The sequence below is a fragment of the Sphingomonas sp. GW821-FHT02B09 genome (genome assembly GCF_059421875.1).
In genome coordinates, this window is sequence record NZ_JBWKVV010000006.1 from 1 (window position 1) to 54,418 (window position 54,418).

General features: G+C 65.7%; 63 protein-coding genes (1 of these 63 cut by a window edge). 44 read left to right on the forward strand and 19 right to left on the reverse strand.

Annotated elements, in window-relative coordinates; translation table 11 throughout:
* The first annotated feature begins 331 nt into the window (after positions 1–331).
* Entirely contained in the window at positions 332–2,305 is a 1,974-nt protein-coding gene (locus AC07U4_RS19110) for a strawberry notch-like NTP hydrolase domain-containing protein (RefSeq protein WP_495196560.1), read from the forward strand.
* 44 nt (positions 2,306–2,349) lie between these two features.
* On the opposite strand, the gene AC07U4_RS19115 is transcribed toward AC07U4_RS19110, so the two are convergent.
* From AC07U4_RS19115 to AC07U4_RS19130, 4 genes are all read right to left on the reverse strand, one after another.
* On the reverse strand, positions 2,350–3,354 hold the full coding sequence (locus tag AC07U4_RS19115; RefSeq protein WP_495196561.1) for a tyrosine-type recombinase/integrase: 1,005 nt from the start codon (positions 3,352–3,354) through the stop codon (positions 2,350–2,352).
* The gene (locus AC07U4_RS19120; protein ID WP_495196562.1) at positions 3,351–3,959 is read right to left on the reverse strand and encodes a tyrosine-type recombinase/integrase; all 609 of its coding nucleotides are present in this window, start codon (positions 3,957–3,959) and stop codon (positions 3,351–3,353) included. The genes AC07U4_RS19115 and AC07U4_RS19120 overlap by 4 nt, the downstream gene beginning before the upstream one ends.
* Positions 3,960–4,096: 137 nt before the next feature.
* Positions 4,097–4,705 (reverse strand): hypothetical protein, encoded by a 609-nt coding sequence (locus tag AC07U4_RS19125; RefSeq protein WP_495196563.1) that lies wholly within the window; start codon positions 4,703–4,705, stop codon positions 4,097–4,099.
* Positions 4,702–5,934 (reverse strand): site-specific integrase, encoded by a 1,233-nt coding sequence (locus AC07U4_RS19130; RefSeq protein WP_495196564.1) that lies wholly within the window; start codon positions 5,932–5,934, stop codon positions 4,702–4,704. The genes AC07U4_RS19125 and AC07U4_RS19130 overlap by 4 nt, the downstream gene beginning before the upstream one ends.
* 328 nt (positions 5,935–6,262) lie before the next feature.
* Between AC07U4_RS19130 and AC07U4_RS19135 the strand changes: the two genes are divergently transcribed.
* The 4 genes from AC07U4_RS19135 (at position 6,263) to AC07U4_RS19150 (ending at position 10,149) form a co-directional block, all read left to right on the forward strand.
* On the forward strand, positions 6,263–6,790 hold the full coding sequence (locus tag AC07U4_RS19135) for a hypothetical protein (protein ID WP_495196565.1): 528 nt from the start codon (positions 6,263–6,265) through the stop codon (positions 6,788–6,790).
* A gap of 77 nt (positions 6,791–6,867) precedes the next feature.
* Positions 6,868–7,137: an HU family DNA-binding protein gene (locus tag AC07U4_RS19140; RefSeq protein WP_495196566.1), complete on the forward strand. Its 270-nt coding sequence runs from the start codon at positions 6,868–6,870 to the stop codon at positions 7,135–7,137.
* A gap of 613 nt (positions 7,138–7,750) precedes the next feature.
* Entirely contained in the window at positions 7,751–9,847 is a 2,097-nt protein-coding gene (locus tag AC07U4_RS19145) for a strawberry notch C-terminal domain-containing protein (RefSeq protein WP_495196567.1), read from the forward strand.
* A 104-nt stretch (positions 9,848–9,951) separates the two neighbouring features.
* Positions 9,952–10,149, forward strand: a complete 198-nt coding sequence (locus AC07U4_RS19150) for a hypothetical protein (RefSeq protein ID WP_495196568.1) — start codon at positions 9,952–9,954, stop codon at positions 10,147–10,149.
* A 246-nt stretch (positions 10,150–10,395) separates the two neighbouring features.
* On the opposite strand, the gene AC07U4_RS19155 is transcribed toward AC07U4_RS19150, so the two are convergent.
* Positions 10,396–11,298 carry a LysR family transcriptional regulator gene (locus tag AC07U4_RS19155; RefSeq protein ID WP_495196756.1) on the reverse strand — a complete coding sequence of 301 codons (903 nt, stop codon included), beginning with the start codon at positions 11,296–11,298 and terminating at the stop codon, positions 10,396–10,398.
* Positions 11,299–11,393: 95 nt separating this feature from the next.
* Between AC07U4_RS19155 and AC07U4_RS19160 the strand changes: the two genes are divergently transcribed.
* Positions 11,394–12,554, forward strand: coding sequence for an MFS transporter (locus tag AC07U4_RS19160; protein ID WP_495196569.1), 1,161 nt, complete (start codon positions 11,394–11,396; stop codon positions 12,552–12,554).
* 82 nt (positions 12,555–12,636) lie between these two features.
* On the opposite strand, the gene AC07U4_RS19165 is transcribed toward AC07U4_RS19160, so the two are convergent.
* The 5 genes from AC07U4_RS19165 to AC07U4_RS19185 all read right to left on the reverse strand — a co-directional run bounded on the left by AC07U4_RS19165 (position 12,637) and on the right by AC07U4_RS19185 (position 19,467).
* Entirely contained in the window at positions 12,637–13,599 is a 963-nt protein-coding gene (locus AC07U4_RS19165) for a polysaccharide deacetylase family protein (RefSeq protein ID WP_495196570.1), read from the reverse strand.
* Positions 13,600–13,792: 193 nt separating this feature from the next.
* The gene (locus tag AC07U4_RS19170) at positions 13,793–15,037 is read right to left on the reverse strand and encodes a TolC family protein (protein ID WP_495196571.1); all 1,245 of its coding nucleotides are present in this window, start codon (positions 15,035–15,037) and stop codon (positions 13,793–13,795) included.
* Complete coding sequence (locus AC07U4_RS19175) at positions 15,030–17,453, reverse strand: ABC transporter permease (protein ID WP_495196572.1); 2,424 nt, start codon at positions 17,451–17,453, stop codon at positions 15,030–15,032. Before AC07U4_RS19175 ends, AC07U4_RS19170 begins: the two co-directional genes overlap by 8 nt.
* Positions 17,454–17,466: 13 nt before the next feature.
* A complete protein-coding gene (locus tag AC07U4_RS19180; protein WP_495196573.1) occupies positions 17,467–18,144 on the reverse strand; it encodes an ABC transporter ATP-binding protein in 678 nt (225 codons plus the stop codon).
* Positions 18,145–18,162: 18 nt separating this feature from the next.
* Entirely contained in the window at positions 18,163–19,467 is a 1,305-nt protein-coding gene (locus AC07U4_RS19185; RefSeq protein WP_495196574.1) for an efflux RND transporter periplasmic adaptor subunit, read from the reverse strand.
* Between the two features lie 105 nt (positions 19,468–19,572).
* On the opposite strand from AC07U4_RS19185, the gene AC07U4_RS19190 reads away from it, so the two are divergent.
* From AC07U4_RS19190 to AC07U4_RS19200, 3 genes are all read left to right on the forward strand, one after another.
* Complete coding sequence (locus AC07U4_RS19190) at positions 19,573–20,787, forward strand: sigma-54-dependent transcriptional regulator (protein ID WP_495196575.1); 1,215 nt, start codon at positions 19,573–19,575, stop codon at positions 20,785–20,787.
* Positions 20,777–21,925, forward strand: a complete 1,149-nt coding sequence (locus AC07U4_RS19195) for a sensor histidine kinase (RefSeq protein WP_495196576.1) — start codon at positions 20,777–20,779, stop codon at positions 21,923–21,925. Before AC07U4_RS19190 ends, AC07U4_RS19195 begins: the two co-directional genes overlap by 11 nt.
* A gap of 204 nt (positions 21,926–22,129) precedes the next feature.
* Entirely contained in the window at positions 22,130–22,546 is a 417-nt protein-coding gene (locus AC07U4_RS19200; protein ID WP_495196577.1) for a PaaI family thioesterase, read from the forward strand.
* A 59-nt stretch (positions 22,547–22,605) separates the two neighbouring features.
* Here the strand turns inward: AC07U4_RS19200 and AC07U4_RS19205 are convergent, their stop codons facing one another.
* From AC07U4_RS19205 to AC07U4_RS19220, 4 genes are all read right to left on the reverse strand, one after another.
* Positions 22,606–23,202 carry an ATP-dependent Clp protease proteolytic subunit gene (locus tag AC07U4_RS19205; protein WP_495196578.1) on the reverse strand — a complete coding sequence of 199 codons (597 nt, stop codon included), beginning with the start codon at positions 23,200–23,202 and terminating at the stop codon, positions 22,606–22,608.
* Complete coding sequence (locus AC07U4_RS19210) at positions 23,199–23,570, reverse strand: helix-turn-helix domain-containing protein (protein ID WP_495196579.1); 372 nt, start codon at positions 23,568–23,570, stop codon at positions 23,199–23,201. Before AC07U4_RS19210 ends, AC07U4_RS19205 begins: the two co-directional genes overlap by 4 nt.
* 300 nt (positions 23,571–23,870) lie before the next feature.
* A complete protein-coding gene (locus AC07U4_RS19215) occupies positions 23,871–25,310 on the reverse strand; it encodes a DUF6880 family protein (RefSeq protein ID WP_495196580.1) in 1,440 nt (479 codons plus the stop codon).
* A 16-nt stretch (positions 25,311–25,326) separates the two neighbouring features.
* Positions 25,327–25,842, reverse strand: a complete 516-nt coding sequence (locus AC07U4_RS19220; protein WP_495196581.1) for a Ros/MucR family transcriptional regulator — start codon at positions 25,840–25,842, stop codon at positions 25,327–25,329.
* Between the two features lie 159 nt (positions 25,843–26,001).
* On the opposite strand from AC07U4_RS19220, the gene AC07U4_RS19225 reads away from it, so the two are divergent.
* The 8 genes from AC07U4_RS19225 to AC07U4_RS19260 all read left to right on the forward strand — a co-directional run bounded on the left by AC07U4_RS19225 (position 26,002) and on the right by AC07U4_RS19260 (position 30,877).
* Entirely contained in the window at positions 26,002–26,481 is a 480-nt protein-coding gene (locus AC07U4_RS19225) for a hypothetical protein (protein ID WP_495196582.1), read from the forward strand.
* Positions 26,474–26,965, forward strand: a complete 492-nt coding sequence (locus AC07U4_RS19230) for a hypothetical protein (protein WP_495196583.1) — start codon at positions 26,474–26,476, stop codon at positions 26,963–26,965. Before AC07U4_RS19225 ends, AC07U4_RS19230 begins: the two co-directional genes overlap by 8 nt.
* A gap of 86 nt (positions 26,966–27,051) precedes the next feature.
* On the forward strand, positions 27,052–27,750 hold the full coding sequence (locus AC07U4_RS19235) for a hypothetical protein (RefSeq protein WP_495196584.1): 699 nt from the start codon (positions 27,052–27,054) through the stop codon (positions 27,748–27,750).
* A gap of 49 nt (positions 27,751–27,799) precedes the next feature.
* The gene (locus AC07U4_RS19240; RefSeq protein ID WP_495196585.1) at positions 27,800–28,561 is read left to right on the forward strand and encodes a hypothetical protein; all 762 of its coding nucleotides are present in this window, start codon (positions 27,800–27,802) and stop codon (positions 28,559–28,561) included.
* A 169-nt stretch (positions 28,562–28,730) separates the two neighbouring features.
* Entirely contained in the window at positions 28,731–29,033 is a 303-nt protein-coding gene (locus AC07U4_RS19245) for a hypothetical protein (RefSeq protein WP_495196586.1), read from the forward strand.
* 117 nt (positions 29,034–29,150) lie between these two features.
* Complete coding sequence (locus tag AC07U4_RS19250; RefSeq protein WP_495196587.1) at positions 29,151–29,366, forward strand: hypothetical protein; 216 nt, start codon at positions 29,151–29,153, stop codon at positions 29,364–29,366.
* A 3-nt stretch (positions 29,367–29,369) separates the two neighbouring features.
* Positions 29,370–30,380 carry a deazapurine DNA modification protein DpdA family protein gene (locus AC07U4_RS19255; RefSeq protein ID WP_495196588.1) on the forward strand — a complete coding sequence of 337 codons (1,011 nt, stop codon included), beginning with the start codon at positions 29,370–29,372 and terminating at the stop codon, positions 30,378–30,380.
* A gap of 32 nt (positions 30,381–30,412) precedes the next feature.
* Entirely contained in the window at positions 30,413–30,877 is a 465-nt protein-coding gene (locus AC07U4_RS19260) for a thermonuclease family protein (protein WP_495196589.1), read from the forward strand.
* A gap of 14 nt (positions 30,878–30,891) precedes the next feature.
* Here AC07U4_RS19260 and AC07U4_RS19265 read toward each other — a convergent pair whose 3' ends face one another.
* Entirely contained in the window at positions 30,892–31,086 is a 195-nt protein-coding gene (locus AC07U4_RS19265) for an SDR family oxidoreductase (RefSeq protein ID WP_495196590.1), read from the reverse strand.
* Between AC07U4_RS19265 and AC07U4_RS19270 the strand changes: the two genes are divergently transcribed.
* Positions 31,069–31,293 (forward strand): hypothetical protein, encoded by a 225-nt coding sequence (locus tag AC07U4_RS19270; protein WP_495196591.1) that lies wholly within the window; start codon positions 31,069–31,071, stop codon positions 31,291–31,293. The two genes, AC07U4_RS19265 and AC07U4_RS19270, sit on opposite strands and share 18 nt — an antisense overlap.
* A 76-nt stretch (positions 31,294–31,369) precedes the next feature.
* Here AC07U4_RS19270 and AC07U4_RS19275 read toward each other — a convergent pair whose 3' ends face one another.
* A complete protein-coding gene (locus tag AC07U4_RS19275) occupies positions 31,370–31,843 on the reverse strand; it encodes a response regulator (protein ID WP_495196592.1) in 474 nt (157 codons plus the stop codon).
* A gap of 238 nt (positions 31,844–32,081) precedes the next feature.
* Here AC07U4_RS19275 and AC07U4_RS19280 point away from each other — a divergent pair, with 238 nt between their 5' ends.
* The 13 genes from AC07U4_RS19280 (at position 32,082) to AC07U4_RS19340 (ending at position 41,500) form a co-directional block, all read left to right on the forward strand.
* Positions 32,082–33,275, forward strand: a complete 1,194-nt coding sequence (locus AC07U4_RS19280) for a DUF932 domain-containing protein (RefSeq protein ID WP_495196593.1) — start codon at positions 32,082–32,084, stop codon at positions 33,273–33,275.
* 146 nt (positions 33,276–33,421) lie between these two features.
* A complete protein-coding gene (locus AC07U4_RS19285; protein WP_495196594.1) occupies positions 33,422–35,071 on the forward strand; it encodes a PRTRC system ParB family protein in 1,650 nt (549 codons plus the stop codon).
* Positions 35,072–35,102: 31 nt separating this feature from the next.
* The gene (locus AC07U4_RS19290; protein WP_495196595.1) at positions 35,103–35,531 is read left to right on the forward strand and encodes a PRTRC system protein E; all 429 of its coding nucleotides are present in this window, start codon (positions 35,103–35,105) and stop codon (positions 35,529–35,531) included.
* A 44-nt stretch (positions 35,532–35,575) separates the two neighbouring features.
* Entirely contained in the window at positions 35,576–35,782 is a 207-nt protein-coding gene (locus AC07U4_RS19295; RefSeq protein ID WP_495196596.1) for a PRTRC system protein C, read from the forward strand.
* A gap of 4 nt (positions 35,783–35,786) precedes the next feature.
* A complete protein-coding gene (locus AC07U4_RS19300) occupies positions 35,787–36,014 on the forward strand; it encodes a hypothetical protein (RefSeq protein WP_495196597.1) in 228 nt (75 codons plus the stop codon).
* On the forward strand, positions 35,944–36,954 hold the full coding sequence (locus AC07U4_RS19305) for a hypothetical protein (protein WP_495196598.1): 1,011 nt from the start codon (positions 35,944–35,946) through the stop codon (positions 36,952–36,954). Before AC07U4_RS19300 ends, AC07U4_RS19305 begins: the two co-directional genes overlap by 71 nt.
* 8 nt (positions 36,955–36,962) lie before the next feature.
* Complete coding sequence (locus tag AC07U4_RS19310) at positions 36,963–37,769, forward strand: PRTRC system protein B (protein WP_495196599.1); 807 nt, start codon at positions 36,963–36,965, stop codon at positions 37,767–37,769.
* Positions 37,766–38,425, forward strand: a complete 660-nt coding sequence (locus AC07U4_RS19315; RefSeq protein WP_495196600.1) for a PRTRC system protein A — start codon at positions 37,766–37,768, stop codon at positions 38,423–38,425. Before AC07U4_RS19310 ends, AC07U4_RS19315 begins: the two co-directional genes overlap by 4 nt.
* On the forward strand, positions 38,415–39,200 hold the full coding sequence (locus AC07U4_RS19320) for a PRTRC system ThiF family protein (protein ID WP_495196601.1): 786 nt from the start codon (positions 38,415–38,417) through the stop codon (positions 39,198–39,200). Before AC07U4_RS19315 ends, AC07U4_RS19320 begins: the two co-directional genes overlap by 11 nt.
* Positions 39,201–39,223: 23 nt before the next feature.
* The gene (locus tag AC07U4_RS19325; protein WP_495196602.1) at positions 39,224–40,096 is read left to right on the forward strand and encodes a Mom family adenine methylcarbamoylation protein; all 873 of its coding nucleotides are present in this window, start codon (positions 39,224–39,226) and stop codon (positions 40,094–40,096) included.
* A 41-nt stretch (positions 40,097–40,137) separates the two neighbouring features.
* Positions 40,138–40,443, forward strand: coding sequence for a hypothetical protein (locus AC07U4_RS19330; protein ID WP_495196603.1), 306 nt, complete (start codon positions 40,138–40,140; stop codon positions 40,441–40,443).
* Between the two features lie 24 nt (positions 40,444–40,467).
* Positions 40,468–41,142, forward strand: a complete 675-nt coding sequence (locus AC07U4_RS19335) for a DUF5983 family protein (RefSeq protein WP_495196604.1) — start codon at positions 40,468–40,470, stop codon at positions 41,140–41,142.
* On the forward strand, positions 41,132–41,500 hold the full coding sequence (locus AC07U4_RS19340; protein WP_495196605.1) for a sigma factor-like helix-turn-helix DNA-binding protein: 369 nt from the start codon (positions 41,132–41,134) through the stop codon (positions 41,498–41,500). Before AC07U4_RS19335 ends, AC07U4_RS19340 begins: the two co-directional genes overlap by 11 nt.
* Here the strand turns inward: AC07U4_RS19340 and AC07U4_RS19345 are convergent.
* Positions 41,484–41,669: a hypothetical protein gene (locus AC07U4_RS19345; protein WP_495196606.1), complete on the reverse strand. Its 186-nt coding sequence runs from the start codon at positions 41,667–41,669 to the stop codon at positions 41,484–41,486. The two genes, AC07U4_RS19340 and AC07U4_RS19345, sit on opposite strands and share 17 nt — an antisense overlap.
* 546 nt (positions 41,670–42,215) lie before the next feature.
* Here AC07U4_RS19345 and AC07U4_RS19350 point away from each other — a divergent pair.
* The 9 genes from AC07U4_RS19350 to AC07U4_RS19390 all read left to right on the forward strand — a co-directional run bounded on the left by AC07U4_RS19350 (position 42,216) and on the right by AC07U4_RS19390 (position 49,134).
* Entirely contained in the window at positions 42,216–42,533 is a 318-nt protein-coding gene (locus AC07U4_RS19350) for a hypothetical protein (RefSeq protein ID WP_495196607.1), read from the forward strand.
* A gap of 11 nt (positions 42,534–42,544) precedes the next feature.
* Positions 42,545–43,876 carry a hypothetical protein gene (locus AC07U4_RS19355; protein ID WP_495196608.1) on the forward strand — a complete coding sequence of 444 codons (1,332 nt, stop codon included), beginning with the start codon at positions 42,545–42,547 and terminating at the stop codon, positions 43,874–43,876.
* 3 nt (positions 43,877–43,879) lie between these two features.
* Complete coding sequence (locus AC07U4_RS19360) at positions 43,880–44,197, forward strand: hypothetical protein (RefSeq protein WP_495196609.1); 318 nt, start codon at positions 43,880–43,882, stop codon at positions 44,195–44,197.
* Positions 44,198–44,228: 31 nt separating this feature from the next.
* On the forward strand, positions 44,229–44,678 hold the full coding sequence (locus AC07U4_RS19365) for a UCP036055 family protein (RefSeq protein ID WP_495196610.1): 450 nt from the start codon (positions 44,229–44,231) through the stop codon (positions 44,676–44,678).
* Between the two features lie 148 nt (positions 44,679–44,826).
* Positions 44,827–46,524, forward strand: coding sequence for an ATP-binding protein (locus AC07U4_RS19370; RefSeq protein ID WP_495196611.1), 1,698 nt, complete (start codon positions 44,827–44,829; stop codon positions 46,522–46,524).
* Positions 46,525–46,568: 44 nt separating this feature from the next.
* The gene (locus AC07U4_RS19375; protein ID WP_495196612.1) at positions 46,569–47,099 is read left to right on the forward strand and encodes a DUF5983 family protein; all 531 of its coding nucleotides are present in this window, start codon (positions 46,569–46,571) and stop codon (positions 47,097–47,099) included.
* Positions 47,096–47,962 carry a hypothetical protein gene (locus AC07U4_RS19380; protein WP_495196613.1) on the forward strand — a complete coding sequence of 289 codons (867 nt, stop codon included), beginning with the start codon at positions 47,096–47,098 and terminating at the stop codon, positions 47,960–47,962. Before AC07U4_RS19375 ends, AC07U4_RS19380 begins: the two co-directional genes overlap by 4 nt.
* Before the next feature lie 42 nt (positions 47,963–48,004).
* Positions 48,005–48,211, forward strand: a complete 207-nt coding sequence (locus AC07U4_RS19385) for a hypothetical protein (protein ID WP_495196614.1) — start codon at positions 48,005–48,007, stop codon at positions 48,209–48,211.
* Positions 48,208–49,134 carry a hypothetical protein gene (locus tag AC07U4_RS19390; protein ID WP_495196615.1) on the forward strand — a complete coding sequence of 309 codons (927 nt, stop codon included), beginning with the start codon at positions 48,208–48,210 and terminating at the stop codon, positions 49,132–49,134. The genes AC07U4_RS19385 and AC07U4_RS19390 overlap by 4 nt, the downstream gene beginning before the upstream one ends.
* Before the next feature lie 293 nt (positions 49,135–49,427).
* On the opposite strand, the gene AC07U4_RS19395 is transcribed toward AC07U4_RS19390, so the two are convergent.
* Entirely contained in the window at positions 49,428–49,652 is a 225-nt protein-coding gene (locus tag AC07U4_RS19395) for a hypothetical protein (protein WP_495196616.1), read from the reverse strand.
* Positions 49,653–49,941: 289 nt separating this feature from the next.
* Here AC07U4_RS19395 and AC07U4_RS19400 point away from each other — a divergent pair, with 289 nt between their 5' ends.
* The 4 genes from AC07U4_RS19400 to AC07U4_RS19415 all read left to right on the forward strand — a co-directional run bounded on the left by AC07U4_RS19400 (position 49,942) and on the right by AC07U4_RS19415 (position 53,718).
* Complete coding sequence (locus tag AC07U4_RS19400; RefSeq protein ID WP_495196617.1) at positions 49,942–51,429, forward strand: PIN domain-containing protein; 1,488 nt, start codon at positions 49,942–49,944, stop codon at positions 51,427–51,429.
* 1 nt (position 51,430) lies between these two features.
* Complete coding sequence (locus AC07U4_RS19405) at positions 51,431–51,796, forward strand: hypothetical protein (RefSeq protein WP_495196618.1); 366 nt, start codon at positions 51,431–51,433, stop codon at positions 51,794–51,796.
* 514 nt (positions 51,797–52,310) lie between these two features.
* Positions 52,311–52,631, forward strand: coding sequence for a hypothetical protein (locus AC07U4_RS19410; RefSeq protein WP_495196619.1), 321 nt, complete (start codon positions 52,311–52,313; stop codon positions 52,629–52,631).
* Positions 52,615–53,718, forward strand: coding sequence for a DUF3800 domain-containing protein (locus AC07U4_RS19415; protein ID WP_495196620.1), 1,104 nt, complete (start codon positions 52,615–52,617; stop codon positions 53,716–53,718). Before AC07U4_RS19410 ends, AC07U4_RS19415 begins: the two co-directional genes overlap by 17 nt.
* A 49-nt stretch (positions 53,719–53,767) precedes the next feature.
* Here the strand turns inward: AC07U4_RS19415 and AC07U4_RS19420 are convergent, their stop codons facing one another.
* On the reverse strand, positions 53,768–54,418 hold the 3' portion of the coding sequence (locus tag AC07U4_RS19420) for a hypothetical protein (RefSeq protein WP_495196621.1). It continues 54 nt past the right edge of the window; 651 of the gene's 705 nt are visible here — the last part of the coding sequence; its start codon lies off the right edge, out of view; the stop codon is at positions 53,768–53,770.

Here is a 54,418-nt window from a genome sequence, read left to right on the forward strand (position 1 = left end):
GGAGGGATGCGGAAAGCGCAGCAACGTCGCCGCGACTGCGGTCGCTCGCGAACTGGTAGGATTCATCTGGGCCACGGTGGTCGGCGCCACACCGAAGGCGGCGTAACGACAGCGCTGCGGTGTTGCTGGTGGCCAGGGCATCGGACGCGGGAAGAGGCAAACCGTCGGTCGAGAATTGAGATCCGGGCTCGTCCCGGACGTCTGACAGCAGAATGACAGAAGGCCTCTGACGCTTTTCATCCTGGGGTAACCAACCCCCGTATCGGAGTTTGAGCTACCGTCGTTCAAGTCCGGTGCCCTGACCTCCAGCAACAACTCGCAAGGATACCTCATGACGAACGGCACCTCTGCTGGGCGGCGGGACAACTGCGCCCGCTCGATTGACAAATGGTCATCGGAATTCTCGACCCCGATCGGCCTTGCCTGGCTGGCAGGGCAGGCGGCGGCGATCCGCCCGGGCGATCACGTCCTCGAACCGTCCGCGGGCACCGGGATGCTCGCCATCCATGCGAAGCGTGCCGGCGCATCCCTGACGCTCAACGAACGCGATCCGGCACGCGCCGGGCTGCTGGCGCACGCGCTCGGCCAGCCGGTTTCGACGCACGACGCCGTCCACATCGACGATCTGCTGCCGGCTTCCGTTCGCCCGAGCGTCGTGCTCATCAACCCGCCGTTCAGCCGTAGCGAGGGCCGCGGTCATGATCGTCATGCCGGCGCGCGGCATCTCCGCTCGGCGCTCGACCGGCTGGCGCCTTGCGGGAGGTGCGTCGCGATCATGCCGCCGTCGTTCATGGCCGATGGTCCCGGCGCCGCGGGTTATGCCAGCGTCGGCGAGGTCGCGCGGCCCCGTGTCGAGATCACCATCGGCGGCAACGCCTATGCAAAGCACGGCACCTCGATCGCGGCCCGGCTCATCGTGTTCGACAAGGGTTGGATCGGCGCCACCGATCATCAAGTCGCCCACACGGTCGAGGCGGCACTCGGAATCGTGCTCTGCCTTCCCGACCGGCTCGATCCCGACGATCAGCCGCCGCCGGCGGCACCGGTGATCCGGCGCCCGCTCGCCGTACGGCCGCAGGCCCCGGCCGGGCTGCTGCGCGGCGTCGGCGCGCGGCGGCTGGCCGCGCCCGCGGCGGCACCGGTGGTCGAGCAGGAGGTGCCGCTGCTCTCCTACAGGCTGCGTGACGAACCGCGGCCGGTCGGCGAGGCGGTCGGCATCTACGCGCCCTGGCGGCTGGCGCGCATCGACATTCCCGGCGCCAGGCCGCATCCCGACGATCTGGTCGAGTCACTGGCGATGGCATCGGTGCTGCCGCCGCCGGTCGCCTACCACCCGCGATTGCCCACCCGCACCGTCGCGGCGCTGTCCGAGGCGCAGCTCGAGACGGTGATCCTCGCCGGCGCCGCCTTCGAACGCGACCTGCCCGGACGGTTCGTCCCCAACAAGGCCGGCGACCTCCTCGTCGAGCACGCCGACGGGCGCGCCTATCGCATGGGCTTCTTCATCGGCGACGGCACCGGCGTCGGCAAGGGACGCGAGGCAGCGGCCTGCATCATGGACCAGTGGTGCCGTGGTCGCCGGCGTCACCTCTGGATCTCGAAGAGCGCGGCGTTGATCGAGGATGCACGCCGCGACTGGAGCGCGCTCGGCGGGCTCGCGGTCGATATCCAGGGGCTCGATGCCTTCCCGATCGGTGCCACGATCCCGATGACCAGCGGCATTCTGTTCATGACCTATGCCACGCTGCGCTCGCAACGCGGCGAGAGCGCGTCGCGGCTCCAGCAAATCCTCGCGTTTGTCGGCGACGACTTCGATGGCGTGATCGTGTTCGACGAGGCGCACGGCATGGCCAATGCCGCGGGCACGGAGTCCGAGTTCGGCAACGCCAAGGGGTCGGAGCAGGGGCTCGCCGGCGTTCGGCTGCAGAACGCGGCCCCACGAGCCTGCATCCTCTACGTCTCGGCGACGGGTGCGACCGATCCCGCCAACCTCTGTTATGCCGCCCGGCTCGGGCTGTGGGGACCGGGCACCGCGTTCGAAACCCGGTCCGCCTTTCTCGTGGCGATGGAAGCCGGCGGCATCGCCGCGATGGAGGTGGTCGCGCGCGACCTCAAGGCGATGGGCCGCTACACCGCGCGAGCGCTCAGCTTCGCCGGCGTCGAGTACGACCCGCTCGAACACGCGCTGACACCCGATCAGATCGCGATCTACGACGCCTACGCCGATGCCTGGAGCGTGTTATGCGCAGCTTGGCATAACACCGCTTATCGCGAGGAAGCGATAATGCGAAGGAACGCGGCGTAGGTCGGCGCAGCCGGGCGTCGCGTCGCCACGTCCTTCGCATTATCTCAAAGCGTATCCAGCCACTCCAGCAGGCTGGCGTCTCGCTTCCATGACGGTCGAACATTGGCTGCGGTCGGTGCCGCGACCTGTTCCAGCGCCTTTCGCTTGGTTTCGAGATTGGCCTGAGCGTAGTGGTTGGTGGTGTCGAGGCTGACGTGTCCGAGCCAACTGCGGATGACAGTGATATCGACTCCCGCAGCCACGAGGTGAACGGCCGTCGCATGCCGGAAGCTGTGCGGCGTCACATGTTTTGACCGGAGTGTCGGCAAGGTTTTTGCGGCAGCCTCCACATAAGTGCTGAGCTTGAACCTCACGCCAGATGCCCCTAGTGGCTCCCCGTATCGGTTGACGAAAATCTGCTGACCCGAAGCGCGCGGCTGCCGGTCGAGCAGCTTGGCCAGCAACGTCGTGGTTTCTGGCCATAGCGGGCAGATGCGTTCCTTACGCCCCTTACCATACAGGCGTACAGAGTTGGGTGCGTCGAACCGGATGGCTTCCGGACAAAGATCCAGCGCTTCCTGAATGCGCGCGCCGCTATTATACAGAAATGACAGCAGCACATGGTCGCGCATGCCTTCAATCGTTGAACGGTTCGGCTGGGCGAGAATGGCTTCGACCTCTTCCGGGTCAAGGTAGCAGGGCGCCGACGTGGGCTCCCGCTTTAGAGGAACGGTCAGGACTGCCGCACAGTGCGCAATGTATTGGGGGTCCCGGTCTGCGACGAAGGTGAAGAAGCTACGGATAGCCGCCAGCCGACAGTTCCGCGTGCCGATCGTGGTCTTGCGATCATGTTCGGTATGATGAAGAAATGCGCGCACCTCGCAGGCTGAGACGTCGAGCAGTGTTAGTCGGGCAACACCGCCGCCCTTTTGCTCGGCAACGAACCGCAGGAACAACCTCCAGGTATCGCGATACGACCGTATCGTATGAACCGACGCGCCGCGCTGCTCGGCGAGCCATTCCTGGAAAAAGGCCTGCACCAATGCAGGCAGCGGGTTGCCCTTCGTCATGGCCGCACCTCCATCGTGAGGCGTCTGGCGCCAAGCGTGCGGAACCGCTCGCTGGCCTCCTGCATCAGGTCCTGCGTGACAGTGATGTAGACCAGCGTGGAATTGAGATCCTTGTGGCCCATATAGGTTGAGAGGAAGCGGAGCTTATCCTGCGGATTGATGCCGGATCTATACCATTCAATGATACGGTTCACGACCATCGAATGCCGCAGGTCATGGACACGCGGGCCTGTTCGCCCCGAAGCAGGCTTGAGTCCCGCCTTCCGCATGACGTTGGTAATCATCGTCGATACCGTGACCGGGCGGTAGCGGCCGTCGAAGTGGGCGTGCCAGAATAGTCCCGAATGCGGGCCGGACGGGGCACCGGCGCGGTGCCTTGCATCGATATAGGCGCGCAATTCGAACATGATGGTGTCGGACAGCGGCAGGATCCGGGTCTTGTAGAACTTCGTCTCGCAGATCGTGATGACGCCGGTTTCCAAGTCCACGTCACCGAGATCGAGCAAGGCGAGTTCGCTTCGTCGAAGTCCGGCGCAATAGGCCAGCACGATCATGGTGTAGAGGGTTAGGGGTCGCAACGGCGCATCCGGCGACGGATAGGACAAGGCTGTGTCCAGCAAGGTCCGAATGTCGGCCGGGCTGAAGATGTGCGGCCGTCGGTGCTCCCGCGCTACGGCCTGCTCAGGTCGAATGTCAAAGCGCCTCGGCGGCATACTCGGGTCGAGGCGGAAACGTGCCTTCGTCAGTATCCGAGCCAACTTCTGGCATTCGGCCGCGTGATGGCGGGTCGGCTTCGCCGCTGCCCAACCCGCCAGCATCGTCTCGAGTGGTTCCGCCGCCAGGTCGGCACGGCTTTGAAGGAATCGGTCGAAGCGGAGCAGCCAGGCGCCTGCGTCTCATATTTGTACCCCCGACTGCGCATCAGCAGGACATGGTCGCGCATGAAGTCGCCAAGTACGCTGCCGAAGGGTATTGGACGTCGCAACGCGGCGAGGGCGTCGTCGGGGTTGGGCGACGCCAACGCCCGCCAAACCGGCTTGCATTGTTTGACGTTGTATCGACAGCGAAGCACGTCGATGGGATTTTCGGTAATCAGCTCTGCCTCGGTGAGATAATCGAGGAAGCGGTCAACGATGCAGATCTGGTTGAGCAGCGTCGACATACGCCAACGTTTTCCCGTTTCCTTCAGCCAGGCGTCGAGCATCTCCCTGTCGACGGCGGAATGGCGTTGGGCGACATCTGCGAAGCTCCGGAGAAACCAGCGATACGTCGGCTTGCTTCCCTGCCGAATCCGGGACTTCGCGAAAAAGGCTTCGATGACCGGATGGTCAGGATCGTACCAGGCGCTCATGACGGCACCGCCGATCCGGGCACATCCAGTGCGACGGCCCGGAGATCATCCGTCGCCAGCTTCAGATACGCATCGGTGGATTTGGTCGACCGATGTCCAAGTACGTCGCCGATTATCTTCTGCGGAACCGAAGCCCGCAACATTTCGACTGCGCGTGCGTGGCGGAAGACATGCGGGCCCCGCTTGCCTGACAGTTCGATGCCTGCCGCTGCCAACCGCCCGCGTATCATGCCGTACAGGCTCGTCATCGGTCGATAGGGCGCGCAGGACCGGATGAATATTTCGCGGGCGTTCGCCGCTGGGCGCCCATGGCGCAGGTACTCGAACAGGGCGTTGCCGACAGGCGCAAGTAACGGCATGAGCGACTGCGCTCCTGTTTTGGTATGCCGGACCCAGAAGGATTCCCCGCGCCAGTTTACGTCATCGAGCCGGAGGCGGCAGATTTCACCCTGGCGCAGTCCGTAGGTGGCAAGCAGTTGAAGTATCGCATGGTCACGAAGCCCGCGCGAGGTTCCGTCCCTCTTCGTCTCGGCGAGCACCCGGGTGATCTGATCCTTGTTCAGCGCCGAGGGCACATTTTCGTAGGCATAGAGCATGGGAGCAACGATGTGATGCGCAAGGTCGCTCGGGATGCGTCCGGTTCGATGCAGATGGCGCACAAGCGAACGGAGGCGCTCAGCCACATCGGCCAACGACTTTCGCCGCAGACCGGCCGTGCGCAGATCCATGTAAAGGTCGATATCGACGATATCCAGGGTCTGGAGGCCGTCGACGCCTCCGCGGTCGAACTGCCATCGTAAGAAGTTTCGCGCCTCCCACATCAGCGTCGCGATACTCGCCGTCGCCAGACCGCGCTCGTCACGCAGCCAATCTTCATATTCGTCACAGATCATGTGACGATGCCTGGCGTCCAGACCGACCATGGCGGCCTTCGGAGGCCAGGTGCCTTGTGCGAGCCGCAGCACCTTGTCGATCGAGGTTCTTGGCAGCATGTGCCAACGCGCATTGGGCGACCGTCCATACTGCGCTTCGAAATCCTGGCGCGCATACACGAGATATAGGTCCACTTGCGACGGGGTTACCGCTTCGATCTCGATCTCGCATTCGGCGAGGTAATCGAGAAAAGCGCGGGCGTAGAGGCGGTGGTTGGCGACAACCACCGGGTTGTAGCCCTGCATCGTAAGAGAATTTGTAAGCGCTGCGATCAGTTCATCGTGTAGCTTCAACATGACGATATCCTCGATACATCCTCCGGGATGTCGAGAATTCGGCTATCGTCGGCAGCACACAACCGGTAAGGCACCCGGCAGGCATTTCTGCTACCGCTGCGCCATGAACCTGAAAACACGCCTGAGGAAAGCCGCGGATGATCTGCCGGGTCGGTGCAACGAGCTGACGACCAAAGCAAAGCCCGCGCTATTGCTCGCTCTCGGAACCCAGACGTTTTGGCTTACGCCAAGCTCATACAGAAGTTTGCGATACACATCCCAATGGTGGCGTGTCTTGATATGTATCTGGATCGCCGCGGCTGCATGGGTTTTTGCAACGGGCATGCTAATGCCGCAGATGCAGCAATATACCGAGGTAGCGGTAAATCGTATCGGGCCGCAATTTGGATATTGGGATCCGAGATTTGCGGGCAAGGCTGCAAAGGTCCTTATCACGAGCGTGTGCGCCTTTATTGTCGCATCGTTGGCCGTATTCGACTGGTTAACCGTGCATGCCGCCCGCCTGATCGACCGTTTGACTCAAATTGAAGGCTCCAAACCGCCGCCCTTCGGATATTTTGCTACGACCGTCGCGGGTAATATGGTCGGCCTCAGCGTCCTTACGGGTTTGATCGCATTTGCCGCCCAGCCTCTCAGTACTCCGGCATGGCGGTGGTTTTCCCATCCCGGCGGGGCTCAATCCCTGGTCATCGTCTTTGCAGCTGGCGCGGCCTATCTTGGCCATGTGCGCTGGCAGGAAATCAGCGCACGGCGCGATCAGGAAATTTTCGGGAGTCGGCTTAAAGGTTTCCTTGCTCGGACAGGTACATGCCTCGTCGGGTTCGGTATCCTTCTTGCGTTCGCCCATCCGCTCTGATCAGCGCGATCCACCTTGCGGCTCTCGCTGCAGCATGGATAAGGCTTGCCAATCTCGCAAACGGAGTGCCGTCGCACATGAATATCGGTGAACTTGCAAAAGCTGTCGCTGGCGCGACCTCTACCAGCGAGGCCGCAGCCCGCGCCGCGGTCCTTGCCGTATTCGACCAGATATCCAACGCCGTCGCGAAGGGCGAAGAGGTGTCGATCAACGGTTTTGGAAAATTCGCCGTCAAGGATCGGGCGGAACGACAGGGGCGCAATCCGGCAACCGGTGAGTCGATGACGATAGCGGCATCCAAGAAGCTTTCCTTCACTGTCGCCAAAGGACTCAAGGACAAGCTCTGAGACCTGTACGAAGCTTATCGAAACAGGCCTTTTTGCGCTTGCGTCCTGCCGTTCGCAGGTGCAGCATACCGATGCCTTTCAGGCATCCTCTCCTAAACTCTAGGCCGGCTCAATGCCGGCCTTTTTTCCCATCTACAATATGTCTCCAAAGGGTTTGTTAACCATGCTGGGGTATCGCTAAGGCACGGGAGAGGAAAGGAAATGTTATGCCTGTCGTTTCCGTTGCACTGCGGTTTGATCCTGCATTGACGCCCCCATCGACTGGAGCTGTTCAAAAAGCAGCCCGACAACTTCTGTCGGAGGCGCTTGCCCTGCTCGACACGGGCGGCGAAGCATGTTCGTTGGCCGCTTGTAGCGTTTCGTTGGCGATCGACCAAATTCCTTAGTTTGATGTTCGTGACAGGGGCCGAGGTGGCATCCCCCTCGTCGCGCCTACGCAAACGCCGACCATCACATCACCGATCTGCAAAAGGTCACGTCGGTCCGACGTTGCCACCAGCCACGTTAGGGATGGCGGCATCAACATGAATAATGCGAAGGACGTGGCAACGCGATGCCCGGCTGCGCTGGCTACGCCGCGCTCCTTCGCATTATCGCTTCCTCGCGATAAGCGGTGATCCACCGTGGACTCGACCAGGCGTTGAAGGCCAGCGGTATCATCGACCGTGTCGGCGGTCAGACACTGAACGCCCAGGCCAGGGGCGCGGCGCTGTCGCGGTTCGAGTCCGCCAAGCAGCGCTTCTTCTCGCAGCTTCTCATCGGCATGAAAATGCCTTCGGTGATTGCCGCGATCGAGCGCGAGGTGGATGCCGGCCATTCCGCGGTGATCCAGCTCGTCACCACCGCCGAAGCGGTGCTCGACCGGCGACTGGCCGCGCTCGGTCCGGAGGAGCGCGCGAGCCCCGACCTGGATCTCTCTCCGAGGGAGGCGATGGTCGATTACCTCACCGGCGCCTTTCCGATCCGGCAGATGCGGGTGTTCAAGGATGCCGGCGATACCACGCGGTCGGAGCCGATGACGGATGCCGACGGCAATCCGGTGCTCTGCCAGGCAGCGATCCGCGCCCGCGACGGGCTGATCGAGGAACTGTGCGCGATGCCGCCGGTCCCGGCCGCGCTCGACGAGCTGGTCCGTCACTTCGGCACCGATCGCTTCGCCGAGGTGACCGGGCGCAGCCGCCGCATCGTCGTCGACGCCGCCGGCCGGCAGAAGGTCGAACGCCGCGGCGGTCGTGCCAACCTTGCCGATACCGACGCGTTCATGTCGGCGCGCAAAGCTGTCCTCGCCTTCAGCGAGGCGGGCGGCACCGGCCGCTCCTATCACAGCGACCGTGCGACCGGGAGCGCCGACCGCCGCCGCATCCACTTCCTGCTCGAACCCGGCTGGCGTGCGGCAAACGCGGTGCAGGGGTTGGGACGGACCCACCGCACCAACCAGGCGACGCCGCCGGTCTTTCGTCCGGTCACCACCGACTGCCGCGGTGAGCGACGGTTCATCTCGACGATCGCGCGGCGGCTCGATGCGCTCGGCGCGCTGACCCGCGGCCAGCGCCAGACCGGCAGCCAGAACCTGTTCGATCCCGCCGACAACCTCGAGAGCGACATGGCGAAGGAGGCGCTGGTACAATGGTACCGGCTGCTCCAACGTGGCAAGCTGGCCAGTGTCAGCCTGGCCGACTTCGAGACGATGACCGGCCTGTCCCTGGTCGACAAGGACAGCGGCGGACTCAAGGAAAAGCTGCCGCCGATCCAGCGGTGGCTCAACCGCATCCTCGCGCTGCGCATCACCGTCCAGAACGCGATCTTCGATGAATATCTGGGACTCATCGAGGCGCGCGTCGACGCAGCCCGCGCCGCGGGCACGCTCGACGTCGGCGTCGAGACGATCCTCGCCGAGCGGATCGAGGTGCTCGACGACAGGCTACTGCGTCGCGATCCGGAGACCGGCGCCGAGACACGGCTGCAACGGCTCGAACTGCATGTCCGCCGTCATGCTACGCCCTTTGCGGAACTGATGAACACCGAGGGGCGTGGGGGTGACGTCGCGTTCCTGCACAACGGCAAGTCCGGTCGCGTCGCGCTGCGTGTGCCGTCCTGGTCGGTGACCGACGAGGAGGGACGACCGATCGCGATGTGCCGGCTGGTGCGACCGACCGGCTCAGAGCGCATCGCGCTCGATCAACTGCGGCAGACGCACTGGCATGCGATCTCCGAGGCGGCGTTCCGCGCACGCTGGGAAGAGGAGGCGGCCGAGGCCCGTGACCGCCTCGACCGGGAGACGATCACGATCGCGACGGGGTTGCTGCTGCCGGTGTGGGACAAGCTGCCCGATGATACCGTACGGGTGTGGCGGATCGCCGACGCGCATGGTTATTCGCAACTGGGGCGGATCGTACCGGCGCAGGCGCTGGGACGGCTGGCGGACAATTTCGGTATCGACGCCGTAGCGAGGCTGTCAGTCGAAGAGACGATCGTTGCGGCGACAGGAGGCGAGGGGGGACCGTTGCCGGCCCTCGGCAAGGCACGGTTGCACCGGACGCTGGTCAATGGCGACACCCGGCTGGAGATCCGCGGCTATCCTTCGGACAAACGCGAGTGGCTGAAGTCGCTCGGCTGCTTCACCGAGATCATCCAGTACCGCACGCGGCTGTTCGTGCCTGTCGATCGGGCACCGGCGATCCTCGCCATGATCGAGGCCGGCGGGCAATGACAGGCGGCGTCGGTCACCTCGCCTGACCCTTCGCGCGGCGGCCCCCGACACGCTTCCGACACGACACTGCTTTTTCCGCAAATGCGTCTGGAAAGGAACATGACATGACGAAGACGTTCGCCGAAAGCTACACGATGCGCAGCCGCTTCTTCCACGATCTCGGCGAGGCGAAGACGCTGGCGGACACCTACACCTATGACACTGACCTGCAGAACCGGACTGCGTTCAGGGAACTCGTCTGGGATGCGGTCCGTCATTCCCTGATCGAGCATCACGGCTTCAAGGCGGAGGAATTGCGGTGATCGCCTGTCGCCAGCGGAACCACGCACCATGATAATCGCCACGGCAGACCGACGCTTCAAATCCAGGACATCTGGGTCAGGGGGCGGTCCACCGACACATGCGGTGACGATCCTGCGACACGCTGCCGAATAGTGCCGACATGGTAGCCACGGCGGCCGTATCGTGACGGATTCCTGCAGCTCCAGAGGTGTGACGGCAGACCAGGGAAACGGAGTTTGCGAAACCGGGGACGAGGGCGCGAGACGCTATTCATTTCCTCGGCCGAGCCGCTCAGCCAGGAAATCGATCATCGCGCGCACGCGGGCCGGCATGGTCGATCCGCCAGCGAACAGCAGGTGCAGCGGCTCGCGGTCCTGCGAGTTGAAGGCTTCGAGCAGCGGCACGAGCCGCCCCGAAGCAAGGTCGTCTTCCACCGCGAACGTGCCGATCCGGGCGATCCCGACACCGTCGCGCGCGAGTTGCGCCAGCGCCTCACCGCTGTTGGCTTCGATCGCACCGGTGACGTCCAGCGCCAGATCGCGCCCGTCACGCCGGAACGGCCAGCCCGGCTCGGCACGACGGAAGCTGAAGCTCAGGCAATTGTGGGTGAGCAGGTCTTCGGGGACCTGCGGCGCGCCGTGGCGCTCCAGATAGGCCGGCGAGGCGACGACGACGCGTCCGGTCTCACCCAGGCGTCGCGCGGTCAGCGGACTGTCGGCAAGCTGGCCGAAGCGGATCGCCACGTCCGCCTGTCCACCCAGCACGTCCACCACCCGGTCGCTGAGGTTCAGGTCCACCAGGATGCCGGGGTAACGGGCAGCGAAGGTGCCGAGCAGCGGCACGACATGAAGCCGTCCATAGGCGAGCGACGTGGTCACCCGCACCCGCCCGCGAGGAGACGCCTGGTCGGCGATGCTCTCCTCCACCTCCGCCAGTTCGGCGAGGACGCGGCGGGCCGCGCGCAGATAGGCCTGCCCTTCTGTCGTCGCCGACAGCGACCGGGTGGTGCGGATCAGCAACCGCACGCCCAGCCTGGCCTCGATCCGGGCGAGGACGCGGCTGACCGCCGAGGGCGTAAGCCCGAGCGAGCGGGCCGCCCCCGACAGGCTGCCATGATCCATGACGGCGGCGAACACAGCCATCTCACCCGATCGACCGCCGATCTCCATTCGTGCTGCCACCGCAAAGCTGTTGGTCCAAACGGGTGACTACATTGTTAGCCGGTCGGCTGCCATCTTGTCTGGCGCAACAACGAAGGTCGGTCATGCGCTTCAACCCCTCACTCCTCGCGCTCGCTGCCGGCGCTTTTGGCATCGGTGTGACGGAGTTCGCGCCGATGGGCATGCTGCCGCTGATCGCGGCAGACCTGCATATCTCGATCCCGGTCGCCGGGCTGCTCGTCAGCGCCTATGCGATCGGCGTGATGATCGGCGCGCCACTGATGACGCTGACGACCGGGCGGATGAACCGCCGCACGTTGCTGGTCGGACTAATGGGGATCTTCACGGTCGGCAGCCTGCTGTCGGCACTGGCGGATGGCTATTGGATGCTGCTGGCGGCGCGCGTCATCACTTCGTTCAATCACGGCGCGTTCTTTGGGGTCGGATCGGTGGTCGCGGCGAGCCTGGTCCCGCCGGACAGGCGGGCGGGCGCGGTCGCCGCGATGTTCTCCGGGCTGACGATCGCGATGGTCGGCGGGCTGCCGCTCGCGTCATGGATCGGCGACGTGCTGGGCTGGCGCGCCGCGTTCGGCGGCATCGCCGCGCTTGGCGCTGCGGTGATGCTCGCGCTTCGGCTTGCGCTGCCGTCGCTGCCGGCGACGGGTAGCGCGGACATGCGCGCCGAACTGCGCGTCCTGGCGCGTGGTCCGGTCCTCGGGGCACTCGCGCTGACCACGATCGGCTTCGGCGGGATGTTCACCGTCTTCACCTACATCGTGCCGATCCTGCACGATGCGACGCGAGTCTCGACCGGCTTCGTCACCGCGATGCTAGTCCTGTTCGGGATCGGAGCGACCATCGGCAATGTGCTGGGAGGGCGCTTCGCCGATCGGTCGGTGGATCGGACGCTGGCGGCCATGCTCGGCATCGTTTTGGTCGTGCTGATCGCGTTCGCCGTACTCATGCGCTGGCCGTGGCCGGCCGCGGTCCTGATCCTTGTCTGGGGTTTTGCCAGCTTCGCGATCGTGCCGCCCTTGCAGATGCGGGTGATGGAGGCGGCGGCCGACGCACCCAATCTCGCCTCGGCCATGAACATCGGCGCCTTTAACCTCGGCAACGCCATCGGCGCGGCGGTCGGCGGCGCGGTGATCGCCGCAGGGTTGGGCTATCCGGCCGTCTCCCTCTCCGGCGCAGGCATGGCCGCGCTCGCGCTCGCTATGTTGTTTGCCTTGTCCCGGCGTCCGCGCGGCGCCGCGTCGGCCTGAGTATCAGTCTTGGGGCTAGGAGACGGTCAGGGCTTTCCCACGAGGATGGAATATCGGGAAAGCGGCTGTCACCGATCGGTTTCTAGCGGCCGCTCGCGATTCCCGTTTTTGCGTAGTCCTGAAGCCACTTCGGCGGCTCCTGCTCCAGCGAACCATCCACCCGGACACGGCGCTCACGCGCCCATCTATAACCCCACATCGGCCCGAAGCGTGTGGCGAAGGCGGGAGATGTGCTGTATGCTTGATCGGCTTGAGCCTGAGCGAGGGATACAAAACGGAAACCCTCGGACCGGAATATGCCGACAAGCCGATCGAGCGTCGCTGCATTGAGACGGTTGCTGTGCAACAGCATGATCGCCGGCGGCTCGCGCCCAAGCACCTGTCTGTTCAACGCCTGATAATAGCGGATTTGTGTCCGGCTATGATCCAGATATGCCCGCTCGATCCGGCGTCGTATCGCCGGATCACGCGCCGCCCGCGTGTAGGCTTCGTCGAACAGATAGTCCGACGTGTCGATGGTGGAGGCCGCCAGTCGATAGCCGCGTTCGGCCAGCAGACTTTCGATCGTCGACCGCTGCGCCTCTGTCGCACCGACATGATTGTATGCGAAACGGTAGAACGTCACCGGCCGCCCCACCGATCTGGCGAGCGGTAGGAACGTCGCTTCTCCATCGACAATCTCGCGGCGAACAGCAGCAGCATCAAGGTCGTTGATGTCTGCATGAGTGGCGCCATGATTCCCGAGATCGAGGCCGTCTCGTAGCCAACCTCGCAGGATCGCGGGACCATCCGGGCCAAGGGCACGCACATTGTCCTCCGTGACGAAGCCGGTAGCCGGCACTCGCCGGCGGACCAACGTTCGCCGGATCGCGCGATCGGCTTCGACGGCTTCTGCCCTCTCGATCGCGGAAGCGTTCGCAAAGGGCAGATCGTCGAAGGTTATTGCCACAACCCTCGCATCCTGTAGCTGCCGCGACGCTGCGGGGCTTCCACCAATGAGCAATGTCATAGCTGCGAGCAGGCTCGCGATCAGGATGCGTTGCATTGATCGACCTTGCAGACCACCAACGCACTTCGCAACCTGCGGCAAGTCGTAGTAGTCCAAACCGCTGGCGAGCTGCGTGGGCGCAAATTCACTATGCGATGGTTCTCGAAATCGATCCAATATTGGGAAGAGAAATTTGTTCTCAAAAACCAGGCACGATGGGTAACTTGAGAAGCTTCCGGGATCGACATGGCTAGCTGACGTAGCTGTCAGGCCCGAGCCGACCTATCGATCGTAGCAACGCCGCTTGGCCGATCAGCACGTCGCTGCGGCTACGCGCAAGCGCAAGCTGCGCGGCACGCAGGCTTTCGTCTGCAATCAGGATGTCCAACGTCGTTCTAAGGGAGAAGGTATATTCGGCGCGAACCCCTTTCAGCGCCAGCTCCGCGGCTTCGACCCGGCGAGCATTGGCCTGAACCCGGGATTGTGCTGCCGCCAGGTTAGCCCATGCCGTTTCCGCCAACCGTGTCGCATCGCGCTCCGCAGCATCAATCCCAAAGCGATCGGCACGATAGATCGCCTGCGCCTGACGAACGCGAGAGGATACGAGGCCGCCGGTGAGCAACGGCACGCGCAGCGTGACGCCGGCCACGGCGGCATTGGCATAACCCGATCGCCCTTGCCCGGCCGCGACACCGTAGGTGCCTCCCAAGCCGACATAGGGGTTACGCTCGGCGCGCTGCTGGTCGATGCGTGCGGCATCGGCACCAGCCGCCAGCCGCTGTTGACGGACGATCGGATTGCCCTTCGCCGCCAAGCCCCTGGCTACGTCAATCGTGGGCGGGAGGCTGATTGGCACGGCCGGCACGGCGTCGAGCGTGCCGGCGACATGGCCGACAGTCGCCCGATACGTCGCAGCGACGGAGTCGGCCGCCCCTTGCGCGTCTGCGAGCGTCGATACCGCAGCCTCTCGTTGCGCTTCGATCTGGGCGACGTCGGTACGGGTCGCCTGACCGAGCTTGAAGCGAGAGCGCGCCTCGGTGACCTGGTTGTCCAGCAATTCGATATCGGCGCGAACGACGGCGATGGCCTGCTGGGCGTAGAGGAGGTCGGCATAGGCACCCACCACCGTTTCCAGCACCGCCGCCTCCGTGTCGCGGACACCTTCCGCGCCCGCGGCGACATCGCCGGACGCCGCGCGGACCGCCGACGACACACGACCGCCGGTCCAAACCGGAAAGCTGGCGGTCACACTGCCGCTGCCGCCCTTGCCATAGTCGAAGCGGCTATAGCCTCCTGTGCCGTCCGCTTCGGCCGTTAGTCGGCCCGCAGCGCGCGCCTGTTCCGGTATCTCGGCAAGCGCCTCCTGCCTCGCCCTAGCAGCCGCGAGCTGGGGATTGGTGGCATAGGCTGCGGCGACGGCATCGCGCAGCGTTTCCCCCGACGCCGTGCCCGACAAGCACAGCGCCACAACGACAGCGATCCCCCGTTTAGTCATGACGCAGCGCCCAGGCGGGGGCGGCGCGGCTCGCGCGAAGCGACTGGCCGAGGACGGTCAGCACCGCGATGACGATGGCAAGCAGGCTCGCGCCGATGAAGAACAGTGGCGAGAGCGCGATGCGGTCGTCGAACCCCGCCAGCCATGCCCGCATCGCGACGAAGGCAAGAGGCCATGCGACGAGGTTGGCGATGAAAACGGGGCGCAAGAACTGTCCTACGAGCAGTTTCACAATGTCGGCCGCGGACGCTCCGAGGGTCTTCCGTATGCCGATCTCGCGAACGCGTCGCGACGTGTTGAACGAGGCGAGGCCCCAGAGCCCGACACAGCCGATCAGAACTGCGAGCCCGGCGCCGATCCCGAACATACGAGTGGCGCGATCGTCCGCCTCGTAGAACTCGTCCAAACGCTTGTCGGCGGTCGCCCCGTCGAAGGGCACCTGCGGCACGAGACGCTGCCAAACACCGCGCACCGCCGCAAGCATGGTACGCGGGTCGCCGGAGAAGCGGATGGACGCGACCGCGCTGTCCGCTTCCTCCGCATCACGGTAGTAGATGTAATAGTAGGGCCCCACCGGCTCGCGCGGCGAGAAGAAGCGCATATCATCGACAACGCCCACGACCGTTCGCGGACGATCGCCGCCGACTGTTTTGCCGATCGCATCCTGCGCCGAGCGGAAATGCAGTGCCGCGACCGCCTGACGATTGATGATGATCGCCTTGGCCTGTCCTTTCGCCAGTGCCCTCGCATCGTCACTGGCATGAGCGTCGTCGAACAGTCGGCCGGCGAGCAGACGCGCACCGTATGTCTGGAAGAAGCCGGGTCCAGTTATGACCCAGCGTAGGTTGGGTCCGGGTCCTGGAACGCCGGGAAGCGGCACGTTGTCGCCGTTGTCCTCACCACTGCCGCCCACCGCGCTGTTGGCGAGCGAGACGCTGGAGACGCCAGGCAGAGCCCGCAGGGCAGCGGCGACGCTACGGCGCTGGACAGCCGGGATCGTGCTGTCGCGCAGCGAGCGAACGACAAGCAGACCCTCGCGCTTGAAGCCCAGATCGGTATGACGGACGTGTCGCGTCTGCGCGACAAGGACCGTCGTCCCGATCATGAAGGCGATGGCAAGAGCGAACTGAAACACGACCAGTGCCTCCCGCGTCCGGGTGCCTGATCGCCCACCGCCCGGCGCGCGCGCCGAGGCGAGGACGGCCGCGGCAGGAAAGCGGGCCAACAGCATCGCGGGATAAAGGCCGGCCATGACGCCGACGATCACCACCAGCGCGGCAAGGGCAGGTACGACGAGCCCATAGGGAATGGTGATGGTCAGTCCGCCCGCGGCATTCACCAGCGGCAACCCTGTTTCGGCGAGGATCAACCCAACGAGCGCGGCGACGGCAACCGTCAGAACTGCCTCGCCGAGGAACTGACGCACCAGTACGCCTTGATCTGCCCCCAGCACCTTGCGCATGGCGACTTCGCGCGCTCTCAGGCCCGCCCGTGCCGTCGCCAGGTTCACGTAGTTGACGATCGCGATCAGCAGCGTGAGTAGGCCCACCAGGCCGAGCGTCACCACCGTCATCTTGCGGCTGGCGCTCTGGCTTCCCTGCGGTTCGAGATGCAGCCGGTCGATCGGCAGCAAGGCGAGCTGCTGGGTGTCCCACGCATTCTTTCCCAAGTCCTTCAGGCCGCGCCGATCAACGAAGGCGTGAAGCTTGTCCTGGAACGCGCGGGCCGCCTCTGGTGTATCGAAGCGGAGGAAGGTCTGAAGCGAGCTGCTACCCCAGTGATACCAATTTTCGGATGGGGGAGTGCGCGGCAACGCCGCCAGGATCGCGAGCTTGAAATCGCTGTTTTTGGGTAAATCGCGGAAAATGCCAGCCACGCGGTAGCTAGCCGGGGCATCGAAGGCGAGCGTCATGGTCTGACCGATTGGGTCGGTCTGCCCGAAATATTTTCGCGCGGCGCTCTCGCTCAACAGTATGCTCGACGGATCGCGGAGTGCGGCCGCGCCATCGCCTTTGGCCATCGGCAGATCGAAGATGGAAAAGAACGCGGGATCGACCTGGGCCATGTCCTCGCTCGTGGCGATGCCGCCGCGAAGCACGCTGCCGCTTCCCTCCCCGCCTCGGATGCGTGTTCCCACCGTGCCGGGGAAATCCTCGCGCATCTGATCGAGCAGGCCGCCCATCGTATAAGGGTAGGCCCCGTTGCCGGCGCTTCCCGGCAGGTTCCAGATCGTCTGGACGGCATAGACCTTGTCATGATCGGGCAGCCATTTCTCGAAGCTCGTCTCGAACCGGACGTAGAGGCCGAGGACAAGGAAGACGGCGATCCCCACCGCCAGGCCGCCGATATTAAGCGCGGCGTATAGCTTGTGGCGGGTGAGCGAGCGGTAAAGCGACAGAAGGGCAAAGCGGTTCATCGAACAACCTCCTTCAGATCGCGCGCATGGCGGAGGCGACGATGCGGCCGTCGAGCATGTCGATGCGGCGCTTCGCCATGTCGGCGTGGCTGGGCGAGTGGGTGACCATGACGATCGTCGCGCCCTCGGCGTTAAGGCCAGTCAGGATGTTCATCACCTGCTCGCCGTTGGCGGTGTCGAGGTTGCCGGTCGGCTCGTCAGCGAGGATTAGTTTGGGGTCGCCGACGATCGCGCGCGCGATCGCAGCGCGCTGTTGCTGACCGCCCGAGAGCTGATGCGGATAATGTTGCGCCCGGTGGGCAATGCTAACCTTGTCCATCGCCGCCGCGACCCGTGCGCGCCGGTCGCCCGCGTCCTTGCGGTAGGCGAGGCCGAGCGCAACGTTCTCCTCGATCGTCAGCTCGTCAATCAGATTGAAGCTTTGGAACACGAAGCCGAGCATCGCGCCGCGGAAGACGGCAAGCGCCTTCTCGTCCAGCGCCGCCAGATCGCGGTCGCCAAACAGGTAACGCCCGCCGGTGGGCCGGTCGACGGTGCCGAGCGTGTTGAGGAGCGTGGACTTGCCGCAGCCGGACGGCCCCATGATGGCAAGGAACTCGCCCGCTTCGACATGGAGGTCGATGTCGTGAAGCGCGGTCGTCTCCACATCGTCGGAGACGTAGCGGCGCTGGATGTTCTCGAGACGGATCACGGGTGGTGCCCTTTCGGCCTAGCGGATGTTGAGGAGGTCGCCCTTCACGGACGTGGTGGCGGAGGTGACGATGCGGTCGCCGGGCTGGAGTCCCGACAGAATTTCGACCTGCTCGGGGTTGCGCCGCCCGGTGCGGATCGCGCGACGCCGGGCGTGACGCGCATCCACGTCGAGGACGAAGGCCGATGATCCGCCACCCGCGTCCAGCCAGCCGCCGGTCGGTGCGACCAGGGCGGGCGCGGTGCCGCCGAGCGTGATGCGGATGTCGAGTGTCTGCCCGCGGTTGAGTCCGGACGGCGCCGCGCTATCGAATGTCAGTTCAACGCGGAAGCGGCCGTCCTTGACGCTCGGCAAGACCTTGGAGACGGTGAGGCGGACACCGTCGGCGCTCGCCCTCTGCCCGACGCGCACGCGACCGAGATAATATTCGTCGACATCGGCCTCCAGCTTCCACGAACCCTCGCTGTCGACCTGGCCCGCGGGGTCGCCTGGCTTGAGCGTCTGTCCGGGCTGGATGGTGAAGTTGGTCAGCCGCCCCGCCACCGGCGCGCGGACGACCAGCGCATCAAGGCTGGCGCGCACGGCGGCCAGATTGCCGCTCAGCCGCCCGCGCGTGTCGTCGAGCCGCCGGCTCTGCGTAGCCGTGATGCCCGCCTCCGCCGCGCTCCCGGAGCGGAGCTGCGTCAGTCGCTTCTCCTGATAGTCGGCCTCGGCGGCATAGCTCTTGATGCCCTCGTCGGAGACGAACCCCTGATCGTGGAGCTGCTGGCGGATCGACAGGTCGCGGCGTGCCTTGATGAGGTCGTAGTTTGCCTGCGCGACCTGCCCTGCGCGATCGAGCCGGTTGCGCTCGATGCCCAGATCTTCGCCGGCGACCTGACCGAGCTGGCTGGCGATTGCCGCCTCGCGTGTCAGCACGTCGAGCTTGAGCGTGGGGTTGGCGAGCGTGGCGAGCGGCTGCCCGTCCGCGACCATCGTCCCGTCCTGCACCAGCAGCTTCTCGACCTGCCCGCCCGACAGGACGCCCACCAACGTCGTGACGCGAGGCACAACGGTCGCGCGCACCGGGAGGTAATCGGCGAACGGAGCGCGCTGGAGGGTGCCGGTCTCGATATCGCTAGCGGCGATGTCGGTCGATCCGCTGGCGGGAAGGAAACGCCAGACGAGGACGGCGGCCAGCATCAGCCCCACGGCGATCAGGGTGCTGCGCCGACGCCACCAAGGAACAGAACGCCGCTCTACCCGGCGATCCATCGCGGCGCCGGGCGAGGCGGTTGCTTGTGTCGGCTGTTCGGTCATCATGCGACCAGTGTCACCGAACATGGCCCGAAAGCCTAAACGACTATGGAAGAACGACTTTCCAAGCAGCCGAACAACAGTGACCGTCCGTTTGCGGACACACCGTCCACGAATGGACGGCTGGAGGACGTGTCAAGCGGAACGGCGATCCTGCTGATCGACGACAATCCGGCGATCGCGCGCGCGCTCGACATTGCCCTGCGGATCGCCGGGTATCGGCTCGATACGGCAAGCGGACCGGAGGAGGCATGGTCTCGGCTCGCGCAGCGGCGCTATGGCGCGATCCTCCTCGACATGAACTTCAGCGCCGGTGCGGCCGATGGTGAGGAAGGACTGGCCTGCCTGCGCCGGATCGTCGCCGACGACCCGCAGGCCTGTGTCGTCGTCATCACCGCCCACAGCGGCATCCGCATCGCGGTCGCCGCCATGCAGGCGGGTGCGCGCGACTTCGTAATGAAGCCGTGGCGCAACGCCGATCTGGTCGCAAAGCTGGAGGCGGCGATGGCGCGGAAGCCGGTAACCGCGCCCGCCTTGGTGCGGGAAGTCGGCGGGGCGCCGACCGTGCTGATCGGCGAGAGCCGGGCGATGCAAGAGCTTCGCGGGATGATCCGCCGCGTCGGGCCGACGATCGCCGGCGTCACCGTGACCGGCTTGGCCGGAAGCGGGCGCACGCTGGTGGCGCAGGCGATCCATGCGGCCTCTTCGAACGCGACCGATCCGGCGCCCCGCATCGACCTGCGCCGTGACAACCACATCGCGCGGTTGGGGGAGGCGACCGGCACCGTCATCCTGCGCCATGCCGACCGGCTCGATCGGATCGAGCAGGAAGCATTGCTCGATCATCTTCCGCCGGGCGTCCGTTACCTCGCCATCGCCGATGCGGTCGAGGCGATGGTGCCCGCCTTGCGCCGGCGCATCGCGACGATCGAGGTGGCGGTGCCCCCGCTCGCCCAGCGCGGCGATGACGTCGTGCTGCTCGCCCGCCATTTCGCCCGTCTCGCGGCCGAGCGGTTCGGCAAGCCTAATATCAGACTGACGCAGGCCGCCGAGACAGTCGTGCGGACAGCCAGATGGGGCGATGAGGTGCGCGGCCTCGCTCTTGCCGTGGAGCGGGCGGTGATCCTGACCGACGACGGACTGATCGACGCGGCTTTGCTCGCCCCCTCCACCAGCGTCGAACCCGAGGCCGCGTCCGGCGAGCCGAGCTTCGACCTGACCGATGCCGAAAAGGCGATGATCGAGGCCGCGTTGCGCGAGCATCGCCACAACGTCACCCATGCCGCGGACGCGTTGGGCCTGAGCCGTGGCGCGCTCTACCGGCGCATGGCACGTTATGGCCTATAAGCGTGGCTGGCGCGCCATCGCGTACGCGATCGGCCTTGTCGGCTGCGGCGTCGCAGCCGGTGCGGCTTGGCGGGGCGCATTGTGGGGGTCACTCACGGGCGCGGTGCTGGTCGCGATCTGGCTCGCTGGGCTGACTTGGTGGCTCGTGATCCAACGGGCCTCCACACCGCCGTTCACACACGAAGCATCGCGAGAGGTGGCAGCCGATCGCCTGGTGCTGGATGCGGCGCCGACGCCGATCGTGATGATCGAGGGCGCAAGCGTCCGCGTGCTGAACTACGCCGCGCGCCGCCTCTTCGGGGCAGATGATCGGGTTGTGCTGGCGCCGGCTGCACTGACGCGACCCGACGATCATTATCTGCGCCACGAGGGCCGGCAGTACCGGATCGATCGGGTGGTACTCGGGGGAATCACAGGTGAACGCTCTGTCGCGGCGCTGATCGACGTCGAGCAGGAGGAGCAAGTCGCCGAGGCCCGGGCGACCGCAGAGATGGTCCATGTCCTCGGCCATGAACTGCTGAACGGCCTCGCTCCGATCGTGTCGCTCGCAGAAAGCGGGGAAGCGGCGCTCGATCTGCCGGCCCCTGATCCAGCGCTGTTGCGTGAAATCCTGGGGACGCTTGCCCGGCGCGCCGAAGGGTTGCAGCGGTTCACGGAAGGCTATCGCAACCTCGCACGGCTACCCGTACCGCGACGGACTCCCACGTCCCTGTCTGGAATGGCCGATGATCTGGCGCGCCTGTTCACGGGGCGATGGCCGCACGTCGCGCTGACGTCTCAGGTCGCGGACGCCCCTGACTGGTCGCTCGACCGCGACCAGCTCCATCAGGCGCTTTGGGCGGTGCTTCAGAACGCTGCCGAGGCAGCCACCGCCAACAGTGACCTGGAGCCGCGCGTCACCCTGACGATCCGCTTCAGGGCAGAAGAGATGATCGCGGAGGTGCAGGACAGTGGCGCTGGAATCGAGCCGGAGAACGCCACCCGCATATTCCGGCCCTTCCACACAACCAAGGCGGAAGGGACAGGGATCGGATTGAGCCTGGCTCGCCAGATCGCCCTTGCACATGGCGGGTCGCTCAGCGTGCTACCTACAATGCCGACCACCTTTCGTTTAACCGTTCCGCTTCCCCCCGACTGACTCTTCCCAATTGGGAACGGCGATCGAGACGGCGCGGGCATTCTCGGAATCGATGCTCAAGCGGGAAGGCGACAGCTTTCTCGCAACCCATGATCGGTGAGAATGCGGCCTGTCCCACGGTGGCCGTGATGCTTGCAACGGCGGGCACAAACCATAGGAATGGCTGATAGCCGTCGTTAGCGCGGCATGAGGGAGAAATGGATAATGAGCGTCTTCGACAGCTTCGCCCGACCGCCATGCGCTGAAACGCTGGGGTGGCAGCTTGTCGAAGCCGATCCTGACACGGGTGCCGTGCGGGTCACGATGGAAGGCAAGCCGGAGTTCTGCAATCCGGGTGGCAACATTCAAGGCGGCTTCGTCGCGGCGATGCTGGATGACACACTCGGCCCAACCGTACTCGTGAAGTCGGGCGGAACGCACTACTGCGCCACGATCGACCTCAATGTCAGCTATCTCGCTTCGGCACGGCCTGGTCCGTTCACTGGCGTCGGCAGGATCGTTCAAATGGGTAAAACGGTGGCCTTCCTGGAAGGCGAGTTGTTCGACGCAGACGACCGCTGCGTGGCCCGCGCTACCGCGTCTGCGCGGGTCGTGCCTACTACGAATGTCGCGCGATCATAGTCGGCCGATCGCCATCCTTCCCACTCGGATGGTTGATTGGGAAAACGGCGATCCGCCTTCTACGCCGCCTCAGCAGCTCGCGGCTCATATACCTGATCGACAAGCTGCCATGCCAACGCCTCTTCGGCGTTCATGAAGTGATCGCGGTCGAGCGTCCGCGCCACCACCTCAACCGGCTGACTGCAATGCTGTGAATAGAGGCGGATCAGGCGTTCCCGCATCCTCAATATGTCCGCTGCGTGCCGCTCAATATCCGATGCCTGCCCTTTGAAACTGCCCGATGGCTGGTGCAGCATCACCGATGCATTCGGTAGGATCGCGCGCATACCTGGCGCTCCTGCCATCAGCAGAAACGATCCCATCGAGGCACCAAGCCCAAGGCAAAGCGTGGCGACGGGACACCGGACATATTGCATGGTGTCGTAGATCGCTAAGCCACTGGTGACGGCTCCGCCCGGCGAATTAATGTAGAGGGTCAGCGGCTTCTTGGGATTCTCCGATTCAAGGAACAGCATCTGCGCGCAGACCGTAGCCGCAAGGTTATCCTCGATCGGGCCGTTGACGAATACGATCCGCTCGCGCAGCAACCGTGAGTATATGTCGAACGAGCGTTCCCCTCGCGAGGATTGCTCTATGACCATCGGAATCAGGCTCATGCGCCTTTATCCGATGCCAGACGCTCTATCATTACCAGCAGGCGATCGCGTTCAGCGCGAAACTTCTCTGCATCTTCGCGCCGCTCCTTCTCCGAACGATCAAGGCGGGCTTTAAGGTCGTCCACTTGATCTTCCAGCGCGTTAATCAGGCTTTCCCGCTCATTGCGTTGAAGAGGCGTGCCGACGCCAAGGCCCATCCGATCCCCGTCCACCGCCTTGGCTGTTGCTTGTTCGTCACCGGAGAGGTCGAGCCACCACTGCCCCTTTTCGTCACGGTTGGCTGGTAGCGCCCCGCTGCGAACCTGCCGGCGTATGGTATCCACCGACACGTTCAGCCGCTGCGCGGCTTCGGGTATGCTGACGATCATAGCTTCTCCTGCATATGCTTGCCTATGCTGCATATGCAGATGCTTGTTGATGGGTTCAAGGGCTAAGCTGCTTCCCATTTAGGAACATGCGGCGGCTAAGCCGACCCGGCTGACTTGGCATCTCGTGTAGGAGAGGATCTGTTTTCCCGAAATATGTTCCCGATTGCATTTTCCCGAAACTACCTTATCACCACGGAGTAATGGGAACGGCTGAGGGGCACATTGCGAGCGCTATCGCTGCGATGTTCGTGAACGGGCTGCGTCGGCTGCTGTCCCTGCGCCACCGGTCGAGACGAGCGGTCAACGGTCCACTTCGCGCCAGAATCCGACCTTGCGTCCATGGCCAGCGCGAAGGTCTTCGACATAGTGGTCATGGTCGGGAAGGGCGTGCCATTCGTCGATCCGCCTTGCCAGGAAAGCGCAGGTGGCAAGATGGCGCGCGGCATGACGATAGCGCGACGAACGCGCCTTGCGCATCGTGAAGTCGATCATCGCACGCAGCAGGAAGGTGGCGGCGAGGGGGTATTTGCCTTCCAGCGTCTCTGCGGCATGACCCAGAAGTTCGTAAAGATCGCCATCGATCGCATCGGCTCGCCCGATGACCAGCTTGGCGGCCCGATCGTGCGCCGGCCATCCGATCAGGAACGCCAGCGCGTGGTGCACATCGTCGAAGGCGCTGGCGTGAGCGAGCGCCTGCTGTTCGGCATCGAAATCCTCGAAGTCGGGCAGCGCCTTGAGGTAGGCCCGCAAATGCCCGCTATCGAGCGTCGCCGTGAACCGCTCCCAGCGAAACGCCTGCGCGTCCTCGCGGCGACCGAGCGCTTCCAGTACGGCGATGCGCACCTGTTCCCACTCTGCCGGCACATATCCGCGTGCGTCGAGGTCGGTCGCTTCGATCGCTGCCCACGCGTCGTTTGTGCGCCCGGCGGCAAGCAGCCGTTCCGCGAGCCCGGCGGCGATCGCCGGCACGCGTCGCGTTGCAGGTTCGTACTGTGCGATCCATGCATCGACATCGCCCATTGCATCGGCGATCTCCTTCAATAGCCGCGCGGAGCCATATCTGCGATGGCGGGCCTCGATCTGGTCGGCGTACATCGCCCCACCGCCGCCCCAGCCGATCACTTCGCGCTCGCCGTCCGGCGGCACGAGGTCCGGCTCCGCCGCCCAGGCACGCGCGCGGTCACGTAGATGTGCAAGTCCGCTCGCGCCGAGGGCGGGGCCGAGCACGGGCACGAGCCGGTCGTGGACGCCGTAGCCATTGTCCCGGATCGCCTCGAACGCGCGATCGGCCAATGCGACCGGGTCGATGCGCGCGGCGCTGGCGAGCGCGCCGATGTCGGCGGCGGCGCCGCGAAAAATCTCGCCCAGCCGCCCGCTGCCGTCGTCGCTGCGGGCAAGGACCGACTCGCCGCACGCGGTCAAGCGCCACATCAGGTCGAGCGCCGCCGCCGGATCGCTCGGTGCGACCAGCTCCACGATCGCGCGGTGCTGCGCCTCCAGATCGGCGGCGAGTGGTTTGACCTTGTGCCACTCGATGAAGCCGCGCGACCGCGTGATCGTGGCCAGCCGCTTGCTGACTTCCCGTGCCGCATCCGCCGGGCTCGCCTCACCCGCCAGCGCGAGCCGCAGCCGGCGCTTGATCGCGCCGTCACCAGTCGCGACCTCGATCAGCAGCGCGGCCAGCCGTTCCGCACCGAGTGCTTCGAGGTTCTTCGCATTGAGCGTCTTCGTCGAGGCCATCGCCGGCTGCCTGGGGTCAGCCTGCGTCGGGTTTTGCGGTCTTGCGGCGACGCGGCTTCGGTGCAGGGGCGGCCTCGGGCGTGTCGTTCGCCACGTCACTGCTGGCCGGGGCGGCTGCGGCGGCAGCCGGCTTGCGGCCGAGCCCGAGGCGCTTCGCCGTGTCGCGACGCGCCTCCGAATAGGACGGCGCGACCATCGGATAGGTCGCGGGCAGATTGTAGCGCGCGCGGTAGTCCTCAGGTGTCAGACCGTGTGTCGACAGGTGCCGCCTGAGCGTCTTGTACGGTTTGCCGTCGATCATGCTGATAATGTGATCGCGCGAGGCAAGGCTCTTGCGAGCGGATACGGCAGGGGCGAAATCCTGTTCTTCGACCTGCGGAGTCGACGTCACCTCTTCCCGCTTCGCCAGCGTCGCCCGCGTTTGTTCGATCAGGCCGGGCAATTGATCGATCGGCACCGTATTGTTCGAGACATAGGCGGTCAGCAACTGTACGGTCAGGGTCGTGAGATCGGGCTGGTCGGCATCGGCCATGCGGAAGTTCTTTCGCTGATCGGTAAGGTGCCGACTTGTGGGCGATGATTCGTGCCATTGTCCAGTGTCATTGCGGTCCATCCTCGTGCCGCTTGGATGAAGGGAAGGCGGAGCGGTCGGGTAAGCACGCTTGGGTGCTCTTTCACCTGGAGACCGATCATGGCGGACCGCGTATCGGCCAGGATAGCGATCGGCGGTACCTTGCCGCGATCGCTGCTGGCTGCATTCACCCGGACGATCGACGATGAGGATGCCCGCCTCGACTGGGAGGGCGAGCCATTTGCCGCGGCGGCGATCCCGGTAGGTGGGCCGCTCCAACTCATGGCGCACGAGGTCGCGTGGGGTAATTTCAGCCGGTTGGAGGAGTTCTGCCACGAGCATGGCCTCGCCTATGTCCGCTGGTCGGGTGGCTGCCCGGGCAGCTTCGGCCCGGAACGCATCGTCTTCACCGGCTCTGGTGATCCGGTGCGCCATGCCGTCACCGACGATGACGAACTCGTCTTCGACATCGAGACGGTCCGCGAGCTGGGCAGCATCGCCGCGATCGAGGCGAAGGCGGCGGAAGGTGGATTTACGCCGGGACCGCTGATCGTCGTCGACGTCGCGCCTGCCGAGAAGACGGAGGCGCAGCATGGCTGACAGCTACACCCAGGCGACTTTCGCCTTCGGCTGCTCGAACGCCGAGATGGCGCTGCTGGAGGAGGCGTTCCTCGCCGCCGACAGTCTCGCAGGCGATTACGATCCCGATCCGCCCAGCGCCGAGTTGCTCGCCGTCTTTCCGCCTGATGGGAACGACATCTGGAGCGGCCTGCGCGGGATCTTCACCGATCCGGATCATCCAGACCTCGGCGCCGGGATCGAGGGTGGCAACATGCTCGCCGACTCCGAACGGTGTCATGTCGTCATTTACGGCATGACCGACTTCGAGCCGAATGCCATCGCGGCGCTGATCCAGCGCTGCTGTCAGGCGACGCTCGTCGAGGCGCCGATCGGCTTCGAGTATTGCTGGAACTGCTCGAAGCCGCGGATCGGCGAATTCGGCGGCGGCTGGTGCGTCGTCCATCCCGATCGCATCGACAGCGGCGCAACCAGCGACGCGCTTGCTGCTGCGCTGCGGAGCTGACCTTCCCGAACCGAACTGGGCACCGTGACCCGCTGTTTGCGTCGCGATCGGGCGCGTCCTCACCTCTTTCGACAGGAACACGATCCATGACCGACGCCACTGCGCCGGCGCAGCCGCTGCGCCTCCACAGCCAGACCCCGACCGACGATCGCGGCAACTTCCATTATCAGGGCGACCTCCATAGCGCTGGCGAGGCGCTGCCGGATCTGTGCCGGCGGATCGAGCGTCACCTAGTCGCAGCCTTCGCCGACAGCCGCTTCGCCTTGCGCAGCGAGACGTTCGCGGGAGGACGCAAAATCACTGTCGAGCTGCTCGATCACCCCCGCGACCTGACCGCTCCCGACGACCGCTCGGCGTTCGAGGTGGCGGTCCGCGACCAGATCGAGCGGTTCGGCTTTACCCGCTCAAACTTCTACCAGGATTATCTGTCGTGCGCTTTCTACAGCGAGGTGCGAATCGGGCAGGCCTATTGGGCGACGCTCGCCACGCGCCGCGGCACCGCTCATCCGGTCGAGCAGAAGCTGACGCTCGCCGCGTTCCGCAAGACGATCAAGCCGGGCGATACGCTGACGCTGGTCCATGCGCCTTGGCCGACCCGTAACCTGGGCGTCGCACGCACCGTCGAGAAGGTCCGCTCGGTCGATCTGGTGATCGGCGGCAGCCATCTCGGCTATCCGCGCGCCGCCGGCTTCGCCTGCGATGGCCGCATGGTTCGGATCGCGATGGGGGATGAGCGCAACCCCGATGCGCACCTGCTCTACGAATGGGCACGAAGGGCCGCCTGACCGGAGGGAAGGGTGAGGGGGCGGGCGCCCGCAAGGAGGATGCCCGCCCATGACCCGAGAGACCCTGACCATCGGACCCGCACCCGCCGAGGAGCCGTGCGCCCAACTCGGCATCACCGACCTGTTCGAGCAGGCCAACCTGCTCGAGATCCGCTGCTACCGCGCGGCCCTGACCGCGTGTCACGGCGCGCCGCCCGCCGGCGCGACGTTCCATGTCGAGCGCAACGTCCACGACTTCGGCACCTACCGCGAGCTGGCGGTGCGCTACGATCCCGACGACGAGACGGCGGTCACTTGGGCCTTTGCGGTCGAGGAGGGATTGGCACGCTGGCTCGACGCGGACTTCCCGGCACCCATTGCCTACGACGACCGCGGCCAGGTCGACGCGTTCGCCTGCACCGATCACTTCGACGCGGTTCGCCGGGCGATGCTGGTCATGGAGCGGCTGCGGATTGATGGCTACGGGACGGCCCAGCAGGCGGTCCGCATCGTCCGCCTGCGCGCCGCCTATCCGACGCAGGCCGACGATGTCGATCAATTGCTCCGCCAGCTGGCGACCGAAGCCCGCGTCCGCGTGCCCGCCGATCTCCGCGTCGACCTCTACGCGCCGTATCGATTGGCCGTCATGCCGGCGCTGTACAACGACCGTCGCGCTGTCCACTATCCCAAAGGCGACGTGATCGACGTCCATGCGCACGAGCGACGTGCAGGGCGATGCCGATACATCGCCTGCGATCTCGGCAGCGTTGCGACGCCTGACGACGCGCTCGCGCTCTGCTGGGAGCATATGGCGCGATACGTCATCCCCTGATCGTCACGCGGCGAGAAGCTGTCACCGATCATTACCCCGACAGTGGGACGCCGATACCCGCGCTCGTCGAAGCCGCCGGCCCGCCATCGCCTCTCAACCCGACGTTTGACCGGCATATCGCGCGCAGTCGGTCCGGTAGCTGTTCACTCTCCCGAATGGAGCATCGTCGATGATCGACACCCTGTTCCGACAGGTCGCCGCCGACCGAGGCTGGAACGGCGACGCCCAGATCGAAATCCTCCTCCGCTACGCCGCCGATGCCGGGTCGACGGCCAGGTTGCGCGCGTTTCTCGCTCGCGAGCAGATCGGCATCGCCAGCGATACCGACCCTTTCACCGAGGCCGTCATCGCCGCGCTGCGCGACCCAGGCCTGGCGCTCGACGACGCATTTCGCCGCTACTGCGCCGGTTGTCGCGACCTGCTCACACCGCGTCAGGCCGCCGAGCGCTGGTGCTGCTGGCGCGGTGCCTGACAGCGGCTGGTGCCTCGCCACCGACATTCATGGGAGTTCTCGATGATGGACCGACACACTGAATCCAATTCTGCTTGATCGGACAGTTGGGCCGCACTGCCGGCAATGTGTGCGACCGTGCTGCCGGCCACCTTTGAGCCGATCGTCATCAAGCGCGGCGAGGCCGGTCATTGGCCAATCCCGGACGGCATGACGATCGAGCGGATCAACACCGTCTTGAAGGCGACGACGGCGCACGTTCAGGCGATGCTGGTCGGCTCGATGTTCGGCTGGGACGTGCCCGGTGCCGATCCTGCCCGCTACGACGCGCACGGGCGGCCGCTGCGGTCCTGAACCATGGCCATCGAGATCGTCGTCGGTCTGCCCCATCTCTCGAACGGGCCGCTGCTCGATCGCGCCCGTGCCATGCAGGTGCCGGTCCTCGTCTCCGCCAACGCCTTCTCGCGCTGGAGACGCCGCGATGGCGTGCGCGAATGGCGCGGCTGGCGCACCGGGACGCTGGCGAATGCCCATGGCCTCGCCTCGATCGATCTCGACAGTGCCGGCTTCGTGCTGGCGGTGAAGGAGCGTGGCATTCCGTGGAGCGTCGACGACTATATCGCGCTTGCGGCGAGCTTTCCGTTTCGCCGATTCGCGAGCCTCGACCTGTGCGTGGAGCCGGAGATCGCGCATGACCGCGCGGAGGTGCTCGACCGGATCGCACGGACCATCCAGCTCAACCGTTCCTGCCATGCCCGGGCGGTGGACGCCGGTATCGCCCATGTTTTCATGCCGGTCATACAAGGCCGCCGCCCCGAGGATTACCTGCGTTCGTGGGACGGGATCGCGCACCTCGTGCGCCCCGGACAGGTCATCGGGGTCGGCAGCCTGTGCCGTCGACAGGTCGGCGGCGCCGAGGGGCTGGTCGCCATCATCGACCAGCTCGACCGGACGCTGCCCGATGGCGTTCGACTGCATGGTTTCGGCGTCAAGGGCGCCGCCTTGTCCTTGCTGGCGAGCTTCGGGCAGCGGGTCGCGAGCATTGACAGCCAGGCCTATGGCATCGCCGCGCGCCGCGAGTCGCATGCCGCGGGGCGCTCGAAGACCGAGCGATCGGTGGCCGCGCACATGCAACGCTGGACCGCGCGCCAGTTCGAGCGCGGGGCGACGGCGAGGCCGGCACAGACGTCGCTGTCCCACGATGTGGCCGAACCCGTGCCGTCCGACCCGTGGGAACAGGCATTGGCGACCGCGCAGGGCGAAATCCGGACGCTGATCGCCGCCGGCGAGATCGCGCACGATCAGATCACCACAGGATGGGTCGCCGAATGGGCTGCCGCGTCCGATCGATCCTTGAAGGATGCTTGATAATCGCCGCCGCGTTGCGGAAGAGAGGGCCGATGACGCTTGCAGAGACAGTCGATCGGTTACGGCGTGTGCAGTATCGCCGCTCGGGCGGGGTGGCCTGCCTTGCCATCATCGCTGGATACCTTGCGCTCTTCGTATCCTCGCCCGCCCATGCGGATCCCTGCAATGGGACGCTGCCGCAGCCGGGAGCCCGCTTCACCGGCGTGGTCCGACATGTCATCGACGGCGATGGACTTTGCATCGGCCCTGCCGGCCAGCCGGATCGCTGGATCGAGATCCGCCTCGCGGATTTCTACGCACCCGAACTGCGCGAGGCGGGCGGGGCGGCAGCGCGGCAAAGATTGGCGAATCTTACCCGCGGACGCTCGATCGCCTGCATCTCCCGAAATCGCAGCTACGACCGGATCGTCGCGGCGTGCATGCTGAATGGGCGACCACTCGGCCGCCTCCTGCGCGAACGAGGCGCGCGCGAAGGCGGGCGCGGCTTCCGCCGCTGACCCGCCCCAAGAGTTCAGATCTGCGCGAGGCCGCCATCCACGAACAGTTCGACGCCATTGATATAGCCGGCACCGGCCCCCGCGAGGAAGCGCACGACCGATGCGATGTCATCCGGCTCGCCGATGCGACCGGCAGGCGCGTTCTGTGCGGTCCATTCCTCGAACGCCGCGATCGACCCATCGGCGTCCTCGTGCAACTGGTGCGCCATCGGGGTGCGCACCGGGACGCCGCCACCTCGCCCTTCCTCGACGTTCCCAAGTCGACATTGCGAGGGCATTTCCGCGTGCTGCGCGAGAGCGGAATCATTCACACCGCCAAGCGGGGCGTGGAGCATATCAATACGCTACGCTGGGACGAGATCGAGGCGCGCTTTCCCGGCCTTTTGCCACCCATCCTGGAATTCGCCCCGGATTGATCCTTATCCTGGGCGTGCGACCACGGATGGTGCGATGGCCAATTTTCGAACTGCCCTTGGGGAAAAAACTTCGCCGTCACCGCGCGGCGATGTGACCCTGGATCCTGTTGGCGCGCAGATCGCGCTGACCCGGGTTCGCCCTTCGCCGGGACTGCGCGACCGTCGCGGATGCCATGGGCTGATCCGGAGCGGCGCGCGTTTGAAGCGCGATCTTGCCGATCACGTTCGCCAGTCGCTGCGCGGATACCGGCTTGCTGAGGATCGCCGACGCACAGGCTCGCGCTTTGGCATCATCACCGTGACCGGTGACGAAGATCGCGGGCACGGGGCCGTGCCGGTGCTGGATCGTGGCGACGGCTGAAGGTCCGTATCCGCCAGGGCCGAGGTCGACGTCGGAGATGATGATGTCGGGGACTCTCCGCCCTGCGAACTCGATCGCGTGTTGCGCGGTATCCGCAACGTCGACCGAGGTGGCGCCAGCGGACCTGACGATATCGGCCAGCGTGTTGGCGATCAGCGGCTGGTCTTCGATGATCAGAACGTGCTGCATCCTGTCCTCCATCAGGAAGATCAACTCACGGCCGCGGCGGTATATCCGTGAGCGCCAGCGCTCGATCCGGATTCCGGACATCCGCGTAAAGGCGCGAACGAGGTGGTTCTGGATGCGCTGACGCGGATGAACTTCGCCTGCCCACCGTCTCGCTCCCGGGCGCGGAAGGGGGAGGGGGCGGATCGAGGGGGCGGATCGGAGATGCGGTCCGTGCCCCACACCACGAGGAGACAAACCCATGGCGAGCCTCGCTCCCGTCGCCGACCGTCCGGTCGACGGCGCCTACCGTGTCGATATCTCACGCGGACGCAATGTCGATCGCGTATCGTCGGAATGGTTCTCGCGGCCCGACGATGAGAAGTATCTGTCGCTCACCGACCTCTACGCCAGCGTCCGCGGCCGTGCCGAGCGGGCGAAGACGCGCGTCGTCGAGAGCGCCGCAATCCGTGTCGAAGCGCGGGGAACCAACCGCGAGGAACTCGCGCTGCTGGTACCCGACACCGCAGGCTCGGTCGCGCCGACCAACTGGTCGTTCGGCCAGCTCTGCAGCTTGGTCGGCGCGCCGGCTTCGTATCTGCGCCAGTTGCCTGCGGTGCTGGCAGGCATCAACATGCAGCACGGCCTGCTCCATCACCGCGCCGAGCAGGTGAAGCTGCTCCAGACCGAAGACGGCCGTACCGAACTGCGTGCCGTCACCGGCCCGGATTACGGCCGCATCTGGGACCATGAGTTGGTCGCCGCGGCGATGAAGATCGCCGGCAACGGCACCGGCGACACGAGGTGGAAGGTGCCGGGCGTGCTCGACTGGGGTTCGATGCGTTACAACCCCTATGTCGATGTCAGCCGCGAGACGACGACACTCTATGCGTCGGATCGCGACGTCTTCCTGTTCCTGGTCGACGACACCCATCCCATCGAAGCGGGCAAGCTGCCGAACGGTGACCCCGATCTCTATTTCCGCGGCTTCTACTGCTGGAACAGCGAAGTCGGCGCGAAGACGCTTGGAATCGCGACATTCTACCTTCGCGCGGTGTGCCAGAATCGTAACCTGTGGGGCGTCGAGAACTTCGAGGAAATCTCGATCCGCCATTCCAAGTTCGCCGCCGCGCGCTTCGCGCATCAGGCGTCTCCCGGGCTGGAGAGCTTCGCCGACAGCTCGCCGCGCCACTTCATCGACGGCATCCGCGCGGCGCGCGAGCGCATCGTCGCGCGTACCGACGAGGATCGCGGCGACTTCCTGCGCAAGCGCGGCTTCTCGAAGGCCGACACGGGTCGCGTGATCGAGATGGTGCTGGCCGAGGAGGGCCACCCGCCGGCGTCGGTCTACGACTTCGTGCAGGGCATCACCGCGCTCGCCCGTGGCAAACCACACCAGGACAGCCGGCTGGACTTGGAAGCCAAGGCCAGGAAGCTGCTCGAACAGGCACGCTGACGCGCGCCGCCGATCGTCCGTCATGCCCGCCGTCGCTCGCTCCGGTATGCTACCCGGGCGGGCACCGGAGCGAACCGCCGTCGTGCCGCTGCCGTACGGTTCCACCACCCGGCGGCATTCGCCGCATCCTGTCAGGAGTCATCGTCTTGACCGAACCCTTACCCCTCGGCGCCACGATGCTGGCGCTGTCCCGAATGGTCAGGGGCCAGAACCCCCGTCGCTTCTTCGACCGTGCCACGCATGACGAACTCGTCGTCTCGGTCCGACTGCGCGGTATTATCCAGCCCATCGTGGTTCGGCCGCTGCCCGACGGTCTGTTCGAAATCGTCGCCGGCGAACGCCGGTACAGAGCCGCCCTCGTCGTCTATGGTCCCGATGGCGAAGTACCTGTCGTCGTCCGTGAGATGACCGACGAGCAAGCGCTCGAAGTGGCGATCGACGAGAACGATAATCGCGACGACCCATCGGAAACCGAACAGGCCGATGCCGCGGTGCGCCGTCTGGCCGCCTGCGGCAACGACCGCGCAGAAGCCGCGCGCCGACTCGGTTGGTCGCGCGCCAAGCTCGATCGCCGCCTGGCGCTCGCCGAACTGTCCGAAACGGTTAAATGCGCGCTCGACGAACGCCGGATCAAGGTAGGTCACGCCGAACTGCTCGCCGCCGTGCCTGCAGACAAGCAGCACAAGGCGCTCGAGACGATCCTCCAGGCTGGTCTCGATGTGGCGAAGACGCGCGAATTGCTCATGCGGGTGACGCAGAACCTTGGCAGCGCGTGCTTCGACAAGTCCGAATGCACGACCTGTCCGTTCAACTCCGCGACGCAACGCGCGCTGTTCGACACCCATGTCGACGATGGGCACTGCACCAATCCGACCTGCTTCCAGCTCAAGACCGAGGCGGTCGAACAGATGCTGAGAGACGAGCGCGAAGAGATAGCGGCTCGACGCGCGCGTGACGCGGCCGACGCGGACGACGCTGACGACGGAGACGACGCCGACGAAGCGGCCGAGGATGAAGCCGACGATGCCGTGATGTCGGAGGGCGAGCGGGAACGGGAGGATCCCGGCGCTCCTGGCACGAAGGTCACGGATGTCTCGACGCTCTCGGCGCCACCGACGCCGATCAGACCGGCAAGCCCGCCACCCACCGTCCGCGAGCCGACCGTCGACGCACGTTCGATCGCCGCCCGGACGAAGGACTTCCGCGAGGCGACGTGGCGAACCGCGGTCGCCCGGGCGCTTGCCGGCAATCCGGGCCATGCCCGAACCGCGATCCTGGTTGCGGCGATGTCGGGTACGCTCTCGCAGATCAAGCCCGAAACACTGACTTCGCGCGCCGGCCTGCTGGTCGGCACCACCTTCCCGGACCTCGATTTCGCCGGCAAGATCGGCCACCTCGATGCGCTACCCGATGCGCAGGCGGGCAATGTCCTGGCAGTGATCGGCGCCGCCTATGCCAGGGACGTGGCCACCTTCGCCCATGTCGCCGATCTCGCCCGCACGTTCGACGTCGATCTGCGCGACAGCTGGCACGTCGATCGGGCGTTTCTCGAACGCTACACCAAGGCCGAGCTCACCTTCATCGCCCGCGAATGCGGCCTCGTCGCGCATATGGGCGAGAAGGCTTTCGCCAAACTTCTCGGCGCGAAGAAGTCCGATTTCCTGGGGGCCATGGTCCATCGGATCGGGTTCGACTGGACCGGACGTCTGCCCGGCGCGATGACGCTCGATGGCGTCTACGCCCCGCCCCCGTCGCGTGCGGATGGTGACGCACCGGCCATCGCCCTCGCTGCCTGACGCGCTCCCTCGTTCCCAAAGGACCATCATCATGTTGATCGCAAGCATGCTTCCGCTGCTGGCGCGCTACTCGCTCGGCTTCGACCTCGTCGCCGGACCCGACGACGCCGTCACCCTGACGATCATCCCCCGGAAACCCGAGGGTGCAACCACCACTCCCGACGCCGGCGAAGTCCGGCCGATCTCGATCACGGCGCCCGCCGCTGAGATCGACGCCGAGCTCGCACGCGGCGCGGACGGCGCGCTCGGCCAGTTGATCGCCGCGCGCAGGACGCTCGCCGACCAGCTCGCCGATCAGCGGCAGGCGACCGAAGCGGCGAAACAGGCTGCCGAAGACGCGGCGAAGGACAAGGCCGCAGCGGCGACGACCGGGGTCGCTGCGCCCGCAGCCGTCAAGGTGCCCGCGAAGACCAGTCCGCCGGCCGATGCCCGGCCGGACGAGCCCGCCAGTCTCTTCTGACCGGTGCCGAATTCCTTCCACGATCGCCATCCAGGAGGCCACCCATGCAGATCCGACAACTGACCCGTACCTGGCGCTACGACGGCATCGATCTGCCGGTGCCGCCGCATCTGGCGGACGATCCCGCGGCACTGCGCGCCTATCACGCCACCCTCTACCCGGCGATCCTCAACGCCGACGCCGTCGATACCGGCGTGACCGGCGACGCGCATGTCGTCGAATACCGCCGCGCGGTCGGCACCAAGGGCTGAGCGCGTGTCGCGCCGACCGCCTGCGGCGATCCCCGCCGCCCCCCGCGAAACCCTGCTCGAATGGATCGCGTGCGACGATGGCGACACGACCGGCCTTGCCCGACCCGCCCGCAGCGCGCAGGTCGAAGCCCTCCACGCGGCGATCGTCGCCGGCGCGCAAGGTGGCGCGCGGGACGGTACCCGCGAGCCGCTTCATCCCCCGGCCGGACTGCGGCTCGCGCCGCTCGGCTGACCTCGCCGGGCGAGCGGTCGCGCTCTCCGGCGACATCCCGACCATCTTCGATGCCCCGCTCGCCCGTCACCACCGCCTGATCGGCACTTGGGTCGCAGCCTGCGCGCCATCGGCGGCGACATTCACCCGGCCGCAGGTCCGGCGCTACATCGAGCGGGTCTTCGGTGCGGCGGTGCGCGACATCCTGCAGCCCGTCGACCTGGCCGACCTCCGGGTCACGGTGCTGGGCGGTGACGAGGTTCTGCCGCCTGCATTCGTGGTCACCTGTGACAGCGTCGGGCAACTCGATCTCGGCTGGATCGAGGACAGCGAAGCTCCGCTGGCGTGGCGTGCCGCGGCCTATGCGGCAATCGAGGCGATGCTGGGCCGCGTGCTCCCGGTGTTCGGGTACCAGGATCTCTTCGACGAGATCGCATGCTATTACTGGGACGGCACGACCGACGATGACGCGGCGCGAGAGGCGTTGATCGCCTGTCACGGTGCCGACGAGGACGATCTCGAACACCAGCCTCTGCCATCGACGATGAACGCACGGCGCCCCGCGTGGATGGTCGCGGCCAACGCATCGCCATCGGCGGACCTCCCGGTCGCCTTGCGCCAGCTGCTCGACGGGGTTCGCCAAAGCCATGACGCGCTCGCCGCCGTGCCGCCGGATAGCGATGCCTGGCACGTCGATTTCGACATCGTCCGCGAACATCTGCCCGCCCTGGAGGAATGCTCGCACCTGCCGCCGCTGACGCTGGTCCCCGTCGAGCAGTTCGGCTGTGAAGTCGACGATGTCGGTCGCCACGGCATGGAAACCGGCTTCATGGATGTCGCTGGCCTTTATCTGCTCAACGACGCCGCCCGGATCGAGGGCTGGTTCGCCTCGCTCCGGCTCGGCGCGCGGTTCCTGTGCGCAGTCCAGGACCTGCTCCGCTTCGATCCCTCCAACGCCTGAGGCTCCGCATGCACGGGCATCGCACCCATTTCGATTCCGCCGGCGGCGGCCTGGCCCTGACCCATGCCATCCTGCTCTACCATAGCGGCGCGGGTGGACGGCAGGGAGCGGCCTTCGCCAGTATCCATGCCGTCGAACATGACGACGCGGGCACGCCGACGATCGCTGCGGGTACCCCGCTCACGCGCGCGCATCTGCGGCAATGGACCGAGGCGCTTGGGCGAACCGCCTTGCCCGAATTGCTGCCGGACAATGTGCTGGTCGCGCATGCGGACATGCTCGTCTGGTGGACCCCGGCGCAGGTGCGGCCCGCCTTCTTCGCGCTGTCGAACCCGCCCCCCGGTTTGCGCCGGTTGTCGGAGCGGACGGTCGTGCCGGTGCCGTACCCTGCACACCTGTTTATCGCGACGCGTTCCGGGCTCGGGGTCTATGCACTGCCGGCCGATCGCCGGCCGACGGCCGACACCGAGTTGCGCCACTCACCTATCCTCAACGTCTTCGCCGATGGCCGGCTATGCTGGGGCAATGTCCCGAAGCCGGCGACACTCGGTATCGCCTCGATCGCAGCGTTCGAGCGCGCGGTGTTCGACAGCTGGTCGACCCACCCCAATCCGGGCCAGGACCTGACCGTCACCGGCCGGGGTGGCCTGGTCGGGCTCTGGGACGATCTCGCTGCGAAGGGCACGAAGCGGTTTCCGGTTCGCCGGCTGAAACCCTTCAGGGCCGGTGCCGGCCAGCGTGGCAGGCAACGATCCGGAAGCGGTATGCCAGAGCCGCTCACGGTCGGGACGCTCATCGCGCGAGGCGGGCGATGACCATGCTCGCCGACGATCCTACCGCCGCCGCGGTCCTTGCCGCCGTCCGCTGCCATCCGGTGCCGGCGACCGGCCGCTCGCCTGCGATCGACGCGCTGCGCGCCGCCGCGACCGGTCACGGCTTCGTCATCGGACAGGACGGCGTGATGCTGATCCTGCGCCGGCCGTGGCTCGCGCTCGATGTGCCCGTGACGACGCCGGTCGCGGCGCATCTTCCCTATGGCAGCGTCGGGCCGCCCAGGGCCGAGCTGCGCTGCGGGCTCATTCCGGGCGCGCACCTCGCCGTAGTCCTCGATCATTTCCGCGCCGCGCTGCCCGACGAGGCCGCGGCGTTCATCCTCTGGAACGAGGCGACGCGCGACTTTTCGGTCCATTTCCCGGCGATCGACGAAGCCACGCCCTCGCGCCTCGTCTACCGACCGCCGGTCGTGCCGCCCGGGTACCACCTGATCTGTGACATCCACAGTCACGGCCATGTCCGGGCATATTTCAGCCCCACCGACGATGCCGACGACGCCCATGCGACCAAGGTCGCGGTGGTCGTCGGCTGCATCGCCGATTCCACCGGGCCGGGCATGGTGTCGCGGCTGTGTGCCGGCGGCATGTTCCTGCCCCTGCCGCGCAGCCCGTTTGCCGGAGAGCATGATGCCGCCTGATCCCGCCCACCGCCATTATCTGCCCGCCGGCTTCGAGGCGCGCACGATCCGCATCCTGCTCGTCGGCTGCGGCGGCAACGGCGCGCAGATGCTGATGGGGCTTGCCGCGCTCGATACCGCGCTGCGCGCGATCTCCTCGCGCTCGCTGCACGTCACCGCGGTCGACGACGATATCGTCAGCGAGGCTAATTTGGGACGCCAGCCCTTCTACGCCTGCGATATCGGCCAATCCAAGGTGCGGACGCTCACCGAACGGATCAATATCGCTCATGGCTTGGCCTGGACCGCGGTGCATGGCCGTGCGCCTGACGATGTCGGCGTCCAGGGCGTGGACCTCGTCATCAGCTGCGTCGACACCGCCGCGGCGCGCCGCGCATTGGGGACGGCGCTCGGCGTCGTGACGCCGGTCCCCGCCTATTGGCTGGACCTCGGCAACCGTGCGCGCGACGGGCAGTTCCTGATCGGCTGTCCGGCCCATACGGATGACCTCCATCGGTTGCCGACCGTGCTCGAAGCCTTTCCCGAACTGGCCGATGAGAGCCTGGCGGAAGACGACACACCGTCGTGCTCGGTCGCGGAGGCGCTCGAACGCCAGTCGCTGTTCGTCAACCGCGTCGTCGCGTCCCACGCGCTCGCGCTGCTGTTCGATCTCCTGGCCCGCGGTTCGATCGGCCATGCCGGCGGCTTCGTCAATCTGGCGAGCGGCCAGACCGTTCCCATCCCGCTGCCGCGCGAAGACCGGCCCGCTGCTGCCGGAGGAGGAGAGGGGAGGTGAGGGCGATCGGCAGGAGATACGTCATGCATACCACCCGCTCGCAACGCTGGCGCGATCGGCGCGCTCGCTGGGTACCGGCGGCAAGCGAGATCGATCCCCGTCGCCTTGCCGTAGACGTGATCGACACGCACAAGCTCGCCGCCCCGTTCGTGCGGGCGCACCATTATGCCGCCTCGATGCCGGTGACGCGGCTGTCGGTCGGTCTCTTCGCCGACGGTGCCGGCGGTCGCCCAGAGCTGGTCGGGGTCTGCGTCTTCTCGCATCCGGTCAACGACGCCAGCGTGCCAAAGAACGCCGGGCTGAAGAACCCGCGCGCCGCCTGCGACCTCGGTCGGCTGGTGGTGTTCGACAGCCAGGGCGGCAACGCCGAGAGCTTCCTCGTCGCCCGCGCCTTTCGTCTGCTCCGCCGCGAGAAACCCGGGATCCTGTCCGTGATCTCCTATGCCGATCCCGTGCGCCGCGTGGACGCGGAGGGCCGGGTTTTCATGCCGGGCCATATCGGCAGCCTCTATGCGGTGATGCCGGCACGCTATGTCGGACGCTCCAGCCCGCGCACCGACCTGATCCTGCCTGACGGTCGCCCGATCTCGTCGCGCGCGCTGTCGAAGATTCGCAATGCCGAATGTGGCCAGCGATACGCGAGTGACGACCTGCTGCGTGCCGGGGCACCACCGCCAAGGCATGGTGAGGACCGGTCCAGCTGGCTGGCAGGGCTAGAACGGTTAGGTTTCCTGCGGCGTCAGCGCCATCCCGGCTGCCACGCCTATGTGTTCCCGCTGACTCGCGCGGCCAGGCTCGCCGCGAAGAACGTGGCCGAGCACCCCTATCCGGCGATCGATCGCGCGGCGTTGGCCGGCGACATGACCGCCCTGCCGCTGCTCGCCCGGACCGCATGATCCTGCCTCGCAATCGAATCGATCCGCGAAAGGAAGCGGCGATGATCCACGATCGATTCCACGCGATGGCGGCGCTGCGCGGCTGGCCGGTGGAAAAACAGCTGACGGTGCTCCTCGACTATATCGCCCGGCAGGATAGCAGCCCTGCCTTCCTCGATGTCCTTGCCAGGCAGGAAGCCTCGCCGGCGATGGATCGTGCCGATCGCTTCCTGTGGACGGTCGCGGATCGGCTGCGGGATCGCGGGCTGGTGCTCGATGCCGCGTTCCAGCTCTTCTGCCTCGACACCTTCGAGCTGTTCTCGCCGGACGAAGCGGCCGCCGAATGGCGCCGTCGTCGCGAGCGCTGACGTTCGTCCAACAGGAGACCAACGATGACCGGTTTCTCCCGCCGCGATCTGTGCGACCTGCTTGCCCGCGCCCGCGCCGCCCTCGAAACGCCCGGCGATCTCGATGACGGCGCGCGTCTCGGCCTGATCCAAGAGCTGGCGATCGCCGGATCGGACAGCGAAGCGTTCGTCGCGGAAAGCGTCGTAGTCGCGCTGATCGACTCGGGCGACGGTACGCGGTTCCACGTCGCGACGGGCACTGCCGCCCTGAACCGCGAACTGGCGGTCTGGTGCCGGCCGCGCTGGGACCGGACCGGCGACCCGCGCGATCCTGCCATGCTCGGCGACGACGACATCGTCGACAGGTACTTTTCCGGCGATGTCAGCGAGTATTTCACGACCGCTACGGCGAGTGTCGCCGCGGATGACGTCGCGGTCGAGCAGGGCCGCTACTGTGTCCTGTCGACCGCGCATGTGTCGCATGCAACCTCGGAATGGCTCGAACGCTGGTCGGTCGGGCCGCCACCGCCAGCACCGCTTCCCGTCGCTACCACCTTCTACGGCTGGTTCGTCCCGACCCGCGAGCCTGAGGTGCCGGCCGAGCCGATCCCTGCAGACCTCCGCGCCGCAATGCGCTTCGGACGGCAGCGTGGTTTTACCTATCTACTGTTCGACAGCGACGCCGCACAGGTCGACGGGCTCGACGTCCATGACTGGTGAGCGGAGCGGCTCAGGAACGGAGCTGGCGATCCTGCTGCTGTACGACGCCGCCGAGATGCTGAACGACCGCCCGAACTATGCGCTTCGCCGCGATGCGACGCGGACCAGCCACGCGCTGGCGGCGGAGATCGAACGCCTCCTCGACGACCTCCGAATCCGCCACGATGCCGCCCTGTCGGTACTGCCCGATCTCACTGCATGCATCTATCTGGCGCATCGCGACGAGGAGCTATCGTACGAGACGATCGCGATACGGTTCGCGCTGCCCGTTGCGGAGGTGGAAAGCCGCATCGCCGATGCGCTGTTCGCGCTGACCGGCATCGATGTCGTCACCGTCGGTATCAATCGGAACGATTGACCGCCGACAGGCGGTCCGCGGCGATCTCGGCGACGCGGGCACCGACATGGCCACCCTTGCCGCGCACGATCTCAGCAAGGTCGCGCAGCATCGCCGCGAGATCCGTGTCGGACACTCCACTGTCGAGCGCCGCAAGGATGGCGCGCTCCTCATCGTCCAACTCGTGCATCGCTCGCTCGCCCCGGCCGTCCGGACACCGCTGCCGGCTTCGCCAACATAGCACATCCGCCAGAGAAAGGATCGTCATGTCCCGTTTTTCCGTGGTCGACCGGAGCATCCGGCGCGGCGACATGGCGCGTGAACCCGGCGCAGGCTGTCATGACTTCGATAAGGTCGATCCACACGCCTTTCGGCGTCTCTACGCGTGAGGCGCAGATCGAACGAGGCGCATGTGCGGAACCCGGTGTGGGGACTGCCGGCGATGGCCGCGCTCCGATGGCTCGATCCCTCGACGCGGGCGATGCTCGGGCGATTGCTGCTCGATCTCCAGACGGACGCCCGCGGTCGAGCAGAGACGAGCTGGGCCCGGCGCAAGCCGGCCATGGCGGCTTATTGGGCGGCGGTCGCTGTCTATGCCGGACACATCGCCCGGGCGCTCGGGCAGACGCGACCCCTGCGCATGCGCCCGTCGTCACGACGCAATCGCGGGGCGGATCGCGAACGGGCCACGGAAGAGGAGAGGATGGGAGCCGGGTGTGAACCAGGGAGATCGCCGATGTCCTCCGACACCATCTACCGCCACCAGCAGGCGCTCGATCCCAGCGCGCTGACCATCATCGCCGGTGCCGCCCACGCAGTGTCGGCCGCGATCGCCGACTGCCACGCCGTTGGCAGGATCGCCGACGCCGATGCCGCGGTGGTCCTGCTTGCGCGGCACCTCGGCCGGATTGCCGATGCCGTACCGTCGAGCGACGAAGCGCTGCGTCGGCGCTGCGTGGAGACCATCACGACGCTTCGCGGGGAACGGTTCGTGCCCCTGAACGCGCGTCTTGCAGCAGCGCCGGTGCCGGACCTGCCGCGGATCGCGGCTTGAGGGAGGTTCGCATGCCGGACACCGTCTTCGATCCCGCGGATGCGGAATGCTGGATCGCGCATGGCCGCAAGCGCGAGCACGCGGTGCTGATCGCCGCCGCGTGGCGCGACCATCCCGACCTGCCGCCGAGCGCGCCGCTCGATGCGCGCCAGGCGCGCTCGCGTGCCCGGATCGCCGCGATGAATCCCGTCAACGAGCAGATTCGGCAAGAGGCTGCGCGCGAGCAGGAGGCGCGCAACTTCGCCTTCACGGAAGGCCAGCTTCGCCTCGGGCGTGCCTCGTCGCAGGATGCGGCGATCCTCGCCGGGCGCGACCGGCACGGCTATGGCTGGCTGCGATCGGTCGACTATGCCTGGGGCTGGACCGCGGCGCGGGCCGGCTGGGAGTTCCGCCCACCGGGTCGCAACCTGCTCGGCGTCGTTCCCGAAGGATCGACCGAGGCCTACGCCCAGGGCTTCGCCGATGGTGGCGGTCGGCGCGACGATCTGTTCGACACGGCACGCCGCCAGTTCGCCGCTGCCGGTCGTATGTCGAAACCGGGACAGGAAATCACGGCCGCATCCCGTCCGCTGCCGAGCAGCTGGCTGCAGCCGGCGGACATCCATGTGTCCGTCGCCTGGGAACGCCGGCTCGTCATCCTCGCAGCTTCCGTGACCCGTGACGTCGGACCACCCGCTCCGGCGATTGACCTGCTCGACGACCCGATCGCCGACGAAATCCGGCGGACGCCCGGTACGAGGCAGGCCCGTCTCGTGGTGCTGTCGGCGCAGCACGGCTTCATCGATGGCCAAGTCCCGCTCGCGCGTTGGTCCGAGGTCATGACGCCCGACCGGGTGGCGCACCTGACGGCATCGTCCGAAGCCCGGGCGCAACTCACGAGACTGCTGGACGGTCGCGAGATCGAGGATATCCTCATAGCGGCACAAGGTGCTTATCTGACCGTGATCGACACCCATGCATCGGTTCTGCCCCTGTGCCGGGTCATGGAGCGCACCCGCAACACGCCGCTCCAGCAGCGCACCCATTGCCGCACCTGGCTGGCGCGCGGGCGCGACGCCGGCGAGAATGTCGGTGCCGGCCATATCCGCTGGAGCAAGGTCATCCAGGGGCTCACCGGCAAGCTCGGCGAGTTCACCGCGCGCTACGGCGGCAAGGCGAACCCACGCGGCCATCGCATCCTGATCGAGGTCGCACCCGGCGTGCCCGCTGCCGGATATGTCACTGCGGCCGGTGTCGCGCTCGGGCCGGAGATCATCATCCCGAACAAGGCGCACTTGCGCATCGAGATGGCGAAGGCGCTGCGATCGTTCGCCGCCGCCACCCGCCTCGCGATGGCGGCCTGAGCCATGGTGACGAACAGCATCGATCACGGCGACCTGTTCGATGCGATGGAGCCCGGCGCTGGATCGGTGGCGGCGGCCGTGCCGGACGCCCCGGCACTCCCGCTGATCGCCATCCCATGCGGCTTCAGCAACCGCCACAATGTGCCGTGCCGTCGGCTCGGCAGCCAGCCGGTGACGATCGACGGTAAGCCCTTTCACCACCGGGCTTGCCGCATCGTCCACTGCGATCCTGCCTGCTTCCGCGGCGGGGTGGCGGATGTCAGTGGCGGCGAGCCGGTCTCGGACGGACAAGCCGGAGGGGAGGCGGGGCCGATCGGGTGACCGGATGTTCCGGTCGACAAGGAGACATCCAATGCCCGTATCCGCTGCCACCATCTTCGGCGGCGCGCCGCTCGGCGCAGTCATCCGCTGGAGCGACGGCTCGCCGCGTCCGCCCGAACGCCATGTCCGCAAGGTCCGCGATTGGGAGCGGAGCAACGGCGAGGGGCGGCTCGTCGAGCGCTATGCCGGCGCGCGCGCCGGCATGGCCGACAGCTTCACGATCCACGAAGGCAACTTCGGAGAAGGCGGGGTGATCGTCCTGAGCGTCCGCCGCGTCTTCGGCTCGAACAGCCTGCTCGGCTTCGATGTCGTCTCGGTTCCGCAGCCGGGCGATGCGCTCGTCGTCACGACCTCGTTCGGCCGGGACGAGCTTCAGCATGTCGCTGCCTCGCGGGAGGCGGCCGAGCGCTGGCAGGCACACCACGGCTACCGCGATGCCCGCATCGACGTCGTTCCACCATCGATCGCCCTGGCGGCCTGACGATCTGCACGGACGCTCCGCCCGCTTTCCCCGCACGACTGATGCTGCGCCCGATGATCCGGCTCGCGACGCGCGACCGGGAGAGGAGGGGCGGAGCGTCGGGCCGGGCGGGCGGATCGTCGCGCCCGGCTTTCCAGGAGATCCACCCATGACCTTGCCCACCACCATCCGCGCCCTCGTCGATCCTCACGCGATCACGCGCGTCACCCGCCTGTTCAACGGCACGCTCGCCGACGTGCTGAACGAATTGTTCCAGAACGCCCGACGTGCCAGCGCAACCCGCGTCGATGTCGAGACGCATCACGAGGGCGAACATACGACCCTGATCGTCCGCGACGACGGTCGCGGCATCGACGATCCCGCCGCGCTGCTGGCGCTCGGTCGCTCCGGTTGGAACGCCGGCATCGCGGCATCCGAGGACCCTTGCGGCATGGGCATGTTTAGTCTCGCCGGATGCCATGTCGAAATCCGCTCGCGTGCTTGCGATGCGCCGACCGGCTGGCGGGTGGTGATCCCGGCGCATGCCTGGGAATGCGGTACGCCGCTGCCGGTCGAACCCTGCGCGCTTCCCTTCGGCACCGAAGTCCGGATCGCGCTGCCCGAGGCGTGGACGTGCAATGTGGCCGGCGAGGTGAAAGCCGCCGCGCTATACTACCCGTTGCCGGTCTCGATCGATGGTGCGCCGTGCGAGCGGCGTGATTTCCTCGACCGTGCCGTCGCGGTCGAGCAGATCGGCGGCTGCCGGATCGGCGTGTTCCGGAACCACCTGGCGGACGAACCTCGCCTCAATTTCCATGGGCTCCAGGTCAGCTGCCGGCTTCCGATGATCGGCGAGGTGGACGACCCGCTGCGCTGGTCGGCGCGCATCGACGTCATCGACGCACCCGGCCTGAAGCTGGTCCTGCCCGCACGCAAAGAAGTGGTAGAGAACGAGGCCATTGCCACGCTCCGCGAGGCGGCCGAAGCCGCGATCTATCGCACCCTCGGGCTGCAGCCGGCGCACCGCCTGCCGTTCACCGGATGGTGTCGGGCGCGCGACCTCGGTGTCGTGCTGCCACCGGCCGATCCGAGCCTGCCGGTCTGGGCGCCGGCAACGGCTGACGATGACGTTCGACGGTTTCCGACCATGGTCCGGGACGAGCCGATGGTGATCGTGCCGCGGCTCCAGCCCGAGCTCGCACAGGCCGCGCGCCGCGGCTTGCGATCCTTCGTTACCGATACCGCGCGGCTGGTCGAGGCACAGCGCGCCTTCGCCGGCTATCGCTGGTACGACGGGTTGCCGCGGATCGATGACGTTGCGGTTCTCATCCACGTCGACGGAACCGTCCACCGCTTCGATGATGACGAGGACATGCCCGCCGGTCTCGTCTCCGGATTCATCGACGATCTCCAGCTCGACTTCACCGTCATCCCCGGGGCCGATGACAGCGTTGCCCCCGCTGCCGGGCAGGACGAGGCGGAACCCCATCGCCATCGTCTCGCGATCGATGCGCTGGTCTTCGATCCTGAAGGCGGCGGTCAGATCGATGAGGCATGCGTGCTGCTTCGTCGCGGTGCCGATGTCGCGCCCGACCGACTTGCCGACCAGATCATGGACGCCCTCTTCCACGCCGATGACGATTCGGAGAGCGACAGCGCCGAGACCCAGCGCGATCGCTTCCGCCGCGATGCCCGCGCGACCGCCATCGGTATGCTGCAGGGCAAGGAGGCCGCCGATCTCGATCGCATCCGCAGCGCGTTCGAGGACGATATCCGCTGGCTGATCCCCGCCGGCCGTGCGGTCACGATCACCGCCGGTTCAACCGGACTGTCGGTCGATTGGGCATTCGAACCTGTCTCGGGCTGATCCACCCCACGCCTTCCACGACATCCGCTCACAGGAGAACGCCCATGCGTCGTTTCCACACCTGCGTCTGCTCGACCCTGCACCTGCCGTGCTACGAACGTCGCTTCATCGAAGGCCTGATCGCCATCAGCCGAGCCAGACGGCGGTTAAGCGAACACATTGACCTGTCGATCGTGTCGCATCATGACGGCTATATGATCCATGTCGGCGTCGTCGAGGACCATGCCGTCCGGCCCGTCAGCGTACCGCCCGTGCTGTGGATGCTGCTGGGACTGGCACTGGAAGAGGGCGCGAGCTGGCTGTCTTTCGACCGTGAGGAACTGCCTTGCGCCGGTCTTGCGACCTATCCCGACGATCCCCCACCGGTGACCGGCGGCGTTTCGCCGATCACCGTTCATTGCCAGGCGTGCGGCGGCACCGACGTCATGCGCGACGCCTGGGCGTGCTGGGATCAGGCGGCACAGGTCTGGATGCTCGGGTCGGTGTTCGACGCGGCCTTCTGCAACGCCTGCGAGGCCGATGCGTCGCTGGTCGAGATGCCGGTCGCTGGCATCCTCGCGGAGACGGCGGCATGAGTCCGCGATCCTGGAACCCCGATATCGAGCCCGCGGTCCATGTCGCGCTCAGCAGCATCGAGCTGTCGATCCTCGGACTCGTCGCGTACGATCCCGACGCACTCCCGGCGGTGCGCGCCGGTCAGCGGATCAACACGATCGATGCCGACGATAGCGGGGAATTGCGCCACGCGGTGCCGCTCGACGCCTGGCCGGAGGCTCTCTGGCGGGCACTCGCCGGCACAATCATCGGTCTCACCAAACCCGCCGCATCGCCTGCCGATCTGGCCATCCTCTACGCCGCGCGCACCATCCCTGACCCGGCGGATCATTCGCTGCTCACCTCGCTGACCGCTCACGAACTAGCGGTGGGCTTGCGCGCGACGTGGCCGGATGCCGAACGGAACCGGGACCGGATCGGCGCGAGGATCCGCTGTCTCGACGCACTTGCGTGGTCCCATGACCCGATCGCGCTGCTGCCCCGGGAGACGCTGTCGGACCGCAGTTGGATAGCGGCAGGAGAGGCTATCCCCGACCCGTTCGAGCGTGATCGTTGGTCGCCCGATCTGCGGATCGCCCGTCGCTCGACGAACCCGGACGACAGCGCGCGGCAGCGCTGGGCGATACTGCATCTGCGCGAACTTCACGCCGCCTTGCATCTCACCTGCGAGATGCCGGCCGGCGGCTTCGACGTAGCCGGCTATCACGAAGACCTGATCGCGACCCTCCTCACCGACCCGATCGCCTGCGCAACGCTGGCCGAGGACGAACGGACGGGTGGTGAACTGGAGATCATCCGGTGTTCGCTCGACGAAGCGGGATATGCTTGGCGCACGGCGGAGACGTCCGAGCCGACCGCAGCGATCCTCGCGCAGGCGGCGTAGCACCGCGATCCCGTCACGCCATTCCACCGGTCAGGAGGGACCATGACACTTTCCTACCAATCCGACACCTTGTCGCCGCACAGGGCGCGACTGGCGTCGTTCGATCACGCCTATGCGGTGGCGCTGCGCCTGCGGCGGGCCACCGGTCGGCTCCATTATGTCGTCCGGACCTGCGACCCGCTCCAGCCCCACCGTGTCACCGATCAGCAGCCACCGAAACCCGACCGCACGCTGGCGATGATCGCGTGACGGGCGGCCGCCAGCAAGCTCCTGTCGTTGCGGCCTGGGGAGCCGGCACCAACTCCACCGCGATGATCGTCGAGATGGTCCGGCGTGGCGAGCCGCCCGACATGGTGCCGCTCGCCGCGATGCCCGAGCAGCCGCGCACCCGGGCATTGATCCCGCTGTTCCGCGACTGGATGGACGCGCATGGCGTTCCCAACGAAATCGTCGAATACAAGGTCACGCGCTGCAAACATTGGCCGCCGTACAACGACCTGCTGGAGGCGTGCCTGACCAACGGCACCCTGCCATCGATCGCCTTCGGGCTCCATTCCTGCTCGGCGCGGCACAAGATCTCGCCGCAGGATAAGTGGGTGAAGGCTTGGCCACCCGCGCAACATGCATGGGGTAGGGGGCGCAAGGTCGTCCGCCTGATCGGTTACGACTGCTCTTCGCGCGACAACCAGCGCTACGCTCACCGCGAGGGTCACGTCTCGGACCTCTACGACTATCGTTACCCTTTGCGCCAATGGGGCTGGGATCGTGACGATTGCGACCGCTGCATCGCCGATGTCGGCTTACCGCCGTTCCCGAAAAGTTCCTGTTTCTTCTGTTCTGCGATGCAACTTCAGGAGGTCAGGGAGCTGCCGCGCGAGGAACTGCGGTTGATCGTGCTTCTGGAAGCGCGTGCGGGACCACGATTGCGCACCGTTGAAGGATTATGGCGTCGATCCACCCGCACGCGGCCGGGTTCGATGACCGCCTTCATCCGCCAGGAAGGATTGCTCGACGCCGCCGAGATCGATGCGATCATCGATGAGGCACGCGCCGATCTGCTCGATTTCCAGAAAGTGGCAGCGGCTATTCCATTGGCCGAGCGTCCAGCGATGGGATCGTGGCTGCAACGTTTCCATGAAGGCTTTCGTGGTATGTCGCATGCAGGCACCTGAAGGCTCGACGATATCCGCTCACTATCCTTGTTCATCGGCTTCGTGCCCTGACTTCCAGGCCGACCATCTATTTTAGAGGCTCGTATTGAAGTGGAATGGCCGACTGTGGGACTTTTCTGCCGGTCACATGCCACAGCTTTGATGTCAGCTCTTGTCAGAAGCCGACGTTCAGCCTTTTTCCGCGCGGCGTCGTGTTAAAATTGAGGCTGGGCATGTCCGTCCCCTTTCGAGACGGCGGCCGCCTGAAGACGACATAGCCTCGCAATCGCGGACCTGCGCTCCCGGCAACTAGATCAGCGGGCCACCCGGCGTACCTCTTCGACCAGCAATAGTGACAGCTCGTACGCATCTAGCGCGGCATCTTTTACCCGCTCGGCATTGAACGTGTGATACCGCATGCCAACATATGTGTTGGCCTTCATGGCTTCGGGGTGCTGGGGTTCAAATCCCGCGGGCTGGCTGATTATCGGTGCCCTCTTTTTGGCTCTGGCACTTCGCTTCGCGAGCGTCATTTTCATGGAGGGATTGCCTATGATTACATGTTCAAAATCTCGCGCTCGCAAGACGCACAAGGTCAAGAACACCAACCTGAATCCAGTAACTAACGTGATGAAGCTCTGTTCTGTTTCTTTCGAGACCGTCTGGGCACTGATCGTTGGCTGGTCTGCTGGTGCGGCCGGCCCCGCACCATCGGCGCAGTTGCGCCAGCGTCACCAGTAGAGGGCGGAAGAGCGATCTTCCGCCCTTTGTTTTTTTTGGCCTTTGTTACCGCTGGAAGGCGGGCGATTCCGATCATACACCGGTCTCATGGCTGACCAGGTTCCCTTGATCGTATTCCCTGACACAAACGTCCTCATCCAAGGGCGCGCGCTGAAGGATCAGCCATGGGAAGAGCTGCGCCGCGACAACATCGACGTCATTCTTTCCGGGCCAGTAATCCGCGAGCTTGATCGGCTGAAAAATCGGCCGGGGAGAGTTGGGAAGGTTGCGCGCTCGATTAGCACGAAGGTGCGCGAGTTGATGGCGACCACGGCCCGGGGGGAGCTGCTGCGCGCAACCGGGCCAAGGGTCATGCTGCGTCTCGCATCCGGCGTGCCGAACCAAGCCAAGGTGCGCGAGGGAATCGACCTTACCCATGACGATCAGGCCATCATCAATCAGGCGCTTGCGAGCCTTGATGCAGGGGATGACGTCGTCCTCCTGACCGACGATAATTTCGCGGCAATGACCGCAGAGCATTTCGGGTTGCCGGTGCGGATGCTGCCCGGTCACTGGCTGAAGGAGCCCGAAGCCGACGATAGTGTGAAGGAACTCGCCCGCAAGGACGCGGAAATCGCTCAGCTGAAGGCAGCAGAGCCGATGCTTCAACTCCGCTTCATCGATCAATCGGGCACCCAGATCGATCGCCTCGACGTGACGATGAAACGCTATCTTCCAGTTCCACCTGATGATGTCGATCAACTTGTGGAACGGGTCACTGCGCTCGCGCCGATGGCCGAGCTGACACCTACGCCACTGAAGGAAGCCCCCAAACCCAGGAGCACCGGCAAGGGGTTCGACATCTCGAGCATCGCGTACCCTGAAGGCGTGATACCTTTGACCCGAACCGACATCGACAAGTATGAAGATGACTATCGGAACTGGGTATCGGGCGTCCGTTCGAAGATCGCCGGATTCCACGCGGAATGGAATCGCCGACGCGACTGGCCTCAGGCTGTTTACTGTGTGCAAAACACGGGCACACGGCCTGCTGCGGAAGTCCTCGTTGAGATCGCTGCGTCCGGCAGTTTCAAGCTGAGTGGCCCGGGGAAGGACGTCAGCGAGAGCGGCGGCAAAGGCGTGCGCTGGCTTGAGCTTGCGCTTCCTCCACAGCCGCCGCGCCCGAAATCTCGCGCCGAGATCCTTATGGCAACAGGGATCTTCGATCGTGATCCTCTCTCGAGCCTGCCGCGCGCTCCGATCTTCCCCTCGATGGCGAACCCGCGGCGGGACGATGATGCTTTCTACTGGCGAGACGGCAGATCCGATCCCGTTTCGACGATGGCGCTTGAATGCAAGAACTGGCGTCATGGACGAGAGGAAGAGGATTTTCCCTTTCGCATCTGGGCAGACGATAGCGCGGACGTGCGAGGCCTGATCGTTGGCCGGATCAGTGCGAGCAATATTCGAGAGCCACTCGACAAGCACCTTCCGCTCCGTATCAACTTCGAAGATCGCGAGTGCCTGCCCCTAGCAGAAGCGCTCGTGGACGATTTCGAGCGACGGCTTGCACAGAATGGCAGGATGAGGAGATAGAATGGATACCTTCAACGCTGGAGTTCAGTATAACGACTTCAAGGGAACCGTCGCTGCGGACATCTCAGACAATTTCGCACTTGCCGATTATCTGGTGTCCGTGGGAAAAGCCGAGAAGGACGAACGCGTCGTTGGGTTTAGAATCGCGTCCGGCGAGAACCGCGGCACGCCGGTGACAGAAGTGTCACTGGTCGCATATCTGCTTCGGTCTGCTGAGTTTGAGCCTGCTCCGGCAGCTGTACGTGCCGTGGAGGTTCGGGTTACGCCAGGCGAAGCTCTCGCGTTCTTCAAGCGCTTCGACCTCGTGGCGACACGGTGCGGAGTGAATTTCAACAGCACCCACGTAGATGGCCCTCATTACGACTAAGCATCATGGAGCAGTTCTACCGCCAGTGCCCCCCGACTGAGACTGTCGGCGGCTGTGTCATGCAAGAGCAGTCTATCATCAGTCCTTGTATGGATGACCGGCTTTGGCTCGACTTCGGACAGCAGCGAGCACTGGTACTGGGACGTTCCCGACGTTCGCATGCGCCTTTCCGAACGGCGGCTTCCGTCAGAAGCCGTCGATCATCGCCCGTCCGCCCGAGATCGCAGAACGAAATAAACTGGGCCGGTGGCGGAATGGCAGTTTCTATGCGCCGAATGGCAGAAGGCGACGTCTAGCCACCGCCCTCTTCGTGCAAACGAGAGCGCCCAAAATGTAGCGACTTTCCGGGCTTATTATACCTGATCAAGCCCGGAGTAGGCGGGAATGCATGGAGTTCCGCTGATTATGTCCTAGCCACTTTCGAGTCATATGATCGGGCCGGACTGTCGATGGTTGAGCTGAAAGGCTTCCCGCTTACCTACCGAAGCACCGGCTCCGGTGCTATTATGCCGGGATGACCCAACCTACGTCGCTCGAACTCTATAGCCGCTTCGTCAAGATCATCGATCAAGCGGCTGACGCGGAGAATATCTACGCCGTGCCCGAGGCAGCGGAAGCGGCCGGAATGATCGGTGGCGAAGAGCCTCGCACCATGAGCCAGCGTTGGAACTACATCTACACCGACGGATCAGGCGTGGAATTGCATGTCCATGCGCGCTGGTGGGACAGCTCCAAGCCATTCTCCATCCAGCCCGACGTCCACGTTATGCGCGCGGATCTGAAAGGCAACGCCGTGCTGATGTCGCACGAGCGCCGCTATGAAACGTCGCCTTGAGGCGTCTAGGGGAATTATGGAATGCTTCCGGATCGATGAGAGCGGCTATACCGGCTTCGACCTCCTGAACGTGGATCAGCGTTTCCAGGGCGCGGCGGCGATCGCGATCGACGATGACGATGCGGCGCGCCTGATCAGGGAGCACCTGCCGCGCGTGCAGGCGAGTGAGCTGAAGTATCGATCGCTCTCGCGCCGACCGGCCAACCATGCCGGGCTGCTTGCGCTGCTGCGCGATCTACTCGCCAGCTACAAGAGTGTCACCTATGTGTGCGACAAGCGCTTCCTGCTCATCCTGATGTTCTGCGACTATGCGGTCGAGCCCTGGTATTACGAACGCGGACACAATTTCTACGAAGACGGCCAGAACTATGCGATGGCCTCGCTGCTCTCCGTCGCTGGTCCTAAACTCCTGGGCGAAAACGAATTCGCGGGGCTGCTGGCTACATTCCAGCAGGCGGTCAAAGAGAAGAGCGCAGATGCCTTGCGTGACCTCGTCGTCGCCGCGCGGAGAACCGACTGGCTGAAGTTTCCGGAAGCAATCGGCCCGCTGGCCCGCGACGCGGCGCCCGAGTGCCTGTCAGCCATCATGACGCCGGGCGTAGATACGGACATCGCGATTATCGTGCTGCAGTCGCTAATCAGCCGGATGGAAATCGTGAGCGACGGTCCGTACCGAGTCGAGCATGACCAGTCGAAGAACCTCGAACGCTATCACGAGCTGCTGCAGCGCTTTATCGATCACGAGAACACGATCGAGCTTCGCCAGACCGCGATCGCCAGCTTCAAATTTCCACTGAAGCTCAGCCAGGTGACGCAGGTCGATTCAAGGCAGAGCCCGGCGGTGCAATTGGCCGACGTGATGATCGGCGCGGCGCTCGAAGCGGCGAACACCATGGCGGGGCTACGGAGTGGCGGATTGGACCCCGATGCGGTCATGGCTCTCTACGCCGACAACCAGTTAATCCACCTTATTCCCAGCGTCGATTTCGAGGAGCAGAAGGCGTTCAGGAAGGGAACGCAAGCGGCGGAGGTGATCGACTATTTCGCGGCGAACTTTGCGGGGAATCGCAAGCGCCCGGACCGGTGATAGCCGCGCGGCGAGCGGTCGCTAGCGGCTGCCGGCTATGCAGCAGTCCTCACGACTTCGGCTTCACGGTGGTGGTGGGGTAGCCGAAGGCGAAGAAGAAGTGCGATACGCGGATGCTGCCATGGCTGGGCGCCAGCGCCGGCTCCCGCTCATGCTCCGTGTCGAAGTCCGCGGCGTTGAATAGCGAAGAAGGACGCGCAAAGGGTGCACCGGCGGCGGTAGGCTTCAGCCGCAAGAGAGTCGCGAGCGCGGCATCGCCAAGTGCGTCGCGGATGTGCGGCACGATCTCCGGCTCGGGGTCGAGCAGCACCCCGACCATCGCCGCGACCGCCTGCTTACGGCTGTAGATCCCTGTAACGAAACGGCCCAGCCCCTGATCGCGGAGATAGTGATCCCGATGCTTCTTCTGGCGCCCGAGCCGCTTGAACTCGAACACCAGCTGCATCGCCTGCGTGTCATTGTTCCAGCCATAGACGATGTCTGTGCGTCGCTCCTCGATCATCGCGCCGGTGGCCGGATCAATGTCGCCTATAATATCCTCGGCCGCCCACATGCCGAGCAGACCGCGCTCGCGCGCGACATGGTTTTCGACATAGACCTTCAGGCGCTTGGTGAGGGCAGCTTCCTTGGTCTTGGGGTTGAAGTCCGGAAGTGGCCGGGCGGCCAGCTCGGACCAGCCTTGGCGCAGCGCTTCGACCGC

Coding starts and splice junctions, on each gene's coding strand:
- AC07U4_RS19350 (WP_495196607.1), top strand. CDS start 42,216: ATGTCCTCCGACACCATCTACCGCCACCAGCAGGCGCTCGATCCCAGC.
- AC07U4_RS19240 (WP_495196585.1), top strand. CDS start 27,800: ATGACCCGAGAGACCCTGACCATCGGACCCGCACCCGCCGAGGAGCCG.
- AC07U4_RS19290 (WP_495196595.1), top strand. CDS start 35,103: ATGTTGATCGCAAGCATGCTTCCGCTGCTGGCGCGCTACTCGCTCGGC.
- AC07U4_RS19130 (WP_495196564.1), bottom strand. CDS start 5,934: ATGTTGAAGCTACACGATGAACTGATCGCAGCGCTTACAAATTCTCTT.
- AC07U4_RS19340 (WP_495196605.1), top strand. CDS start 41,132: ATGACTGGTGAGCGGAGCGGCTCAGGAACGGAGCTGGCGATCCTGCTG.
- AC07U4_RS19170 (WP_495196571.1), bottom strand. CDS start 15,037: ATGACTAAACGGGGGATCGCTGTCGTTGTGGCGCTGTGCTTGTCGGGC.
- AC07U4_RS19220 (WP_495196581.1), bottom strand. CDS start 25,842: ATGGCCGATGCCGACCAGCCCGATCTCACGACCCTGACCGTACAGTTG.
- AC07U4_RS19210 (WP_495196579.1), bottom strand. CDS start 23,570: ATGATCGTCAGCATACCCGAAGCCGCGCAGCGGCTGAACGTGTCGGTG.
- AC07U4_RS19140 (WP_495196566.1), top strand. CDS start 6,868: ATGAATATCGGTGAACTTGCAAAAGCTGTCGCTGGCGCGACCTCTACC.
- AC07U4_RS19330 (WP_495196603.1), top strand. CDS start 40,138: ATGATCCACGATCGATTCCACGCGATGGCGGCGCTGCGCGGCTGGCCG.
- AC07U4_RS19255 (WP_495196588.1), top strand. CDS start 29,370: ATGGCCATCGAGATCGTCGTCGGTCTGCCCCATCTCTCGAACGGGCCG.
- AC07U4_RS19315 (WP_495196600.1), top strand. CDS start 37,766: ATGACCATGCTCGCCGACGATCCTACCGCCGCCGCGGTCCTTGCCGCC.
- AC07U4_RS19200 (WP_495196577.1), top strand. CDS start 22,130: ATGAGCGTCTTCGACAGCTTCGCCCGACCGCCATGCGCTGAAACGCTG.
- AC07U4_RS19385 (WP_495196614.1), top strand. CDS start 48,005: ATGACACTTTCCTACCAATCCGACACCTTGTCGCCGCACAGGGCGCGA.
- AC07U4_RS19115 (WP_495196561.1), bottom strand. CDS start 3,354: ATGACGAAGGGCAACCCGCTGCCTGCATTGGTGCAGGCCTTTTTCCAG.
- AC07U4_RS19295 (WP_495196596.1), top strand. CDS start 35,576: ATGCAGATCCGACAACTGACCCGTACCTGGCGCTACGACGGCATCGAT.
- AC07U4_RS19410 (WP_495196619.1), top strand. CDS start 52,311: ATGACCCAACCTACGTCGCTCGAACTCTATAGCCGCTTCGTCAAGATC.
- AC07U4_RS19365 (WP_495196610.1), top strand. CDS start 44,229: ATGCCCGTATCCGCTGCCACCATCTTCGGCGGCGCGCCGCTCGGCGCA.
- AC07U4_RS19265 (WP_495196590.1), bottom strand. CDS start 31,086: ATGGCGCACCAGTTGCACGAGGACGCCGATGGGTCGATCGCGGCGTTC.
- AC07U4_RS19185 (WP_495196574.1), bottom strand. CDS start 19,467: ATGTTCGGTGACACTGGTCGCATGATGACCGAACAGCCGACACAAGCA.
- AC07U4_RS19345 (WP_495196606.1), bottom strand. CDS start 41,669: ATGCACGAGTTGGACGATGAGGAGCGCGCCATCCTTGCGGCGCTCGAC.
- AC07U4_RS19175 (WP_495196572.1), bottom strand. CDS start 17,453: ATGAACCGCTTTGCCCTTCTGTCGCTTTACCGCTCGCTCACCCGCCAC.
- AC07U4_RS19370 (WP_495196611.1), top strand. CDS start 44,827: ATGACCTTGCCCACCACCATCCGCGCCCTCGTCGATCCTCACGCGATC.
- AC07U4_RS19310 (WP_495196599.1), top strand. CDS start 36,963: ATGCACGGGCATCGCACCCATTTCGATTCCGCCGGCGGCGGCCTGGCC.
- AC07U4_RS19165 (WP_495196570.1), bottom strand. CDS start 13,599: ATGCAACGCATCCTGATCGCGAGCCTGCTCGCAGCTATGACATTGCTC.
- AC07U4_RS19230 (WP_495196583.1), top strand. CDS start 26,474: ATGGCTGACAGCTACACCCAGGCGACTTTCGCCTTCGGCTGCTCGAAC.
- AC07U4_RS19110 (WP_495196560.1), top strand. CDS start 332: ATGACGAACGGCACCTCTGCTGGGCGGCGGGACAACTGCGCCCGCTCG.
- AC07U4_RS19260 (WP_495196589.1), top strand. CDS start 30,413: ATGACGCTTGCAGAGACAGTCGATCGGTTACGGCGTGTGCAGTATCGC.
- AC07U4_RS19335 (WP_495196604.1), top strand. CDS start 40,468: ATGACCGGTTTCTCCCGCCGCGATCTGTGCGACCTGCTTGCCCGCGCC.
- AC07U4_RS19215 (WP_495196580.1), bottom strand. CDS start 25,310: ATGGCCTCGACGAAGACGCTCAATGCGAAGAACCTCGAAGCACTCGGT.
- AC07U4_RS19380 (WP_495196613.1), top strand. CDS start 47,096: ATGAGTCCGCGATCCTGGAACCCCGATATCGAGCCCGCGGTCCATGTC.
- AC07U4_RS19395 (WP_495196616.1), bottom strand. CDS start 49,652: ATGAAAATGACGCTCGCGAAGCGAAGTGCCAGAGCCAAAAAGAGGGCA.
- AC07U4_RS19325 (WP_495196602.1), top strand. CDS start 39,224: ATGCATACCACCCGCTCGCAACGCTGGCGCGATCGGCGCGCTCGCTGG.
- AC07U4_RS19355 (WP_495196608.1), top strand. CDS start 42,545: ATGCCGGACACCGTCTTCGATCCCGCGGATGCGGAATGCTGGATCGCG.
- AC07U4_RS19360 (WP_495196609.1), top strand. CDS start 43,880: ATGGTGACGAACAGCATCGATCACGGCGACCTGTTCGATGCGATGGAG.
- AC07U4_RS19155 (WP_495196756.1), bottom strand. CDS start 11,298: ATGGAGATCGGCGGTCGATCGGGTGAGATGGCTGTGTTCGCCGCCGTC.
- AC07U4_RS19235 (WP_495196584.1), top strand. CDS start 27,052: ATGACCGACGCCACTGCGCCGGCGCAGCCGCTGCGCCTCCACAGCCAG.
- AC07U4_RS19375 (WP_495196612.1), top strand. CDS start 46,569: ATGCGTCGTTTCCACACCTGCGTCTGCTCGACCCTGCACCTGCCGTGC.
- AC07U4_RS19125 (WP_495196563.1), bottom strand. CDS start 4,705: ATGAGCGCCTGGTACGATCCTGACCATCCGGTCATCGAAGCCTTTTTC.
- AC07U4_RS19160 (WP_495196569.1), top strand. CDS start 11,394: ATGCGCTTCAACCCCTCACTCCTCGCGCTCGCTGCCGGCGCTTTTGGC.
- AC07U4_RS19225 (WP_495196582.1), top strand. CDS start 26,002: ATGGCGGACCGCGTATCGGCCAGGATAGCGATCGGCGGTACCTTGCCG.
- AC07U4_RS19245 (WP_495196586.1), top strand. CDS start 28,731: ATGATCGACACCCTGTTCCGACAGGTCGCCGCCGACCGAGGCTGGAAC.
- AC07U4_RS19150 (WP_495196568.1), top strand. CDS start 9,952: ATGACGAAGACGTTCGCCGAAAGCTACACGATGCGCAGCCGCTTCTTC.
- AC07U4_RS19280 (WP_495196593.1), top strand. CDS start 32,082: ATGGCGAGCCTCGCTCCCGTCGCCGACCGTCCGGTCGACGGCGCCTAC.
- AC07U4_RS19195 (WP_495196576.1), top strand. CDS start 20,777: ATGGCCTATAAGCGTGGCTGGCGCGCCATCGCGTACGCGATCGGCCTT.
- AC07U4_RS19320 (WP_495196601.1), top strand. CDS start 38,415: ATGCCGCCTGATCCCGCCCACCGCCATTATCTGCCCGCCGGCTTCGAG.
- AC07U4_RS19405 (WP_495196618.1), top strand. CDS start 51,431: ATGGATACCTTCAACGCTGGAGTTCAGTATAACGACTTCAAGGGAACC.
- AC07U4_RS19400 (WP_495196617.1), top strand. CDS start 49,942: ATGGCTGACCAGGTTCCCTTGATCGTATTCCCTGACACAAACGTCCTC.
- AC07U4_RS19135 (WP_495196565.1), top strand. CDS start 6,263: ATGCCGCAGATGCAGCAATATACCGAGGTAGCGGTAAATCGTATCGGG.
- AC07U4_RS19275 (WP_495196592.1), bottom strand. CDS start 31,843: ATGCAGCACGTTCTGATCATCGAAGACCAGCCGCTGATCGCCAACACG.
- AC07U4_RS19205 (WP_495196578.1), bottom strand. CDS start 23,202: ATGAGCCTGATTCCGATGGTCATAGAGCAATCCTCGCGAGGGGAACGC.
- AC07U4_RS19415 (WP_495196620.1), top strand. CDS start 52,615: ATGAAACGTCGCCTTGAGGCGTCTAGGGGAATTATGGAATGCTTCCGG.